The following is a 44,992-nucleotide window of genomic DNA, read 5'->3' on the forward strand; positions in this document are numbered from 1 at the left end:
TTCACGCGCCTGCGAGCTTGCCCCCGGCCCGCAAACGGCCTGATGGTGTGATCTGAGGCCTGATCGACCGAAAACCGTAGAATCGTGAGCGACACCTCATCGCCTGGGCGGGAGAACAAAAAAATAAACCCCAGGGCGCAAAACCAGGGGTTTATCAGCAGTCTGAGCCCCTTCTAAAAGGGGCTTTTTCTCAAACTTAAATCAAGGTGTCGCGGCAGCTACCGTCTCGTTCGTTTTATTTGGCTCAATCACTTGATCCCCTTCCTTCATGGGAACACCCTCTTTATTTTTCATACGGTCATAGGTCAGGATTTTGCCAAATACCAGCTCTACCCAATCCGGATAGTTATACGCCGTGCCGCGATTATGATCGATGATGGCACCAATCCCACCACCAAAAATAATATTGCCAAACATACCGGCACCCGCGCGCGAAATTAAGGTACCAGTGGCTTCGTCAGTTCTATCAGTCGCCGTGCAGGTCACATTCAAGTTTTTACTGGATTTACCCACTCTGGCATGTTTACCTGCCTCGGTAACAAACTCGCCCTTGTCGTTAGTCAACGTACAACGGGCATCCGTGACCTTCTCTCCTGTTTCATCCACTGCATCCACTCGTACTAGCTGCATGGATTCCGACGTAATCGATGCGCAACCTGTGAGCAGCAAGGCTGCCACGAAAACAATAACCCTCATTCCTCTTCCTTTATTTTCCTTGCTTATAAAAGAGGGATTGTAACGAGAAATTAAAAAAATAAATCAAATAACAGATACAAAAAGAAAGCAGCAAATAATCCCAGCAAAAAACCAGGAAAAAATAAAAAATAGACAAGCAAACAATAAGCTGGCTTATTAACTAAAAAATCTTGATTTTAGTAAAACCGGGGTTGGCACTAGCACGACAAAATTTAAACAATCCCCGGCGGTAAACCGCTGGTACAGACCGCGACTACCTTGGCGTCGTCTTCGCTGGTGGACAGATAGATGTGCCCGATGCCGCTATCAAAATATGCCGACTCGTGGGCGTCCAGAAACAGGGTTTCGCCGGTTTCAAACTGGATGGCAATAGAGCCGGACAGCACAATCACAAACTCCTGCCCGGCGTGACGGATATAGTCGTCAAACTCGCTGGCATCGCGTGAATCGATGACAGCCAGAATCGGGTTCATGTGCTTGCCGCTCAGCTCGCCAAACAACAAGCCATATTCGTAGTTACGAGTGGCATAGCCAGGGGTAGCGGTGGATTTGTGGCTGGAAATGCCCACTTCAGTCGTGGGCAAAGGCTGCGCGGTTTCCTCATCCGGCACGGCAAACAAGGACCCCACCTCAATATTCAGGGCGCGGGCCAGAACCACAAACTTTTCATAGCTTAAGGTGACCTGCCCCAGTTCTGCTTTGGAAATGGTAGAAAGCGCCAAGCCGGTTTTTTCAGACACCTGCTTGAGTGTCTGTTTTTGATTATGTCGGGCTTGGCGCAGGCGGGTTCCTACCTGTTCCTTGCTGAGCAGTTCATTACGTAGCATTCCTGGATTGTAAGCGGCGTAAACGGAACCAGGCAATCAGAATCCAGGCCATCAAAACAAAGCCCAGGTAACCGAAAAACGGGTAGACCGTGCCGACCAGATTAATGAAACCGATCTTGGCCCCCACCAACCCCAGCACCCCGGCAATCGCCGTACCAATATTGAATTTACGAGTATTGGGCGTAAAAATCCGGGCCGAAAAGGAATACAGCACGCCCACCGAGGTGGTCAGAATCATGGCAAAGATCACCACGGACATGATGGTGCCCAGCAGCTTGGATTGCTCGGTTGCCAGCATCAGCATGGGCAAGGCAGCCGAGCCAATGGTGTCGATACGGCCAAACACGCCGGCGCTGATCAGCACAATCAAGAAGCCCAGCAGCAAACCACCCACCAAACCACCCAACAAGGCATTGCGACGTGATGTGGCCTGCGCCCCCGCAATCATCAGGAACGGCGCCCCCACCACCATGTTGTAGGACACGTACAGCAAAGAGCCCACTAGCCAATGTCCTGCCCCCTGGGGTTTGGTATGCGCAATCACATCCAGTTCTTCCAAGGGCAGATCCCGGGTATTCCAGCTGTAAATACACAGGAAGATCATCATCAGAACCAGAAAGGGTGTGACACTGCCAATAAAGGCCATCACCCGGTCCACGCGCAAGAACACAATCAGCACGGTAATCAGCATGACGGCAATACTGCCGTACTGCGCCGGTACGCCCCACTGTTGCTCCATCAGCGAGCCGCCACCGGCAAACATCACCACGGCAATGGCATACATGAAGAAGGTAATCATGATGTCGACCACCACACCCAGTCGCGGCCCGCAAATCAGATACAAACCCTCTTTGAACGAATGCGATACTGAAACCTGGCTAAGCTCCCCCACGGCCATGCCCAGTATGGTGAAACACAGACCACTGACCACCCCTCCCAGCAGCCCCCAATACCCAAAGCTGCTGAAAAACTGCAATATCTCTTGTCCTGATGCAAAGCCGGCCCCTACCACCACACCGACAAAGGCCATCGCAATGCCCAGGATATTTTTTATATTCGACTTGCTTTCTCCTCCGGGAGATCAAAGTACTGCTGTTTTTATGTTCTGAAACGAGCGGGTGACACCACAGCCGGATCAATCTTCAAGGCCTTCAAGGACTCGGGCAGATCCTGCTTTTGCAACAAACTGGCCGCCAGCAAGGAAGCGCCGGCCGCAGTTTGAATCCCGTAGCCACCTTGGCCCGCCAGCCAGAAAAAGCCCGGACATTGCGCGTCCTGACCAATCACCAGCTCACCATCGGGAGCAAAGCTGCGCAGCCCCGCCCAAGTGTGGCTAGGACGGCGAATGCGAAGTTGGGTGCGTTCTTCAATCCGGTAAATGCCGGTGGCCACGTCCAGCTCTTCGGCCACCACATCATGGGCATCCACGTCGTCGGCATTGGCTGGCGAACCCAGCAACATGCCCGCATCAGGCTTGAAGTAGAATTCTTCGCCAATATCAATGACGGCAGGCCATTCACGATGGTCCACACCTTCAGGCGGCGAAAACAGGAATGCAGAACGGCGCTTGGGTTGAATGCCCAACGCCTGCACGCCACAGCGCTCGGCCAAAGTGTCAGCCCAGGCACCCGCCGCATTGACCAGAACGCGAGTGCGCAAGGGCGTGGGTTCGGAGTTGAGTAGCACTTCCCAGCATTCGCCATCCCACTTGGCCGACAGCACTTCCGTGTCCAGACGCAGCTTCACACCCTTGGCTTGTGCGCCTTTCAAAAAACCCTGATGCAAGGCATGGACATCCATGTCCTGACCCTGGCCGTCATACAAGGCACCGGCCAATTGCGCCGGGTCCAGACATGGCACCATGGCCAAGGCTTCTTCGGCACTCAAGCGGCTGACATCCAAGCCTTGCTCATGCCAATCCTGATACTGGCTGTCCAGCAAACCCTGTTGCTCGGCGGTCCCCACATAGAGCACACCGCGTGGCAGCAAAATCGGCTGATCGCTAAAGCCCGCAGGCGGATGGCTGAAAAAATCGTTGCCTGCCACCGTCAAGGCTCGGATCGTTTCAGTACCGTAAGTTTCAACAAACATCGCGGCCGAGCGTCCCGTGGAGTGATACGCAGCATGGGACTCTCTTTCCAGAACCAGCACTTGGGCACTTTCGGGCAAACGGTAGGCCAAAGACACGCCAGCCATCCCTGCCCCAACGATTACGTAGTCATACACCATAAAATTCTCATATCCGATAATTGAGGGCTAATAGTAGGTCTTTCCAGAAAAAACATCCAAGAGGGTTTTTACTAGGCGGACACTTCTAGCTGCCTTGCAAGCTTTGTATGACGCCAGTTCCGAAGCCATTTCGATTTAAAAACAGGCACTTCGGCTTGATACCGGTGTTGTCGCTTCGGAAAAGCAGAAGAACCCGGACAGCTGACAATTGATCGCCACAGTGTCCGTTCAAACCTCTCATTCTTTTTAGTTCTCAGTCTGCTATTCAGCCGCCATATAACTGGCACTTTGAGCTTACAATCGCAACCCCGTTATGAGCTTATATATATAACCGTTGAGTTAGATCAATTTTGATCTGAACAGGGGTTTCTCCCCTTTTTGTCTCTCTATACCATCCGTCCTGAGTGTGACGTGAAGTTATTTGACGCATTGATTTAATAATTATGGGTAATGTCTATGAACGTCTTGTCCAAGACCCTGATCCTTGTACTAGTGGGGCTGGGAGCCGCCTATGGCGGTTCTCAGCTTATTTTGTCGCAACGCAGCATCGTCTCCTCCTCGGCACACACCATCAAGCTGGATGATGACGCCCTGATCAAACAGGGAGCCTACGTCTCCCGCACTGGCGACTGCGTGGCCTGTCATACCGTTCCTGGTGGTCAAAAGTATGCAGGCGGCCTGGCCATGCAAACGCCGCTAGGAGCGATCTACTCCACCAATATCACGCCTGACAAGGAAACGGGCATAGGCAACTACACCCTGGACGAGTTCAAAACCGCCGTCCAGCATGGGGTACGCAAGGATGGCGCTGCGCTCTACCCCGCCATGCCCTACCCGTCCTACTCGGTCATGAGCGAGGAGGACATGAATGCCTTGTACGCCTACTTCATGAATGGCGTCCCGGCGGTCAAGCAACAAAATGCCGAGCCCACCTTGCCCAAGCTCTTCCAGATGCGCTGGACCATTGCTTTCTGGCAATGGATGTTTGCGCCCACGGATCAGTCGTTTGTGGCTGACGAAAGTCTGGATGATCTGAAAAACCGGGGTGCTTATCTGGTACAAGGTCCCGGCCACTGTGGCGCCTGTCACACGCCGCGCGGCTTGGCGTATCAGGAACTGGCGCTGAACCTGAAAGACGGCGACGACTACCTGTCCGGTGCCGTGATTGACGGTTGGCGTGCCAAGAGCCTGCGCGGCGAAGGTCGTGGTCTGGCCAGTTGGTCTGAAGAAGAACTGCTGGATTTCTTTGCTACCGGCCGTACCGATAAAGTGGCTGCTTTTGGTGCCATGACGGACGTGGTCGAACACAGCACCCAGTACATGAGCCCTCAGGACCAAAAGGCCATGGTGCAGTATCTGAAATCCCTGCCGCCAGTCAAAGGCCGCAATCCCGAGATCCCGCATCAAGCTGACAGCACCACACAGAAACAGCTGGATGGCCAATACACCTCGCCCGGCGCCTGGTTGTATGCCGCCCACTGTGTGACCTGTCACCGTGCCGACGGAAAAGGCGTACCCCGCATTTTCCCGGCACTGGCTGGCAACTCGGCTGTTTTTGCCAACAACCCGCAATCGGTCATTCAAGTGACTCTGGAAGGTGGACGCATGCCTGAAAACAGCGTCGACAAAATGACCTTCACCATGCCTGCCTTCCGCCATTTGGGCGACCAGGACATTGCCGATCTTGTTAACTACATTCGCACCAGCTGGACCAACCAGGCCCCCACCGTGCAGGCGGCCGACGTTGCCCACATCCGCCAGTTTGTAGTCAATAAATCGCCCAATATCCAGCCTCAAGGAGCCAGCCATGAGTAAAGCCAAAACCCTGTCCGTTCTGGCTGTGGCCATTGCCGGTGTCGCAGCGGCAAGCTGGTATGCCTTTGCGGCCAGCCCCGCCCTGACAGGCCCGACTCCCGCCACCTATCCCATTATTAATGTGGAAAGCAAAGAGGTCGTGGGCCAGTACACCATTCCTTCGGATCTGCTGATCGAGAAAGACCCGGATGCCGAAGCCATTTTGTACGGCAAACGCCTCCTGAACGAAACGCGCCGTCTGCTGCCCGACAATGTGGGCGCTGCCATGAACTGCAATAGCTGTCATATTGACCAGGGCAAGGCCCCGCGTGGCGCGCACTACATCAACAGCTTTGTCAGTTACCCCAAAGTCATGCCCCGCTCGGGCAAGATGGTGGACCTGGCGGGCCGCATCAACGGCTGTTTCATGCGTTCCATGAACGGCAAGGCCATCCCGGTGGATTCGCCCGAAATGCAAGGCATGCTGGCTTATATGAAGTGGTTGGCGCAAGGGGTTCAAGCCGGTCAAAAAGTCCAGGTGCCTATTGACGGCCCACTGGATCATGATCTGATCCCCAATCCCGAGCGTGGTAAAGCGCTTTATGCGGTCCAATGTGCCAGCTGTCACGGGGCGGAAGGCCAGGGCCTGAAAGATGAGCGCGGCAATATCGTGTTCCCACCATTGTGGGGAGATGAGTCCTTCAATATAGGCGCGGGTATGGCACGTACTTTCAAGGCCGCGGTATTCATCAAGTACAACATGCCCATGAGCGTGGCTTCTCACGGGGCCTGGGGCCAAGGCGGTGTGTTGAACGATCAGGACGCCGTGGACATTGCCGAGTACTTTACGCATATGCCACGGCCTGATTTTGCGGGCAAAGTGAACGACTGGCCGAATGGTAAAAAACCCAAGGATGCCCGATATTAAAAACCCGCATTTCCTGATTTGCGAAAGGCTTTTCTATAGTGTTTTTTGGGGGGTTAAGCCCCAAGAAAGACGCTCTTGAAGCAATTAACACTGCCCTCTTGATGAGGGCAGTTTTTTATTGACTCGCCGCACACCGACGCTCAATCGCAGACGGTTTCTACTACTTAGTCAATACGGCCAAACCTGATCAGCCGCTTTCTCCTTAGCCATCGCCATCTGCTCCGTTCCATCCTGATTCCCTATCGTCAGTCCCGTTAAACATCGTTGCTGCCCCTCTCATTAAGCACAATCGTGTAGCATCTTTACCCTTGAAACCCAGTCACTCATCAGGTGAACACATGATCCATGGAAAAACCCTGGCGGCCTGGCAAGACAGCCACCCTCTCATCCGCGATCTGATCGCCCTGAAAGAAAGCACCTGGTTCAATCCGGCCATCGCCCCCACCGCCCAGGCCTTGGCGGATGTAGGACTGAACGCGCAAGATGTGCAGGCAGCCAGTGCCCATCTGCAGCGCTTTGCCCCATATCTGAAAGCCGTCTTTCCCGATACAGCAGCCAGCAATGGCATCATCGAGTCCCCTCTCAAACCCTTGGATCAACTACGCCAAACGCTGATTCAAGACAACGCACTGGAGCATGTGGGTGCCTTGTGGCTGAAGGCGGATAGCGAACTTCCCATTTCCGGTTCCATCAAAGCCCGTGGCGGCATCCATGAAGTCCTGAAACATGCAGAGGATCTGGCACTGGAAGCAGGCCTGATCACGCTGACAGACGACTACAGCCAGCTGGATAGCGAACAGGCCCGTACTTTCTTCAGCCAATACTCCATCGCCGTCGGCTCCACCGGCAATCTGGGACTATCAATCGGCATCATGAGTGCCAAGCTGGGCTTTAAAGTCAGCGTCCATATGTCTGCCGATGCCCGCCAATGGAAAAAAGACAAATTGCGAGCCAACGGCGTAAATGTTGTCGAACATCAATCCGACTACAGCGTGGCGGTTGAGCAAGGCCGCGAACAAGCCTCCCAAGACCCGCGTTGCTACTTTGTCGATGATGAAAACTCCCCGGATCTTTTCCTGGGCTATGCCGTGGCGGCCGAACGATTGGCCGCGCAATTTCAGCAAGCGGGCATTGTGGTGAATACAGCCCACCCCTTGTTCGTCTATCTGCCCTGCGGCGTAGGCGGTGGTCCTGGTGGTGTGGCCTTTGGCCTGAAACTGATTTTTGGCGATGCCGTGCATTGTCTCTTTGCCGAGCCGACGCACTCCCCATGCATGCTGCTGGGCGTGTATACCGGCTTGCATGACAAGATCAGCGTGCAGGATTTCGGCATTGATAATGTCACCGCCGCCGATGGCCTGGCCGTAGGACGCCCTTCAGGGTTTGTGGGCAAGGCCATGCAGCGTCTGATCGACGGCTATTACACCGTCACGGACGAAGAACTGTACCGCTTGATGGTCATTGCCCACGAAAAAGACCAGGTCAAACTGGAGCCCTCCGCCCTGGCCGGTGTACCCGGTATGGCAAGGGTATTGAACTCGCCAGAGTATTTGCAGCGCATGGGCTTTACACAGGCTCAGCTGGAGAACGCTACCCATCTGGTCTGGGGAACCGGCGGCAGCATGGTGCCCGAGGTGGAGTTTCAAGCCTATCTGGATAAGGGGCGTAATCTGTAATCTCTGAGTCCGGACATTAGGTAAATCAAATCCAATTGAGAAGCAGTTGGAATACAATCGCGCCATGTCTGTCCAACGGCATTGCTCTCTCGCAAAGAATGGCGTAGCCAGGCAAATTCTTTTTTGCCTGGCGATCCTGTCATTTCTGTGCCGTTCGCTGGTTCCGGCGGGATACATGCCGGATCGCTCGGGCGAGCAGGACGGCTTCTTTTCTGTCACGCTGTGTGCGCCCGGTGGAACGCCCAGCACGATCTGGATGAGCCTGACGGGACAGGCAGACCCGCCGCAATCCAATGAGCATGCGGATATACAGAAGTGCCCTTACGCACTGGTTCTGTCCCAGGTGGCCTTACCCAGCGCCGATATGGCAAGCCTGGATGCTCCGGTGGCTCACCAGCCTTTGCTCTTGGCACACCGTAATCAAAGCTTGCCGCCCCTACCCGCCTTGGGGCCGCCGCTAGGGTCACGCGCTCCCCCTGCCCACCTTGTTTGATCTCTCGTCGTCGACTGCCGTCTGTGCAGTCGCTTTTCAGCGAAGTCATTCAAGGTTTTTTTATGTCCATCTTTTCTGTTTCTGCACAGGCATGCGCCGTGCAGGCCGCCCCCTTTCTGTCCTCTGTCCCATTGGCCCAAGGATCACTGCGTACACGACTCAGCGTCCTGACTCTGGCCTTGCTGTTCTCCAGCGCCTGGGCCAGCCTTGCCCATGCACAGACGCTAACGCTGGCCCCCGTCATCGTCACTCCAGAGCGTGGCAAAAGTTTGACTGTCCCGGACCTGCAAACTGCTCAAAAAAATATTGAACACACCGCGGGCGGCGTCGCTCTGGTGCCCGAGAGCGCCTGGCGTGATACCAAAGCCGCCACCGTCAAAGACATGCTGGACTACACACCAGGGGTGTTTGCGCAGCCCAAATGGGGTGATGATGCACGCCTGTCCATACGTGGCTCGGGCCTGTCACGTTATTACCATCTGCGCGGCATCAGTCTCTACCAGGATGGCATTCCACTGAACGACCCCGACGGCAGCAGCAATTTTCATCGTATCGACCCTACGGCCTACCGCTATACCGAGGTCTATAAAGGTGCCAATGCCTTGCAATACGGTGCCGCCACCTTGGGCGGAGCCATCAACTTCGTCACCCCTACCGGCCATGATGCCGACGCCTTTCAAGGACGTCTGGATGCAGGTAGTTTTGGCTGGCGACGCGTGCAACTGAGCAGCGGCTTTGCTGGCGGAAAACTGGATGGTGTAGTTTCCGGCTCTTGGCAAACCCAGGATGGTTATAGAGAACAAAGTGCGGGGCACTCCCTGCGTGCAAATGCAAACCTGGGTTGGCGTTTGTCAGACCGGGCAGAAACCCGTTTTTACGTGAGCGGTTATCAGATTCACCAGGATATTCCCGGCTCGGTCAGCCGCGATCAGGCTTTGAACAATCCACGGCAAGCCGCCAAGGAAAACAAGGAGCACGACTGGCAGCTCAACCTGGACGGCGGCCGCATTGCCAACCGTACAGTGCTGATCATGGGAGAGACGCAGTACGAGCTGGGTGGCTGGTTTGAGCAAAGTTCGTTACGACACCCTATTTATCAATTCGTTGATAGGGACACGAGCAGCTACGGCGCTTACGGCAGGTTGGTCAACACCAGCCCGCTTGCGGGTAGAGACAATCGCCTCACGCTGGGCCTGACCTGGTCGGCCGGCAAGATTGATGCCCAAAACTCGGTAAACGTGGGAGGTAACCGACTGGAAAAACTATCTGCCAGCAAAGACAGCTCCAACAACCTGAGCGCCTATGCCGAAAACGCCTGGAGTCTAGGCTCGGACTTGTCCCTGATCACCGGCCTGCAATACTTGCATGCTCAACGCAAACGCCAGGATCTGTACAACGGCGGCCTGCCCACCACCCGCTCCGGGGACAAGAGCTACCACTTCTTCAATCCCAAATTAGGGCTGTTGTGGGATGCTGGTTCGCAGTGGCAAATCTACGGCAATATTTCCCGCAGCGCCGAGCCGCCTACGTTTGACGACATGACGTTCTCGACCAGCAATGATCTGGATCGCCTGCAAGCTCAACGCGCCACCACCTTCGAAATTGGCACCCGAGGAGAAAGCGGGGACGTGGCCTGGGATGTCTCGCTGTACCATGCGCGCGTCAAAAATGAGCTGCAATGCATCAGCGCGCCCTGGAACATTTGCGACAAGACCGTTAACGCGGATCGCACCACTCACCAGGGCATAGAGCTGGGTGTGCAATGGACAGCCGCCCGTGGCTTGTTGGTGCAAGGTCTGCAAAGTGACAGCCTGGACATCAAAGGCGCCTACACCTACAGCAACTTCAAGTTCGACAACGATCAGGACTGGAACAACAATCAAATGCCCGGTGTGCCCAAGCACTATTTGCGTGCAGAGATTATCTACAAACACCCTTCAGGCTTTCACATTGGCCCCAATGTGGAATGGGTGCCCCAGGCCTATTACGTAGACAACGCCAACACCACCAAAACCAGTTCCTATGCCCTGCTGGGCTTGCGAGCTGGCTGGGAGCGCGGCCCCTACTCCTTCTATATAGACGGCCGCAACCTGACGGATCGTCGATACATCGCCAGTGCCAGCATTACGGACTACGCCACCGCCTCCTCACCCTTGTTCGAGCCGGGTACAGGGCGATCGGTCTTTGCCGGTGTGCAGATCCAGTATTGATCCCGTTTTTATTGCATCTTTTCAAGGGGTTTGCCATGCACGTCACATCACAGCTGTTGATCCTGGCATGCCGGATCGCGGCCCCCAGGCTGCCAAGCAGTCAGATGAGCACTCTGCTCGGGGCGAAAGCCCCACCCTGTCCTTTATTAGCTTGAGAAACAAGGAGTTTTCATGAAAACAGCTTCACAACATCACCAGACCTTCAAGGTGGCACGCCATGGTCTTTTCTTCGCCGTGGCTTTGCTCATCTTGCTCGCCATGATCACCGGCGTGGCTCGCGCGGCACCTTCAGAGGCTGATCGCATCTCCCAAGCCATGAAGGCGATTTGGGACAGCCCCGAAGCGCCTCTCGTGGTGGAACCTGTCGTGATCGAAGGTGATTACGCCCTGGCCGGTTGGACACAACTGACGCGTGGTGGTCGCGCGTTATTAAAGCGTCGCCATGGGGAATGGAATGTTCATATGTGCGGCGGCGATGGCTTGAACGATGTAGAGACGCTAAGCATGGCAGGCATGAGCACTGAAGCGGCAGAACGCCTGGTCAAGAACACCAGCGAGGCTGAAGCCAAACTGCCTGCCGAGGTCACCGCCAAATTCTCCACCTTTGGAGACAATATGGTGGTGGATCACAACCATCACCCGGACTAATCCAGGAAAGAAAACCCGCTGTGCAATGACTGAGTCAACAAGCGATCACCGCGCCTGATCGCAGCTTGCCCTACTCAGTCTGAGTGTGGTCATGTCCGCATTGACCACACTTCTTGCGCGGAAACGGCGAATAGCTGGTGAACAGGCTTTGGCTACCCATGAACGGCGACAGGCCGCACTTTGGGCAAGTAAAAACCGTCATGGCCACCAGGCCCTGACCCAGAATGTAAAAGCCAAACACCAAAAACCCCAATGTCCCCAACACACGGTCGAACACCGGCAGCCCAAAATACAAGGCGACCAGGAGCAAGATATTGAACAGGGTAAACAGCCAGGCTTTTTTGTAGAGCGACATTAATAACCTTTTAAAACCAGCTCCCACAGCCTGGAAGTGATTTATCAATTTAATTCAAGCGTGGACAGTTTACGGGATTCAGTCCGCCTGAGAGGGGACTGAGCGAGCTGGTCACAATTTCGCCCCAGCCGTGACAAGCAGCCCCCTCTCCATCACAAGCGATGAATGTTTCTGAATGCAATGTTCCGGCAATACCCATCCCTCATGATCTAGGATCTTCCAACAAAATCCCCAACGGACCATGAACCTCGCTTCTTTGCACTCTCTTGTCCCCGCCTGGCAACAGCTTCTGCGTGCCCTGGGTATCGCCCTGCTGCCCTTGGCCTTGGCAGCCTGCGACAGCGGCTCCAGCACAGGCGGCAGCCACTCCCCCGAAGCCCCCGTCGTGACGCCACCCGTCACTGAAGAGCCGGAACCTCCTCGCAACACCGCCTATCTGGACAGCAAAGCAGGCGATGTCATCAAAGTCCGCATCGAAGAACTGCATCCCACCCAGGCTGCCATTGGCTACGATCAGGTCTACTACAAGCTCGGCCGCTGGCAAGGCGATCTGAATCGCCCTACCTGGGCTAACAACCCCAAGCAGCACCTAGACTATTTGAATCGCACCATCGGCAAGAAGTTTGACGACTACTGCGAGGATATGGGCGGTACCGAGCGTGCCCAGAAATTTCTGACCATCGCCGAAGTTCAAGCTGCCCGCCTGGACCAGCCCACCACCTATCTGTGTAAAGACCCTTTGGGTTCGCAAACAGAAAACCTGAAAACCGTGGTCGTAGGCTGGGACGGCAATCTGTACCTGACCGATGGCCACCACACCTTCTCCTCCTTGCGCGAGATCCCGGACGGCGGCCCCAAACTGCCCGTCTGGGTCAAAGTCAGCGCCAACTACAGCGATATCCGCGAAGCGTCTGCCTTCTGGGAGCGCATGAGCAAAGAAAAACTGGTCTGGCTGCGTGATGGTGAAAACCAGGCTATTACTGTCGAACAACTGCCCACTCGTGTTGGCCTGGCCAGCGAAAAAGAAGCCGGTGGCATGCAGGAAGACCGCTATCGCTCCCTGGTGTACTTCATCCGCGACGTTGCCTATAAAAACGGCAACCTGCCTGAATACGCGGAGTTTCTATGGGGCGACTGGCTGCGCCGCCAAGCTTCAGAGGGCCACTTGACCAAACTGGACGACTACCTGATGGCTCCACCCGCCACACCTACCCAGATTCTGGCTGTCAGCACTTTGAACAAGGCCTTGAAGCCCGGTGGTTCGGACGACAGCTACGCCGCTGCCGTGCGTGATGCTTCCCTGAAAATGACGGCGCTGAAAGACACGGATCTGGTCTTTGAAGACCGTAATGCGGCAGCTTTAGGCCGCATCATTCTTGAGGCCGACGCTGCTAGTGACTCCGTCACTAAAACAGCGCGTGACACCTTGGAAGAACTGCCACGCGATGACGTTAAATCCGATGGCAGCCCGCGTGGTGCGGGAAAACTGTGGTTTGCAGTGAACTACCGCAATTGCGGCAAGCCTGCGGCGGGGACTTGCTGGGGTTGGTAATTAAGCCCCGTAGAGTTCAGCCAAACAAAAGCCCGCATCTGAACTCCGCCCTGGAGCGGGCTTTTTTGCGTTCACTCATCACACTAGGCAAGGCCGGGCAGACCTGCCCTGCTTCCTAGCGCGTACATCATCTCCCCCCAGAGCAAAGGCCGAATGAAGGCGCGGGATGAGCATTGCCCGCATTTCAGGCAGATTTAAATCGAAGCGCACGAACTCATCTTTTCCTTAAAACACAATGATTTACAAATTAAGGTGGTGGGTATTTTTAGGATCAGCCTAGTATGAACGTAGACCTTCTCGATCACACCGTGAAGGCGCTACTGGCGTTGTTGCTCAGGCTCTCTGAGATGCACCCCGTCAGTCATGGCAGGAGTGCCTATGACACACCCTCTCCGGTCCATTGGAAGAAAAGTTAACTTACTTCGCTTCCCCCTTCTCTCGGCCACTGACCCAGCCGAACCCACTACCCCGGATCCACGCGACAAACGTCCTGTCGAAATTGAACGAATCCGCGAAGACGATCAAATCTTACCTGCCAACGATGAGGCCATAGGCGACAAGAAACCTCGCCCCCCTCCTCCGGCACAAAACGATCAATCCATTTTTAACTGACACTTGTCCATGCATCACTGCACAAAGCAATGCGCCCAACGCGCCTAATTTGCTGCAGGGATTCACATATTGGAATTTCTCATGACACAAACCACCAGCTCAACCAACAAGCCCCCAACCCCTCCCCTGAACCGATCACCTTCTCCCGATCACAAGCCGGCCATGCACCCGGACGACAAGAAAGATGACAAGGCACCGCAAGATCAACAGAAGGACAAATAAGTAAGTTTTGGCAGACTCAAGCCAAAAAAAGGGCCTGCAATGCTGCCATTGCAGGCCCTTTCTATAGCAGGTTAAAAGAGAATCAGCCGGGTCTCAAGGACTTATCTGCCCCGAGCAGCCCCTCTTCCTGTAGGTTTATGATCATGAGCAGCACTGGCTCGCTTGATCCCCTCGTTGGGAGCCTGAGCTGGCCACCCCGTTTGCGGCGGGGCGAGCTCAGACTTGCGTGTACTTGCCTTCTTAGGCGGTTTACCTCTCTTGTCCATTGTGACCTCCATTGGTCAATGGCTACCCCAACAAATGTCAGGGCGGTACTACAGGATAGGCCATAAACCGATAAATAGCTTGTCTATCTACGTCCGGGTCTGGCGATCAATACACAAGGAACGTCAGCAAGCCCCAAGCACGAGCTCCAACCCCCGCCGCAATGAAAAAGGCCTGCAGCAAAAATGCTGTAGGCCTTTTAAAATTTGGTCGGAACGGAAGGATTTGAACCTTCGACCCCTTGCACCCCATGCAAGTGCGCTACCAGGCTGCGCTACGCCCCGAAAGAATTAAACTATAACCCTGTTCTTCCTTTCTTGCAAGTGTTTTTAGATTTTTTCTTTCGATTCGAGATTATTGATAGTTAATCTCGGTGCCGATTGAAGTTCACACTTGTCTGAACAGGCGGTCTGACTTTCAAAGCTCGTTTTACCGAGCTAATCCGCATCAAAACCGTGAAGGCAGGAGTATACCTACTTAGGTAAAAAATGCAAAGCTATTGTGAACAGGCCCGCCCTTCTGATTGCATGACTCGCCATTGAGACAGGCTGGGGCCACCGGGATACAGCAGGCGTTCTGCCGGTAAACGCTCCCACGGCAAGTCTGTCGTGCGCATGGAAACGCCTCCCGGTGCTGCTCCGACAATGATGCGGTCACTGATACTGCCAAAGTCCGCCCTGAAGTGCATAGCACTTTTCAGGACCAGTACCTTCATCTGCTCCGGCTCTATACCTACAAAACGGAACATGCTTTGATCCGCCATTTGCGACTTGTAGGAGGCCAGAACGATACGCACGCCCTCAATGCGCAAACAGGCGCTGGGGCCAAGGTTCATGGCACAGCCTGCGTAGTACGGGCCGGTGGCGCGGAACTGGCCATCGGATACGGACTCGATATAAAAGCGTGCATGCAAGGGCATATCACCGGGGACGCCGGACTTACCGCCCAAGGAAAGCTCGATGGTTTTACCGACGCCTGCCTGGTGCACCAAAGCAGCGCTTTCCGGGTCCACGATCAAACCTAAAGCCGCATCGGATACCTTGGCTTTCAGCAAGGCACGCAAGAGCCCACAGGTATCGGAGCTGGCACCGCCGCCGGGGTTATCGTGTGCATCGGCAATAATCACCGGGCCTTTGCCTGGGTGACTCAGCGCCCATTGCACGGCTTCGTCCGGTTCATAAAGCTTGCCTTGGAAACCTTGGGCTTTATCGAGCACCTCGTCCAGAAAGTCTGCCAAACGGCTATCGGCTTCTTCCTGTGTCTGGGCGTAGGCCCACAAGACCGCTCCGCATTCCGGCACGTCCGCGGCAGGAAAGCCCATGGCGAACGACACGCTCCCCTCGCCTTCTCTTTCTTCCAGCGATGACAAATGACGGTACAGGCTGGCCGCCGGTTCCATCTCGGTGCTTTGCCAGATTGCCGGGATCAGGAAGGGCAGTCGATGCCAGGCCAATTCAGGGCGACGACCGCTTTGCAGGCATCGCATCAGCGCCTGGAAAGTACGCTCACCCGTTTGCGCCATATCCACATGCGGGTAGGTTTTGTACGCCACCAACATATCGGCCTGTGCCAGCATGGTGGCGCTGACGTTGGCGTGCAAGTCCAGACTGGCGACCACCGGCACATCCGGTCCCACCATCTCGCGCACCAGAACCAGCAAATGCCCTTCCCCGTCATCGCGGTGCTCGGCCACCATGGCGCCATGTAAATCCAGATACACCGCATCCACGGGCAGAACTTGCTCCAGGCGGTACAGAATCTCCGCCACGATCGCCTCATAAGTCATGGCTTCGACTGGAGCGGAAGGACTGGCGGCAGCCCACAGTAGCGGGACGCACTCGACCCCGGCTTGTGCAGCGGCAGCCATAAACCCGGCTGCCGGGATGTTGGCACCACGCAAGGCGGGCTCGATGGCCTCTGCCCGACACATTCCCGGCCAGCCGCCCCCATGCTCAAAGTCCGCCATCGTTGCCATGGCCGGGCCAAAGGTATTGGTCTCATGCTGAAAACCCGCTACTGCAATACGCATCACTTGTCTCCGATTGCTATTAGGCTTGTCCCGCCAATTGGATGCACAGCTGCTCGTAAATGTCCTTGGCCCCCAAGACATCGTCAATCGCTACCGACTCATCAGCTGTATGTGCCTGTGCTTCCTCGCCCGGTCCCAGACCGATGGTGGGAATGCCACGTCGCCCGGCGGACTCGGAGCCATTGGTGCAAAACCACCAGGTATCCATTTCCACCACACGCCCAGCTTGCTGGACCGCTTGCACCATGGCTTGGGCCAAAGGTGCCGACTCATCCAACCGCCAGGCGGGCAAGTCCCGCTCCGGGCTGGCCTGCTGGCCTGTATAGGTTTGTACCTGACTGTCCACCAGTTCCAGCGAAAAGCCCTCAACGCCTGCGGCTTGCAAGCATTGCTCCATTTGCTTGAGTACCGACTCACTGCTTTCCCCCACCAGGGTGCGGCGATCAAAACGCACGGTAACGGAAGAAGGAATCAGCGAAATGGAAGGATGCGGGTCGGAAATAATGTCAGTAGGCACCAACAAGGCTTGGCCGACTTGCGCATCCTTGGGCAAATCCAGTGTCTGCAAAGCAGAAATAGCTTTGGCTGCTGCCTGAATAGGATTCACCCCCAGATGAGGCAAGGCTGCATGAGCTGGGCGGCCTTGCAGACGCACCAGAATCTCCTGCCGCCCTTTCTGCCCCACCATGATGCGCAAACGCGACGGCTCACAAATCACCACAGCAGCCGGCGTGCATTGCTCCAGAGCGTGTGACAAGGCATAGCCTTCAATCACTTCCTCCAGCACGCTGGCAGACACGGCAATACGCTGTTTCAAGGCGCCGCTACGAGCCGCTGCCGCCGCGCCACACAGGGCGGCGGCCAAGCCTGCCTTCATATCACTGGTGCCGCGCCCATACATGCGGCCATCCTTGATCTGCGCCCCAAAAGGCTCAACCGTCCAGGTTCCGGCGATAGGCACCACATCCATATGAGCATCAAACAGCAGGGCCAGCGGAGCCTGGGCCGGGCCGACAAAGCCCAGCACCGACCCCTGGTCGTCCACGCTGATCTGGTCAAAGCCCAGCTCCCGCATGACTTGCTGCACAAAGTCCGCCATGGCCTGCTCTTGCCCGGACAGGCTGGGGATACGCACAAAGGCTTGCGTCAGACTGACCGCATCCCAGGCCAGGTCCATTTTTGTATGTTCGTTCACGCCCATGGCACCACCGCTCCACGTTGCGAGCTGATCAGGCCATACGCTTCTGGCCGACGATGACGCTCAAAGTTGAAGGTCGTACTCTTGTAGGAATGGCACAGATCCAGATCGCAACGGGCAATCGCCAGCTCGTCCCCCTTGGTCGAGCAAGCCGCGACAATCTCCCCAGACGGCGCAATGATGGCACTGCCACCAATCATCTCGATGCCCTCTTCACTCCCCGCCTTGGCCACCCCTACCACCCAGGTGCCGTTCTGATAGGCCCCGGCCTGCATGACCAGATGGTTATGGAACATGGACAGATCGTCGTGCTCCGGCGCAGGCGGATTATGAACCGGCGTGTTGTAGCCCAGCATGACCATTTCCACGCCCTTCAAACCCATGACGCGGTAGGTTTCCGACCAGCGGCGGTCGTTGCACAAGGCCATCCCCATCACGCCCCCGAAGGCCGACCACACGCCAAACTCCTGACCGGGCTCGAAGTAGTATTTCTCCAGATGCTGGAAAGCACGCCAAGGCTCATCCTGACCGTGCCCCGGCAAATGCACTTTGCGATACTTGCCCACAATCGTGCCGGTTTTATCGACCAGGATGGACACGTTGAAGCGACGCTTCACACCGTTCTCGATAACCAGCTCGGCATACCCCAGGTAGAAACCAATCTGCAATTTGGCAGCGGCATCAAACAAGGGCTGGGTATATGGACCCGGCATCTGGGTTTCATAAAAACAATCAAAGTCCGAAATATCTTCGCTAAACCAGCGCGGAAAAAACGTAGTCAGCGCCAGCTCAGGAAACACCACCACATCAACATCCATTTTTTTGGCCTGATGCAAGTGGGCCAGCAGGCGGTCCACTACCTGCTTTTTAGTTTCGCTGCGTGCGATAGGGCCCAACTGAGCCGCTGCTACATTGACAAACCTGGACATGAGATTTGAACTCCATCAACAATTAAGATCCGCCCAAGGCGGGATTCGGTACGCCCTGCCGCTTTCCAGAAGCAGGATTTAGCCCTGCACGATCAACACAACTCCAACAGCCGTGTTAATCAGGCATAAGCGCAAAAATTCTGAAAATCCCAATGCACACCGGGTGCGGACTCCACCAGCTCACGGGTATAGGCCTGGCTAGGCTGGCTAATGACACGCCCTGGGTCCCCGGCCTCCACAATCCGGCCCTTTTGCATCACCACAATGCGGTCAGAAATCTGCGCGGCAACCCGCAAGTCATGGGTAATGAACAGGATGGCGACACCGGTTTTGCGCTTGATATCCACCAGTAACTTGAGCACCTGCTCTTGCACCAGCACATCCAGCGCCGACACGGATTCATCCGCAATCAGTACATCCGGCTCCATCACAATGGCGCGGGCCAGACAAAGCCGTTGCCGCTGACCACCCGAGAACTGATGCGGATAGCGCTCCAGCACATCGGCGTCCAGGCCCACAATGGACAAAACTTCGGTCACGCGTTCAATAGCGACTTTGGGATCGACGCCGATGTTGTGCATGCCTTCTGTCAAAGACTGGCCAATCGTCACGCGAGGATTCAGCGAGCGATACGGGTCCTGAAACACGATCTGCACTTTGCGCCGCTGCGCCAGGCTGCGGTCCTTGCAGGCGGCGGGCAAGGTTTCACCATTCAGGGTGATCTGCCCCGAGCTGGCCTCAACCAGGCCAATAATGCAGCGCGCCAAAGTGGATTTGCCCGAGCCGGACTCCCCCACGACACCCAGCACTTCATCACGACGTATATCCAGATTGATGTCGCTGAGCGCGTGCATCTTACGCCCCTTGGAGAACCAGCAGTCCGAGCCATAGACCTTGCCCAAACCACGGGCGCTCAGCACGACCTCGTTTTGCACTTCCTCTTTTGCAGGCGGATGCACATTGGGAACGGAAGCAATCAGGGAGCGGGTATAGGCTTCTTTGGGACTGGACAGAATCTGCTGACACGTGCCCATCTCCACACTATCGCCACGCTTCATCACCAGAATCCGGTCGGCAATATCCGCCACCACACCAAAGTCGTGCGTCACAAAAATCACCGAGGTGCCGCATTCGCTTTGCAGTTCCTTGATCAGACTCAGAATCTGCTTTTGCGTGGTCACATCCAGTGCCGTGGTGGGTTCATCCGCAATCAACAAACGTGGCTGCAGGATCAAGGCCATGGCAATCATGATGCGCTGGCGCTGACCGCCAGACAGCTCATGCGGATAGGCCATAAAGAGCTTTTCCGGCTCCGGCAAACGCACGCGCTCCAGCATATTGATCACACGTTGGCGGCGCTCCTGCCTGGAGCTGTTCTTCTCGTGAATACGGATGACTTCGTCAATCTGCTCGCCCACCCGTTGTACCGGGTTCAAGGCTGTCATGGGTTCCTGAAACACCATGGACATGGCCGAGGCCCGCAAGGACAACAAGTGCTCCTTGTCCATCGTCAGCAAGTTTTGGCCCATCAGCTCGATACTGCCCTGGCTGACACGCAAGGTATCGGGCGGTAGCAAGCCCATGATGGCAAAAGAGCTTAAGGATTTGCCTGAGCCGGACTCGCCCACAATGCACAGCGTCTCGCCTGCATAAACATCAAAGCTGAGCTTGTTCACCAACTGACGCGGCTGGGCCGCTTTGGTTTCAATGCACAAGTCCTTCACCGACAAAACACAGTGGGGCTTGGTCGTAGAGGTATTCATTGTTATGTCTCCTGCCCTCGTCACTTACAGCCGTGTGACCAGCTTGGGATCCAGAGCATCGCGCAAGGCGTCGCCCAGGACGTTGATACTGAGAATGGTGATGGACAGCACAATGCCGGGGTACAGCACGATGCCGGGAATCAACTGAAAGTACAGACGGCCTTCAGCAATGATGTTGCCCCAGGAGGCCATTTCCGGCGGAATGCCCGCCCCCAGAAAGCTCAAGACAGCTTCCAGCAAGACGGCCGAGGCAAACACATAGGTGCCCTGCACAATCAAAGGCGCAAAGGTATTGGGGAACATATGACGCGACAGAATTACATAGGCCGAGGTCCCCACCGTCATAGCCGCTTCCACATAAGGCTCGGAGCGCACGCTAAGAATCACGCCACGCACCAAACGGGTCATGCGAGGAATTTCAGGAATGGCGATAGCGATCAGTACCGTGGTCAGGCTGGCACCGGATACTGACACCAAGGCGATGGCCAGCAGAATGCCGGGAATCGCCATCACCCCATCCATCACCCGCATGATGACCGCGTCCAGACGACGGAAATAACCCGCCAGCGAACCCAGAATCACCCCAAAGAACACACTGATGGCCAGGACACCAAACCCCACCATAAAGGACACCTGCGCCCCGTACACCACGCGGGAATACAAGTCCCGGCCCAGTGCATCCGTCCCCAGCCAGAACTGCGCAGAAGGCGGCTGCAAGCGCACACTGGGGTCTAGCTGAGTGGGATCTTGTGTGCCCAGAAAGGGAGCAAAAATGGCCATGAACGCCATCAGGATCAGGAACAGCAAGGCGGCACGGGCCGAATTGCTGGCGACCACTTTCTTCAATTTGTTGAGCTTTTGCATATTGTTCTACCTGTAAAAAGCGAGGGCTCAATAATCGATACGGGGATCGACCAGCATGTAGGAGATATCAATCAGCAGATTCACCCCTACATACACCAGCGAAAACAGCACGATCAGGCTCTGAATCACCGTAAAGTCGCGCGACAGCACCGCATCCAGCACCAAGCGCCCAAGCCCCGGAATGTTGAAGACCGATTCGGTCACCACCACCCCGCCGATCAGCATGGTGATGCTGATGCCGATAATCGTCAGGATGGGAACTGCCGCATTGCCCAGGGCATGACGTGTCAGGACACGACGCTCGTTCAGGCCTTTGGCACGGGCGGTGCGGATGTAGTCCTCGTTCAAGGTGTCGATCACACTGGTGCGCACAATGCGGGTAATCAGGGCGATGTACACCGTACCCAGGGACACAGCCGGCAAAATCAAATGCCGCAGGTGTTCCCACAGGCCTTCACTCAAGGGCTTGTAGCCCTGTACCGGCAACCAGCGCAGCTCCAGCGAAAACAGCAGGATCAACAAGTAAGCCACGATGAATACCGGCACGGAAAAGCCCGCCACCGACCCTGCCATCACAAAGCGATCCAGAGACTTGCCCCGATACCAGGCCGAGCACACCCCCAGCGGAATGGAAATGGCCAGGGTGTAGGCCAGAGTCAACAAGGTCAGCGAGACCGTAGGCCCCAGACGATCCAGCACCAGATCCTTGACCGGGCGGCTGGAGATCAGGGACGTGCCAAAGTCCCCTTGCACCATGCTGCCCAGCCACTGTACGAACTGCCCCGGTACTGGCTGGTCCAGCCCCATCTGATGACGGATTTCCGCGATCTGTGCATCTGTCGCGTTATCCCCCGCCACCAGCACCGCGGCATCGCCATGTGTCATACGCAGCACCACAAAGATCACCAGCGCCACAATCAGCAATACCGGGATGGTGGCCAGTACGCGCTTGAAAATAAGCCCAATCATCGCTTCTCCACATTCCAGAAGACCGGAACCGGGGTTTGCAAAAAGCCATTCAGGTTCTTGCGCATGGCGCTGACCATCTTGAACTCGCCAAGGGGGACGATCACACCTTCATCCATGATGTGTTTTTGCAGGTCCGTGGCCAAACGACCCAGCTCGGACTCACCGCTGGCGCGGGCAAATTCCATGCGTGTCTTTTCAATGGCAGGAACATCCGGCCAGCCAAACCAGGCCTTGTCGCCGTTGGAGGCCACTGCCATGAAACTCAACGGATTGCTTACGTCCACCAGACCCGAATAGGTGGTGATGATGCTCCAGCCGCCCTCTTGCACGGGACGCTTGGACGTGCGGCGAGTCTGCACGGTTTGCCAGTCCATGGCTTCCACGTTGACGGTGAACCCGGCATTGCGCAGTTGCTGGGCAATCACAGGCACCACGGGCGAAGTCAGGAAGTCGGTGGGATGCAGCAAGACCACGGGCTCGCCCTTGTAACCGGCCTGCTCCAGCAGCTTTTTCGCACCGGCGGCATCACCCTTGAAGTAGGCTTCAGAACCGGCTTGTGACGGGAATACGCTGTGGCAGCCAAACACCGCCCCACACGTTTCAAAGTATTCCGGGTTGCCGACCTGCGCCTGCATCAAGGGCTTCTGGTTCAGCGCCATCATGGCGGCCTGACGTACTTGCTTGTTGTTGAATGGCGGCTGCAGGAAGTTAAAGCGCATCTCGGTCTGCGCGCCCCGAGCCGTGGAAGCATTCAGAACAATATCCGACTCGTTTTGCAGCAGGGGCAAGAGGTCCAGCTGAACCTGATCGATCACATCAATCTCGCCACTGCGCAGCGCGTTCACCCCGGTCATGGCATCCGGCATGGCGACCCAACGCACACGGTCTACCTTGACCTGCTTGCCTCCAGCCAAACCGCTGGCAGGCTCATTGCGGGGCACGTAGTCCGGGTTTTTCTCGAACACGGCCTGCACACCTGGGCGATATTCCTTCTCCACAAAGCGGAATGGTCCCGAACCCACGGTAGAAGTAATTGCCTGGCTGACCGGCGTGCGTGCCACATCCTTGGGCATGACAAACAAGGGCAAGGAACTGGGCTTGCCCATGGCGCGCAGCGCAATATCGGTCGAGAAAGAGAACTGCATCACAAAGGAGCGATCATCCACGACCTCCATCTTGGTCAGGAACTCCGTCATGATCTGGCCCATCTTGTCCAGCTGAATCCAGCGCTTGATGGACTCGACCGCATCTTCAGCCGTCACGGGCGAGCCATCATGCCAGCGCAGGTTTTCACGCAAAGTCATGGTGTAGGTCTGGCCATCCTCGGACACTTTCCAGCCTTCCAGCATCTGGGGTTTGACCTGGCCTTGCGCATCTTCAGCCAGCAAGGTGTCATACACCATATAGCCGTAGTTACGCACAATGTAGGAGGTGGTAATGACCGGGTCCAGGGAGCGCAGTGGCGCTTCCATCACGGCGGTCAGCGTGGTTTGAGCACTGACAGCCACGGGGGCAATAGCGGTGATGGCAAGGGCAGCCCAGACGGCGGCTAACGATTTGGCAGGACGCAAGCGGTCCTTAAGCAGGTTGCTCATGTTTTGTCTCTCCAGGTAGTTAAAAGCGGTCCGCCTTTGCTCTTGTGGCGGCGGTCCCGTCATCAGGGATTTACTGCTTATTCACGGGCCAGCTCCACCAAGGTCGATAGCAGAATCGAACATCCCGCTATCAGGTCTTTATCGTGGGTAAACTCTGCCGGGTTGTGGCTCAAACCACGTACACTCGGTACAAAAATCATGCCTGTGGGGCAGGAGCGAGCCAGCATCTGCGCATCGTGCCCGGCACCGCTGGGCATGCGCTTGACCGAGCAGCCCAGATCCTTGGCGTGTTGCTCGACCTTGCTGATCAAGCGTTCATCAAACTGCACCGGATCAAAGCGGGCCAAATGGCGATGCTTGATCTGCACACCCTCACGCTCGGCCGCCTGTCGGGCAAAATCCAGCACTTCCTGCTCGGCCTGATCCAGGCTGGCCTTGTCCACATTGCGCAAATCCACGGTAAACACGGCTTTGCTGGGGATCACATTGACCAGATTCGGAAACAGCTCGCAGCGCCCTACTGTGCCCAGTTGCGGCGGGCCGTAACGCTCAGTCAACTGGCGTACAAAACTGCCAATTTGTTGCGCCACGACACCGGCGTCATGTCGCAAATGCATGGGCGTGGTGCCAGCATGATTGGAGACACCTTGCACCTCGAACTCCAGCCAGCAAATCCCTTGCACGCCAGTCACGGCACCAATATCAATGCTTTCGTGTTCCAGAACCGGACCTTGCTCAATATGCAGTTCCATATAGGCATGCACAACAGGTTGGCCGCAAGGCATAGAACCGGCGTAGCCAATACGCTCCAGGTTCTCGCGCACGGTCGTGCCATCAATGCCCACGGTGTCCAGCGCCTCTTGCAAGGACAAGCCACCTTGAAACACCAGACTGCCCATCATGTCCGGAGCAAAGCGCGCTCCCTCTTCATTGGTAAAGGCCACCACTTGCAAGGGACGATCCAGTTGCACATCGGCATCATTCAAGCTGGCCACCACTTCCAGTCCAGCCAGCACGCCCAGATTGCCGTCGTAGCGTCCGCCAGTTCGCACGGTATCGATGTGCGAACCCGTCATGACCGGCGCCACATCCAGACGGCCAGCGCGTGTCCCGATAATGTTGCCGATCTGATCAATCTCCACACTCATACCCAGATCACGCATCCAGCTGACCACCTGATCGCGGCCTGCCTTGTCCTCGTCCGTCAAGGCCAGACGGCAGACGCCGCCCCCGTCGATCGCACCAATCTGCGCCAACTGCGCAATACGCTGCAGCAGGCGTTCGCCATTAATGGCTAAACATGTGCTGGCTGGGCTGTTCATACCGGCTCCTGAGCCAGCACTTCTTTGGCGCTCATACCGACAATGCGCTGATACAGCTCTGCATCGGTATCGCTTTCGCTGGCAAAAAACATAATTTGGCTGTTTTCATCAATGCCCAAAGCCTGACGCCAGTCCGCTTGCTCGCACGCAGCCATGCAAGCAGCCACACCGGCCACGGCAGACTCACCCGCCACAATCGGCGCATCACCTTTATCGGCACGGGCCAGACGGCGCATGGTTTGCAAGGCGGCATCGTCTTCCAGCGTCATATAGGCATAGGTGCCGGGATCCAGAATTTCCCAGGCCAGCAAGGAGATTTCGCCGCAGGCCAGACCGGCCATCACCGTATTCAAATCACCGGTGACCGTGACGGGCTTACCTTGAACAGCACTTTGGAACAGGCAATCGGCCTTGTTGGGTTCCACCACAATCAAGCGAGGGCGCTGCGCACCCAGACGCTCCCACATATGGGCGCACACAGCTGCAGCCAAACCACCCACACCACCCTGAATAAAGACGTGAGTCACCGGCTTGCCCGAAGCAATCTGATCCAGCGCTTCCTGCACCATCACGGTGTAGCCCTGCATCACATCCTTGGGCACATCCATATAGCCCGGGTAGGACGTATCGGACACCACAAAATAGCCATGCTCTTTGGCATCTTCAGCAGCCTGGCGCACCGAATCATCGTAATTGCCGGGCACGCGCACTACCTTTGCCCTGTAAGAGGCAATGGCCTGCTCACGACCAGTACTGACATGTTCATGGATATAGATCACGCACTGACAACCGGCATTCTTCGCCCCCCAAGCCACCGAGCGGCCATGATTGCCATCGGTCGCGCAGGTCACGGTCAAACCAGCAATAAAGTCCTTGTGGGCAGGACTCTTCAGATCATCCAGCGTCAGGCTGGCATTGCCGGTATGAGCTTGCAACTGACGCAACAGCAAACGATTGACGGCATAAGCACCGCCCAAAGCCTTGAAGCTGCCCAAACCAAAACGACCGGCCTCATCCTTGTAGTACACCCCGCCCACCTTCATCTGCGCGGCCAGACCGGGCAAATGACGCAAAGGGGTAGGCGCGTAACCGGGCCACTGCACAATGCTGGCCTGAGCCTGCTCGAAGGCGGCTACCGACAAAATCGATTGCAAGGAGGCGTCATATTCCTGGCTGTCCTGAACGCAACGAGGGTTCAGATACAGTTGCACCGCGCCTTGCTCCCGAACGGCATGTTTATTCATGTCTGCTCCACTTTTATGGGTTTAATTATTGGACTTCAAGTCCTGAAAACTGCGATGGATGGATTCAATCTTCTGCAACTTGCGCGCCACCTGCGTCTCGGCCTGTAGCGCTACCCGACTAACCAGATAATTGATCAGGCTGAGCGTGCCGGTATGTGAGTCAAACAAGTACTCCCCACGCGTCGCCACCGTGAAAGCAATGTCTTGCGACCGCAGCAAGGAGCTTTCCAGACCATCCGTCAAAAAAGCCATCTGCACTGACTCGCCCCGCAGATGCTCCACCAAGGAAGGCAAGAGCACCGAGCGGCGACGAAAATCCATCACCAGGGCCAGATCCCCTGCTTCCACATCAGCCAGTTGCTCGGTCAGATGGGCCACCGTGCCCACCGCCAGATGCACATCCGGGCGCAGCTGCTGCAACAATGAGTGGGCGTAGCAAGCCAGGATCTGGCCATTGCGGAAACCAAACACCCAGATGCGTCGTGCTTTCAAAGCAGCTTGGGTGAACTTATCCAGATGCTGTTCAGTGATGTTCTGGAAGGTGGTGGAAATGTTCTGTACGTCCGCATTGATAAACGGCGACATATCGGCCTGAATACCGCTGCTGGACATGGAGTGCAGACGCTTGAAGGGAGCACCATCACCCATTTGCTCGCGAGCCGTAACCCGGAACTCGTTAAAGCCGTTAAAACCCAGACGCCGGAAAAAGCGCACCGCGGTAGCCGCCGATACACCTGCTTTCTCGGCCAGTTCCTGGGCGGAGTAAGTCGCCAGCTGCCCCATATGAGACAGGACCACATCGGCCAACCGCCGCTCCGCGCTGGGCAGGACATCGAGAATATCCAGGATCGAATCTTTGATGACCATGACACAACCTAAAATTGAAATTTGTCTTTCACATAATACTTAATAAAATTTTAATTTCAATTATAGATGCGATGATTTGGCTCCGTATTTACCCTTGGGGACAGGAAAAAAGAAAGAAGGTCATGACCTCACGCCCACCAAGAGTGGCTTTAAACAAGGCCTACAGAGAAAAACAAGGGATAAACCCTTATTGGGATAAATTTCTGTTTCCTGGCAATGAAAGCATAAAGCCCATGATGAAATTTAAATTTCATCGTGGGCTTTGGTAAGAGAAATTTCAGCACCAAGGCCGCTTGCAGAAGCTAGAAAAAGCCCGTCAAGTGAGCCTATTGCGCTGGCAACAAAGACAAACAGCGCGCAATCAGAATATCGGCCATGGATAGATTCTTGGCCACACTTCGGGACCAGAGCGCATAAATCTGGCAAGCCAGCATGGCATCCTCAACATCAAGCGCCAACAGCTCACGTCGATACGCGGATGCCTCTTGCAAGGCCTGTCGCATCACGGCAGGCGATGTTGCTGACGGCCACCCTGCCCCCGCTGACCATAAGCCAACCCGGCGAGCAGTGGCTGGCTTATCACGCATCGCCCTAATGGCAAAGGCAACCATAAACTAACGATTAAGAGAGGCGTCTTGGACAATCCATGAAACCAGATCCTGGAAAGAAATACCTTGGTGAGCCGCAATTTCCGGCAACAATGACGTTGGCGTCATGCCTGGCTGGGTATTAATTTCGAGCCAGATAAGCTCGCCCGTCACAGGATCGTAGCGAAAGTCCGATCGCGTCACGCCGCGACAGCCAATAGCACGATGTGCTGTCTCCGAATAGCGCCGAATCTTTTCTTCAACGTCCAACGGCAGCACCGCTGGGCATATATGTGTTGAGCCTCCAACCGCGTATTTGGCAGTAAAGTCGTACCAAGCCCCACCCTCCACCACAATCTCTGTGATGCCAAGCGCCTCGCCGCCCATGACCGCACACGTCAATTCACGACCGGCGACATACCGCTCGACCATCAAAGACGCTGTTTCGCTCTGTAGAACCGGCGGAGCATCACCTGCGCGAATAATCTGTACACCACAAGACGACCCATCAGAAACAGGCTTCAGAACGTAAGGTGGCTGCATCACATGCGCCGCTGCCGCCTCTGACGCGGTAACCTCTATTGCGTCCGCGACAGGAATGCCGTGAGCGGCAGCCACATGCTTCGCGTTCACTTTGTGCATTGCCAACGCCGATGCCATTACGCCTGAATGCGTATAGGGAATGCCAAGGCTTTCCAGAAGCCCTTGAACAATTCCATCTTCCCCACCGGTTCCATGCAGTGAATTGAACACGACGCTTGGGCGTACTTGCAGCAGCTTTTCGGCTACGTTGTCATAGACCTCCAACTGTGCCACACGATAACCAGCTGCAGAAAGCCCCTCGGCACATGCCTTACCTGATGCGATACTCACTGAACGTTCGGAGGAATTGCCCCCCATCAAGACTGCAACGACGGAATCCATTTTTTTTAACTTCCTAAGTGAATATTGGGCACTGAAAGATTGCGGATTTCACGCACAATCGAATGGACTTCCGTTGCATGCGCTCCCTTGACAGTCACCTCGTCTCCCTGACGTACATACGCAAGCAAATCCGAGAGGACTCCATTTGCCTCTTCATGGCAGATGTGAGGCTTTTCCAAGCCTTGTAGCTGAAGTGCTTTTCGGTACTCATCCCCAACAAAATACGCCATATCTATGTTGGAACGATTCAAAAATGAGAGCACCTCCATATGACAATCGGTGCTGGCATCTCCCAGCTCAAGCATGTCACCGAGCACGACAATCCGTCTGCCTACGGCTGGGCGCTCATTCAGCGTTTTAAGAACAGCGATGACCGCCCCCGGCGCCGCATTGAAAGACTCATCAATAATGCGAATAGTCCGTTTATCGGACAGAGTGATATCGTGCGCCCTGCCTCGGCCATCAAGAAGAGACCAGCCAGCCAGGTCAGAGATTGCTAGCTTCCAGTCACGGTACAGATGGGAAACCGCCGCCATTGCTCCGACCGCATTGACGGCAATATGCTCTCCAACGGCAGGGAACTTAATGTCAATTTCGGCACCAGCCACAGATATTCTCAGAGCACCATTCTGTGAATCGTAATGAAGCATGCGCCAGTCACTATCCTGGTGGGTGCCATAGCTGATTATCTTCGAGGTGAATTTTCTAGCCTCGTCATGAAATATTTCATAGCAATCGCTGTCTCGGCAAATCACTGCAGCACCCCCCGTTTTCAAGCCAGAGAATACGCCAGCCTTCTCCCGCGCAATGTCCTCAAGAGACTTATAGGCCTTCCGGTGGGCATTTGACACGTTGGTGACCACGGCAACATCGGGTCGGCATATATCGCTGCACTCTTTAACTCGCCCTGCTGCTATTTCTGCAACGATATTCTTCGCATCGGCTGGCACGGTCATCATGGTTTCTAATGTCCCCAATAGAAGATTCCCGTTGTTGAATGTCATATGCGTTCTTCCAGCGTCAGGAACACCTTCGAGAACCTTTGCAATCAGTGAAGACGTGGTGCTTTTTCCTGCGCTTCCAGTTACACAGAAAACTTTTCCCGAGAACCTATCTCGGGCTACCCGAGCAACACGCCGCAAAGTCTGCGTGACATTTTTCACCTGCAAATGAGGAATTGCAGGCGATACAGGGTCGCTTCCGATCCCAATGGTAAGGCTGGCCGATCTTTGAAATTCCAATCTCTGGGAACGATCAAGGCCATAGCCAACACCTTCGGCTATGACAGCAACCGAGTTCCTGCGCAAACGGTCGGGGTGGTACGTCACGCCCCCGAAATCGCTGCCAATGGCAAAACCAATCAAATTGCCGCCACTGGTGGAGATAAACCCTTGCATATCAAGAAGGTTGACATCAACCAGGCCACTGGTTTGCCCAGATCGAACACGGGCAAACACCTCCTTGTGCTTCTCTTTTTCGAAGCCATAATGAGCCACTAGTGATTCGTGCCGCCCTTGACCTTTCAAAGCCAGCCAAACTCGGTGAGATCCTCCGAGATTGAGGCCTTCGCATAGCATGGATCGGACACAGTCTTGTGTCTCCTGAGACCCATTTTTCAGCTGAAACGAAAAATATTGCACAATGTCGCGCAGGCAGGTGAACTGATCAATATCGTCCAACCCTCGCACATTGCGCAGATTGGTATTACCCAGCCCCATTTTCACAAGAGACGCATTGATATGCTTGACAGCATGCGAGCTACCGCCATGCAAGATACTTGCAAGAACCACAGCTGCACTTCTGCGGCTACCTCCCGGAATCCGTTCACTGATCATTGACACCGTCTGGCTGCCATCATAAGGAATATCCGATAGGTTCAGCCGGTTCAAGCGACCGCTATCACGATAAACCTCCTGGCCACGACCGGACATCGTGGCTTCCAGTTTCAGAATGAATTGAACAAACGCCCCTGGCTGGATGCGGTATAGATCATTCTTAGAGCGCCGCGCCTCCCCATCCCACACGCGCTCAATATAATATCCCGGCATTTTTAAAATCCTTAATCTCTGCAGGCTCTTTGCGGTTAATGCAATCTCCCGTCCTATGACGGGCCAAAAGAGTGGCTAACCGCCCACTACTTCAAACTTGAAAGGTGTCTAAAAACTTTATCCATCCCGACTGAATTTGATGCCTTTAACAAAATTGAATCGCCAGATTTCAGCTTTTCTGCAAGATCAGGAATCAGGTCTGCAACGCTCTTGTAATGCGTGTTTAAAGGAGTATTTTCATGGGCGTTGAGTTCATCCTGCAGCTCTGCCATCAAACTTCCGCATAGAAAGATCGCATCAGCCTGTATTCCCTGGATATGTGGTGTCAGTTCCCGGTGGTAACGCGCGGCGTCCGCCCCCAGTTCGGCCATATCTCCAAGGATGAGGATGCGACGGCCCTCGACTTTCATTTTGCCGAATGTTGAAATGGCAGCCTTCATCGAAACCGGATTTGCGTTGTAGGACTCGTCAACAACCGTGAGGTTTCGCCCCTCGAATTCGACCTGAGATACCGCTCCACGCCCCGCGGCAGGCTGAAACGCTGTCAGCCCCTCAAGGAAGATGTCCAAATCACCACCCAGTAATAACCGCACGCCGATTGCGGCAAGGCTGTTCATCGCCATGTGCAAGCCTGGCGCGGCAAGGTGGTAGGCCAACTGTCTGCCATCCGGTAGAGCTGCCTCAACGCGGCCACTGGTCTGATCGTAGTGGTGGAGGCGCAGATCCGCATCTTCGGACTGACCAAAGGTCATGACATGTACGCCACGCTGAGCTGCTCGTTGCTGGAAAATATCGTAGAACTCTATTTCCCGGTTAAGCAGCAAGGTCCCGCCCGGATTGATACCCTCGACAATATTCGCCTTTCGCCGCGCAACCGTATCCAGCCCCAATCCCGGTCCACTTATATGCGAAGGTGCGATATTGGTCACGATCCCGATATCAGGGCGCACAAGACGAATATTCTGGAATTTCGGTGCATTGATGGCGGTGACGGCTGCTTCGACCACGACCACATCCGTAGAGGCCGGTGTATTCGCCAGCAAATGAAGGATACCGACGCGCGAATTGTAGTTCAGCACGGAGTTAGAGATCACCTTGCGATCCTTGCCCATCGCCGCTGAGAGCATCAGACTTTGCGAAGTCTTTCCCGCACTGCCTGTTATCGCGACGACATGTCCCTTCATCCGGTTTCGCGCGACAGCTCCAAGCTGGATCAGTGCATGGAGAGGATCCGAGACCTGTAGCAAAGGAAAATCCGGCTTCAGTCCTTCGACGGGACGTGCCACCATCGCGCCGGCAAGCTTGTGTTGCAACATCGGCAAGCGATCCCGGATATCCCAGTATTTCCCAGCAGTGAAATCCGACAATTCATGCCGCATTGCCATGCGCTGATCAATAACTGCAAGAAGTGTCGGCGCTTTTATACCCTCGTTCCCGAGTTGACGAGACTTATGCGTCACCGAGCGCACAAACCAGCCTTCGGGTGGGCGCACCAGCCATGTGCCCCCCGTCACTTCTTCAATTTGATCTGCCGTCCAGAGAATTTCCGGTGTAGGGCTGATCGTCTCAAGCGCGGGGACTTCATATTGAGCAGGGTAGGCACGAAGCACAGCAAAACCTGCCTTGGGCGATAATTCGAACCGCACCTGGTGTGGCAATTGGATGCGTTCAGTTTTCCCGAGATAGCTCACCAGCCCCAGCGAAAGTGTCAACGTCTCATCAAGCCAATTACGGACCACGGAGGGCCGCAATGTGTAGAAATCACGATAGATCTGGCCCGGCTCCCAACGGCTGACAGGCCACATCCAATCACAAGGATCATGCGAGCACCCAAGCCCCCAGGCCCCGACCGGTCCGGGCTTGGCTGGCTCTGCACGAAAGTCGATGCGCCAGTCGCAATCGACGGCATCAGGGACACGCCACCAGGATTCCACAGAGATCAGCCCGATGCGATTCAGATGCTCAGGTGAAACGCGCAGGCCCAAAAGCTCCATCGGTCCGATGCGTAACGGCTCTACCAGACGGGCATCCGCCGGCACCTCGTCGGCCAACCATTCTGGGCGCGCTTTGCGAAGCGCCGAAATTGGTCCTGCAGTCGGCAATGTAGGGGCCGGACGAGCGGGGAGACGCGCGCGCCTGGGAGGAGAAAGCATTACATAAGCCTCTCCCTCTCGTGTGCTTTCACACTTTGTGCCTAGCGCAAGGCATTTCTTTGAAAACTTGCTCAGCGCCTCGGCCGCCGCCTCTGGCGCCAACGGCAATGTACGGCAAAATCCTACCTCGAGCGGCAGGAATCGCACCCCCGTCACTCCTCGATGATCCATTTCCAGCGTGAAAATGCCACTGTCCTTGTCGGGTCGCGTCAGCGCATCAAAGAGTAGATCCCCGGCATCATGCAAGATCGGACGATCCTTGTAGATCTCGATCCCCTGCAAAAGATGCGCCGAAGCGCCGAGTATCGCATCTGCACCAGCATCGATCAGGGCATGTCCACCTGCGATCTCGGCGGCGTCGGGCTGGTGGAGGTTGTTTGCCCCCCAATGTATCGCAATCAGGACAATGTCTGCCTTTTTCCGGGCCTCGACGATACGGGGAGCCATGATGTCAGCCCATTCCTGTGGTCGCTTCGGGTCTAGCCATGCGGTGCCGGGTGTCTCCTCGCCAGCAGCAAAGCTTTTCTGTGTCGCATCCAGCGCGAAAAAAGCGACATCCAGCCCCCCTGCGCGACGGAAAACGGGTCGAAACGCTTCTTCCCGTGTGCGCCCCGACCCTGCGTGACCAATACCGGCAGCATCAAGCCACTCACCTTGCTCTACCAATGCGTCAGGGCCGTAATCACCACTGTGATTGTTGGCTGTCGCTACGATATCGACACCACCACGGATCAGTGTGTCGATCATCTCGGGGCGAGCACGGAAATAATAGGAAGACCTCTCTCCCTTATCGACACATTCCGTGCCGCTGGTGGCGACAACACATTCAAGATTCACAATGCCGAGATCAGCTTCTACCAACGGTTTAATTCGGGAGAGAGCATTCCGAGCATTGGCGGCCCCAAACCGATAATGAAACCGCCGACCGATATTCACATCCCCCCCCCAGGCAATCGTAACGGTCCGTTCAGATTTGTTGTTATTACTCATACGCGCTTTTTTCACTTACCTTCCTCCTGCGCTAGAGGCCTAGTTGGCCCATGCGCGTAAGCATCGCCCGCATGTTCGCGAGCATCAACATACAGCAGTCCACAGCGCTCAACCGCATTTACAAGCGGTAGAAGCATATCGAGCATTGCACTGAAAGCGCCCATCTCACTGCGATCTGTGAAGCTGGCCACAACTGCAACCAGCAAAACATCCTCGACCAGGCAATCTGCTAACGATGGACGCAATTGCGCTGCCACATCAAGACATTGCTGCAAATCCTGTTCCGGGCGCTCACACCATGGCCAGTCAAATCCAAGAGGCTCCCATTGCCAGAGCGTCCAGTTGCAGATCAGCCGTCCCCCGTTAGAACCACGCGCCATACGGCGCGCCGCCATCTTTGGCAGTACGATCTGCGAGGGCCGATGCCGCAACCATTGCATCAACTGCGGCCAAGCAGCCTCTAACCTGGTGCAATCAGCGACCTCGCTGGCCGTTCTCGCCATCCCCGAAAACATCGGCCAGTTAATCGCAGTGGCCCTATCCGGAAGACGCGACCGGGATCTCAAATAGCGCATGGCAAGATCGTCAGGGACCTCACATCCCAGAATTTGCCCACGCAAAGCCAGCGTGTCGTTGCGATTCATCATTGGAGGAGCCCACTCGCACTCCCCCCAACAGCGAAATATCAGTGCGAGATTACCGGCGACATCACGCTTTCCAATTAACGTCGGAGCCGGCCAATTCTGGGTACCATGCGCCAGAAGTTCAGCCTCATGGTGTCCCATCCCAACCACCGAGCGATGGAAAAGACGGATCATCAGACTATGGTCATCACCGGAATTTTCAGGACGCGCGACAAGGTAGGCGACCCTGCCCTGCTCAGTCCATTGCGTTGCCGCCAAATCAAGTGACAGACGCTCCGGGCTCATTTCTGCAAGTAAAGGCGACAGCCAGGCATCTCGACGATCCTCTGTCAACAATTCGGTAAGCCCGGCCTCCTGACGGCTCTGTGTCATGAAAGGACGGTCCGCCACAAATAGGGCCTCGACACGCTCTCGACGGCGCCATAAGACACCAAGAGTAGACGCAGACATCATCAAGAAAATTAATGTTTGGCGGGCGAGTAGCAGCGAAAAGAACACGGACCAAAAAGATGGCATAGTGCCGCGCCAAGCGTCATGGATGACCCAGCCAACCAGACAAATGAAACCTGTCCCCCACCAAGCCCTGCCCCGCAGTTCTGACGAAACTCCCTGCGGGGATGCTGGCGGCAACATAGCCACCACCAAGGCTCCCAAAATGACATAGCCAACCAAAATAATGAGTAAAGTTGGATAGCCGATCCCGATCAGAACCACTGCGATGGTGCTGTAGGCGAGCATGGCAAACAGCCTGAGTATCCGACGATAATCACTGGCGGCGTTGCTACGCAGTGATTCGGACAAGCCAAGCTTGCTATGCCGATCAAGAATGGTCGCGGAGGCCCGTTCACACATCTCTGCCCCTAGCGCCTCGGCGGCCAGATGCACACCAAAGCAGACCAAAACCAGCGCCATGAGAATTGCCACAACGACACCCGAAGCGAGCTGACCGAAGATCATTTCAAGTCGCAAGGAACTCTGGCCCAGGCTGAGCGTAGCGAGAATATTCCATGGCAAAAGCAGCGCAAGCAGCAGGGTAATTTTTGACAGGATGAAAAGTAAGATGTAAACCGGCAAAGGCCAGGCCAGTTCGGCCTGTACAACCCGCCCAATTCGAAATAGCCAGTGCAAAACAGAAGGCGGCCACACCGCCAACACCTGGCTCTTCGCCCTTTGGGTCAGTGCCGCAATCACGGAGTGACCTCTCGTGCACACTCCTCTGCCGCACGCGGCCCAGCTTTGCCCGTCAGATTGTGATAAGCGGGAGCGCTGGCATCTGCCTCGCGCAACTCCACCCGATGCCCCCCAGCCCGTAGCCCCTGATAGAAACGTTTCTGCAGATAGAAAGGCGTCACCCGGTCATGTGAGTTGCCCAATATGACAATGCGACGAGTTGGATCTACCACTACCCCGTCCAGATGATCCAGCGGATCATAGGGAGCCCGCAATCCGGTCGTATCCAGGCCTGGGCGCGACGGCTTGCCGGCAGTCTCGCGCAAAACTTCAGCACGTTCCAGCAGGCCGAAAGCCCCTGAAGTCAGCACTGCGCATGCAATATCGTCGCGCCCCATCGTCAGCAACGCAGCACCTGCCGTTGCCCCCCCACTATGTCCCAAGAGCACGAAGCGCCCTATCCGATGATCGGCCCGGATATTGTCCAACGCACCGTCAATCGCGAGAAATTCTTCGGCCTGTCGCCGACGACGGTGGTCTCCGCTAGCACCATATGTCCCGGGGCGCGAGATCACAACAACTGGAAAACCCATCTCCTCAGAGAGCGAGCGCGCCAGCGCTGTCTGAGCGCTGGCCGTGTTTTGGGGAATATCCTGCGGATCGCGCTTCAGCCAAGTATCACGATCACCGCGCAAGACAACAATGACCACTGGAGCACCGTCGATCTCTCCCCCCACGAAATAGCGCAGGCACGCGACACCACCCGCATATTCCGTCCAGACTCCGCCTGCAGATAAATCGCAACGATCTTTTGAGGGCTGCCCGCCCCAGGACAAAGCCTGCTCTGCCCAGGCGTGGGCCGCTGAAAGTAATAACAGGGCAATAGAAATGATCAGGCGTTTCATGGTCAGACAGCGTCTCCTGAAGCCCTGGCCTCCAACAAACCCGCATAAGCCACCAGCCCCGAAAGATAGTGCTCCACGTCGTCAATCCGCACCCTAAACGCATGGTGGCGGATGAAAAAAGAACCAAGAATCTGGTCTGGATTGCGGAAGAACATCGCGTACTCCGGCCAGAAGTGCCCGTTCAGCAGATAAGCTGCACGGAAGTGCAACGCCTGATCAAATCGCGCCTCATCCAGCCCGGCCAGAATATCTGCTCCATTGGGCATAGCCTTCAGACGGTCAAGCATCTTGCGCCCAGCCATCATCAGTTCCAGCAAGGTCGGAAACGTCGTAATCCTTTGTAGAACAAAGTCCAGATAGCCCTCGAAATTCTGGATCCCGAAACGGAAGTAGCGTAACTCGGGACGGTAGAGCGTCAACTCGTTAGTGCAATAGCTGAGCCAGTGGTCATGATGTTTCCAGTAGTCCTTTTCGATGAAGTGGCCAAATGCCCTCTCCACCGCGCCTATCCACCGCTCGTCTTTCGTCAAGCTGTAAAGCCGCATCAGGGCAAAGGCAGCCTCTCCCTCGTAATAAACAATACGAAACTTCTCTTTCACCTCGAGGCTGGGCCATGTCAGTACATGTGTGAAAGAGCCGTCCTGCGCCTGCATATGCAAGATCCCCAGAGCCAGCTTTTCCATCAACGCTGCAAAGCGGTCCGAACCAAGCACGGCGCTGTATTTCGTCATTGCCAGGATGGCAGTGGCATTGGCCCCCAGCTTGATCTCATTGCCGGTATCGACCACAAAAGCCTTGTCGTCGCAGTCTCGGATGAACTGGGTGGTCAGATAATCAAGAGCGCGTTCAATCGCCGCAAGCAACTCTGGCTGCCGCGTCTTTTCCCAGGCCTCCAACATCGAATAGGTCGTGCTGGCATGGCGCAACGCGTTGTAGGCTGGGATTTGGCGGTTAAAACAAGGATGGTAGCCATAGACGAAGCGCCCCTCCTTATCGACCTGACGCGCCAGAAAATCTGACGAATTCCTGATGATATCGGCCAGGGTTTCATCATCAAGCGATTCGATCTTGCGACGACCTGCATTGCGACCATTGCCATAGAGCTCATGGACAATCCCATCTTCCCCGCAGAACAGACCCGCAGTCTCCAGAATATAGACTTCACCATCTCCCTGGAAATCAACGGAGGTGCCAACACCATATTTCTGCTGGGCGGCTAGCTGAAAGTTATTTTCGTTCAGAACACAATGACTGACCTGATTGCCGCCATAGAGCATGGCCTGAGCATTTATCTCCATCTCAAAGAAAAGCCGACTAAAACTACGATCCAGCGCAATTCCCTTGCGGCAATAGTTCCTCTTCACCTCGCGCAAGCGCTTACGTAACAGATCCCAAGTCCATGTTTCAGCTTTTTCGACCCAATCAACACGCAGGAAGCGTCCACGCAGCTTGCGCCGAGCCATGATCTTTTTCAACGCCGCTGTCGCAAGATCCCAGGCAGCATCCAAATCCGCGCCGCTTCCCTGCGCCGTAACCGCTCTAGCGGTACCATCAGATACCGCAAAAACCAGGGTGACAGCCGGAAAGGGCGCATCCAATAGGCTGAACTTACCCGTCAGGGCCGCTTTTAGACTTGCCAGCCGAGTTTCAAAAGCGATCAAATCGGCACCCGCTACCGCGTTGTCCTGCACATCCATGTCATATTTCATCATTGTTAAAACTCGTCCGTGATAAGCGAGAAATCGCAGCACTGAAATGGTGAAAATGCCAGCCGCACTCTGCTGCCAAGCTAAGGGCTGAAGGCACGCATCTATTCCAGGCTTCCTTCATATCAGCGCTCCCGCATGGCTTCTTGCGCCCGAGTAATCGGCTTCATCAAATAATCAAAAACCGTTTTCTCCCCCGTTTTGATATCTACCGTGGCGATCATCCCCGGCACAATGGGATAACGAATGCCGCTCTCCTCGTTCACCAAAGCGTCATCAGTGGTACGGATAAAAGCGCGGTAATAAAAAACTTCGGGTTTGATTTCGTCCTGAATCGTGTCGGGTGACACAGTCACCACCTCGCCATTCAAGGCGCCATAAATGGAGTAGTCATAGGCTGTGACTTTGACCTTGGCCTCCAGACCTGGCCGGATAAAGGCAATGTCACGCGGCGAGATACGTGCTTCCACCAGCAACTGATCTTCCATAGGCACAATCACCATCAGGCGGCCATTGGGTGGAATCACCCCACCTTGCGTCGTCACTTCGATATCTTTCACCACACCGCGCACGGGCGAGCGCAAAGTCAGGCGGGACAGCGAGTCCGAACGTCCACGAATGACCTCTTCCAAAGAGTCCGCCTCGGCCTTGGCACGCGCCAGCTCTTCGCGCGCTTTCACCATGTATTCGGCCTGGCGCTCGGTAATCTTCAAACGAATTTCCGACACCTGACGTTGCAGCTTGAGTACGTCCACATGGCTGGCAGCCCCGGCTTTAGCAAGCGACTGGGTCAAGCGCAACTCTTCGCTGACAATGCCCAAGGACTGCCTCAGGCCTGATATGGACTCATTCAAGCCGGCCTGGCGCGTGTTGTACAAGCGCGTTTCGGCCTGGATCAACGAGGGGAACTCGTTCAAGGACTCCGGGAAGCTCAACTTGGTGCCGTTCACCTCAGCTTCCAGTCGTGCCACGCTGGCTACTGCCGCCCTGTGTTTGGCCGCACTTTCACCGACGTTCGCTTCTGTTTTAGTCAGATCCAGTTGAGCCAGAATTTGCTGCGGCTCCACAATGTCGCCCTCGCGCACATAGAGATGGGAAATAATCCCGCCCTCCAGGGACTGAATAACCTGCTCGCGCGAGTTGGGAATGATCTTGCCGGTTCCCGAGGAAACCTCTGTCAACTCCGCAAAGTAGGCCCAGGCAATCAGCACCACCAGGAGCAAACCAAAGAACCAGATAATGCGGTTGGAGCGCACAATCTGCGCTTCGCTTACATCGTCCTGATACTGGTGCTGATCCCGATTGGGGTCAAAGAGCAAAACCGCGTCCAGACTTTGATCCGACTTATCCGAGCTCTTGGGTTTGTTTGAGTTCTTAGTTGTCATTGGCGGGCTCCTGCTTTTTCTTTGCGCCTTGAGCCAGCTTGTCCAGCACGACTTGTTTCTTGTCATCCATCACGATCTTGCCGTTGCTGACCACCAGAATGCGGTCTACCAGTTCCAGCATGCGCAGCTTGTGCGTGGCCATAACCAGAGTCTTGTCTTGTGCCCAGCGCTGAAGATGGCGAATAAAGTGCCGCTCGCTGGCGTCATCCATGGCTGAAGTAGGTTCATCCAGCAACACCACATCCGGATTGGCCAGAATCAGGCGCGACAGGAGCAAGGCCTGACGTTGTCCGCCCGACAGGCCTTTCCCACCCTCGGTCAAGACATGATCAAGGCCGGTAGGCAAACGTTGAATGAACTCGATGGCACCGGTCATGGTCAGAGCTTTCAGGATGTCCTGATCGCTGGCCAGCGGCGCACCCAAGGTAATGTTGTCGCGTATGGTTCCGTAGAACAACGATGCGCTCTGACTGAGCAAGCCCATATCACGCCGCAAATCTGCCGTATCGATATGCGCCAGACTGACGCCCTCTATCGTGGCGGTGCCTTCAGACGGGATCAGCAGACCGGATAACACTTGCAGCAAGGTCGATTTACCCGCCCCGTTACGTCCCAAAATGCCAATTTTTTCACCAGCACGAATCTGCAGATCCTTAATGGACAAGACCGGAGTAGGATTGTCGGAGCGGTAGCTGATCTGGCAATCTTTGAACACATAGTTGCCACGAACATTGGCAACATGAATGCGCCCTTCTTGCGCAGTGTCATCATCAGTAGGCAGGCTCATCAGCTTGTCGATCGCAGCAATGGCAACCTTGGTTTGCTGCCAACGAGACAGAACACCTGTCAGCTTGGCCATCGGCGCTAACATGCGTGTCCCCAGAATGGAAGCGGCAACCACCGAACCGGTGCTCAGTTCACCATCAATCACTTTGAACGCGCCAAACAACACGATCAAAGCAAACACCGAACCTTGCACCGTACTGCTCCAACTGCTCAGCCAACTATTCAAAGAGCGCAGCTTCAAAGCGACATCTGCACTGGCAGCGTTGAAGTTATTCCACTGATTCTGAAAGCGCAGCTCCGACTGGGTGGTTTTGATGTCCTCGTAGCCTTGCACCGCTTCCACCAAAATGGCATTGCGTAAACTCGCTTCGCGAGCAGACTGGCTGGCGTACTGACGCAAACGCGGCTGAGCCAGCAAGCTGGGAGTAATCATCAACACCACGGCAATCAAAGGCACCAACACCAGGTTGCCCGCCAGATACCAGAACACGACACAGAACAACACAAAGAACGGAATATCCACCAAGGAGGTAACGGTGGCAGAAGTCAGCATTTCGCGGATGCTGTCCAACTCTCGAACCTGGGCAATCAGACTGCCAGTGGACTGCGGCCTGTCGCTATTGCGAATGCGTAACACACGACCATAGACCCGATCAGATATGCGTAAATCGGCCCGCTTTCCCAGCATGTTAATAACCTTGCTGCGGGCAATTCTGAATATAAAAGCGAACACCAGCGCGACCATCACCCCGCTAAACAGCACATACAAGGTTGGATAGGACTCGGCCGGAATCACTCGGTCATAGACCTGTCGGGTAAACAGAATCCCGGACAACCCCAACACATTGATCAGAAAAGACGCCACAAACAAATGGGAGTACGGGCGCCAGTCACTAAAAACAATTTGCTTGAGCCAATGCCTCTCAAAAGGTTTGACGTAGTCATCGACGCGGGCGTCAGCCACAGCATGAATGGGCCGCATCACAAACGCCGCCCGTACATTGCTCAACAGATCAGCAACCGCCACTTCGCTAAGCAGCCCTTCATCGCCGCTATAACGGATACCCAGCAATCCGCCTTCATTGATCTGCTCCACCACCCCAACCTGGCCGCTTTCCAGCTGCACCAGCAAGGGTAGGCGCCAAATATTCAGATCGCTTTCACTTAAGGTGACGGGTTTGACGTACAAGCCTGCTTCTTTCGCAAGGCGGCGCAGCACATAGGCAATGTCTCGCGTCTTCAACCAGTTGGCTGTCAGCTCCAGATTCTGGGGCGAGACATCCAGACGGTAGTGCCTGGCAATGGACAGAACAGCGTCAATCCAGGGTTTGTACAAATCCTGGGGCCTGGCCTCGGAGGCTGAGGCAACAGATACGGCTTCCTGCAATGGCATGCATTCATCCTTGTGAAATACAACGATCAAACGTCTTATCATTGACCTGCGTATAGGGCAGTGAAAAAAGGTCTGCAAAACGGACAGGCACTGCGAATGGGATAAAGACAAAAAAGCACTGGGCTTTGCAGCCCAGTGCTCACTAAAAAAACTACACTAAATCACTGTACTCATCGTCCAGCGCCTGAGTATCAACAACGTCGACTTCAATAGCCAGACTGTCTAAGGCAGTTTCTGCCATGTCAGTGGACTCTTGAACACCGAAACTGTTTTGCTCTTGCGCAAGGAAAGACAAATCGACGGTGGCCTCTCCCTCGTTAGCATCGCTCTCCTGAAGCTCAATGCCTTCTAACGCGTCCACGCCCGATGGCTCCAGCAACGAAGCGCCGGTCTCGGTAGCCAGCTCAAAATGCTCTGGCAACATGACCGCCTCCGACACAAGACCATCGAGAACTGGCAACAGTTCTACGTTCTTGATGAACAAGTCATCAGATGTCGTGTCCCCTGGAACATCGGAGCCTTTGACCTCCCAACGCAAGACCAGGTCTGTGGATCCCGAGATAGCCGGCAGTTCAATCTCCCAAGCAGACCATTCGTGACTCTCCGTAGGCGATTGGCCATTTTGCTCGGACAACGGCGCAGCCAATGCAACCAAATTACCACTCGCCCCGTTCTCATAAACAATGGAAGCAGGTTCACCAATTGCCGGGCCATTGGCATTAGTCGGGGTGGTTACCGTTGCGTAAACAACTCCCCCCACTATCACCTGAAATACGGTGGATTCGCCAATGCCCTTTTCAGCAAGCTCTCCGTTATTCCAAGCAATGTCCAAGACTAATTTGGCACCGTTAGCGAGCGCATTCTCCTCCAACTCACCCCGAGGAGTGACGGCAAACACACCTACAACATCACTACTGACACCGAAAACGCGATCGCCTTCAATCAATTGGGATTGATTCCATTCGGTAAGTTGATTCGCATCCGCGTACTTCCACGGGTTTTCGTCTGGGTTTTCCCACCCGTGGTCAGTCAAGACTTCGCCGAATCCCGGCACCACAGACTCGCCGTACTCAATCTCGGGCAAGCCGGCATCTATGGACACATCAATAATCAGATTAGCTGAATGCGATGTTCCATCTAGGTCTGTTAGCGTCACAACGAACGAATCGGTCCCCTGATTCCCCGCTTGAGCATTGGGCGTGTACGTGTAGGCCCCTTGCTCTGTAATGACTAGTTTGCCATGCTCCCCCTCAAGCTCTAATGGGGTTCCTGGAGTCAGAGGATGCTCCTGACCATTAATAGTGACGGAAGTAACTTTCAGCGTATCGGGCTCACCACCGGATACGGATTGGCTAATAAAGTTCCCCTCAGCCACCTGATCCACAGAAATAATTTCTTGCGGCACCTTATCCGTAGCACTTACAGAAATATTGCGGGTGATCGCAACACCGACACTGATTAGTGCAGGATCGGGAACCAAAGTAGCTCGGTAAGCACCCGCCGGCAAATTGTCGAGCGTGAAACTACCCTCTGTCCCGAACAAGTTCAATAGGTCTAGCTTCAAAATCCCCTGATTGAATTTCTCCCCTAAATCATCGGGTCTAACCCACTGCCCGTTCTCCTGGCGCTCCACAATGACGGCATACGAGCCCAAGACCCCAATATCAAGTAGTCCACTGATCCCTATATCAAATGTGGTCGAATTAGTAGACTCACCAAGTTCAAATTCAACCAATGGGTGGCCGGAACCAATATTAAGATTAACTAATCCCGAACCAACGCTGATCCCAAACAGATCAAATTTAGTGTCTTCATCCGTAACTGGGGCTTGATCTTCATAAATGATTGATGATGACAGACTTGCCTGAGCGTTCACGTCTACAACGTCAAAATCAGTATCGGCGTCGGCGTCTGCATCAGCATCGGCGTCAGCGTCAGCATCCGCGTCGGCATCCGCATCTGCGTCGGCATCAGCATCGGCGTCTGCGTCTGCGTCTGCATCAGCGTCAGCATCAGCATCGGCGTCTGCATCTGCGTCGGCGTCAGCATCTGCGTCTGCATCGGCATCCGCGTCGGCGTCGGCATCCGCGTCAGCATCCGCGTCAGCATCGGCGTCTGCATCAGCGTCGGCGTCGGCGTCTGCATCAGCGTCAGCGTCTGCGTCAGCATCGGCGTCAGCATCCGCATCAGCGTCAGCATCCGCGTCAGCATCAGCATCCGCGTCAGCGTCGGCATCCGCGTCGGCATCCGCGTCAGCATCGGCGTCTGCATCCGCATCGGCGTCTGCATCGGCATCAGCATCTGCGTCTGCATCAGCGTCGGCATCCGCGTCAGCATCAGCGTCGGCGTCTGCATCAGCGTCAGCATCGGCGTCGGCATCGGCGTCAGCATCTGCATCGGCATCAGCATCCGCGTCGGCGTCGGCATCAGCGTCGGCATCAGCATCTGCATCGGCATCAGCGTCCGCGTCGGCGTCGGCGTCGGCGTCTGCATCAGCATCGGCGTCAGCATCCGCATCAGCGTCAGCATCCGCGTCGGCATCAGCATCTGCGTCGGCATCAGCATCAGCGTCGGCGTCAGCGTCGGCGTCGGCGTCTGCGTCAGCATCGGCGTCAGCGTCAGCATCTGCATCCGCGTCGGCGTCGGCGTCAGCGTCTGCATCAGCATCAGCGTCAGCATCGGCGTCAGCATCGGCATCAGCATCCGCGTCGGCGTCTGCATCGGCGTCAGCGTCAGCATCAGCATCAGCATCCGCATCCGCGTCAGCATCAGCGTCTGCGTCTGCATCAGCGTCGGCATCTGCGTCGGCGTCTGCGTCGGCGTCGGCATCGGCATCGGCGTCGGCGTCTGCATCAGCGTCGGCATCGGCGTCGGCGTCGGCATCAGCGTCTGCGTCAGCATCAGCGTCGGCATCAGCATCTGCATCGGCATCAGCATCCGCGTCGGCGTCGGCGTCGGCGTCTGCATCAGCATCGGCGTCAGCATCCGCATCAGCGTCAGCATCCGCGTCGGCAT

34 protein-coding genes and 1 tRNA gene are annotated in these 44,992 nt (G+C 55.5%); 8 read left to right on the forward strand and 27 right to left on the reverse strand.

All coding sequences use genetic code 11. The features are described 5' to 3' along the window. Positions 1–201: 201 nt before the first annotated feature. From KOE80_RS17720 to KOE80_RS17735, 4 genes are all read right to left on the reverse strand, one after another. Complete coding sequence (locus tag KOE80_RS17720) at positions 202–696, reverse strand: hypothetical protein (protein ID WP_226349619.1); 495 nt, start codon at positions 694–696, stop codon at positions 202–204. A gap of 212 nt (positions 697–908) precedes the next feature. Next, a complete protein-coding gene (locus tag KOE80_RS17725; RefSeq protein WP_086069523.1) occupies positions 909–1,523 on the reverse strand; it encodes a helix-turn-helix domain-containing protein in 615 nt (204 codons plus the stop codon). After that, entirely contained in the window at positions 1,513–2,553 is a 1,041-nt protein-coding gene (locus KOE80_RS17730) for a hypothetical protein (protein ID WP_226349620.1), read from the reverse strand. Before KOE80_RS17730 ends, KOE80_RS17725 begins: the two co-directional genes overlap by 11 nt. 68 nt (positions 2,554–2,621) lie before the next feature. After that, positions 2,622–3,752, reverse strand: a complete 1,131-nt coding sequence (locus tag KOE80_RS17735) for an NAD(P)/FAD-dependent oxidoreductase (protein WP_226349621.1) — start codon at positions 3,750–3,752, stop codon at positions 2,622–2,624. Positions 3,753–4,208: 456 nt separating this feature from the next. Between KOE80_RS17735 and KOE80_RS17740 the strand changes: the two genes are divergently transcribed. The 6 genes from KOE80_RS17740 (at position 4,209) to KOE80_RS17765 (ending at position 11,501) form a co-directional block, all read left to right on the forward strand. Continuing rightward, the gene (locus KOE80_RS17740) at positions 4,209–5,567 is read left to right on the forward strand and encodes a cytochrome c (protein ID WP_226349622.1); all 1,359 of its coding nucleotides are present in this window, start codon (positions 4,209–4,211) and stop codon (positions 5,565–5,567) included. Beyond that, complete coding sequence (locus KOE80_RS17745; RefSeq protein WP_226349623.1) at positions 5,560–6,474, forward strand: c-type cytochrome; 915 nt, start codon at positions 5,560–5,562, stop codon at positions 6,472–6,474. The genes KOE80_RS17740 and KOE80_RS17745 overlap by 8 nt, the downstream gene beginning before the upstream one ends. Positions 6,475–6,812: 338 nt before the next feature. After that, the gene (locus tag KOE80_RS17750) at positions 6,813–8,150 is read left to right on the forward strand and encodes a D-serine ammonia-lyase (RefSeq protein WP_226349624.1); all 1,338 of its coding nucleotides are present in this window, start codon (positions 6,813–6,815) and stop codon (positions 8,148–8,150) included. A gap of 64 nt (positions 8,151–8,214) precedes the next feature. Next, the gene (locus KOE80_RS17755) at positions 8,215–8,643 is read left to right on the forward strand and encodes a DUF2946 family protein (protein WP_226349625.1); all 429 of its coding nucleotides are present in this window, start codon (positions 8,215–8,217) and stop codon (positions 8,641–8,643) included. 62 nt (positions 8,644–8,705) lie between these two features. After that, on the forward strand, positions 8,706–10,853 hold the full coding sequence (locus KOE80_RS17760) for a TonB-dependent receptor family protein (RefSeq protein WP_226349626.1): 2,148 nt from the start codon (positions 8,706–8,708) through the stop codon (positions 10,851–10,853). Positions 10,854–11,024: 171 nt separating this feature from the next. Then, positions 11,025–11,501: a copper uptake system-associated protein gene (locus KOE80_RS17765; protein WP_226349627.1), complete on the forward strand. Its 477-nt coding sequence runs from the start codon at positions 11,025–11,027 to the stop codon at positions 11,499–11,501. Between the two features lie 70 nt (positions 11,502–11,571). Here the strand turns inward: KOE80_RS17765 and KOE80_RS17770 are convergent, their stop codons facing one another. Then, positions 11,572–11,856 carry a hypothetical protein gene (locus tag KOE80_RS17770; protein ID WP_045931401.1) on the reverse strand — a complete coding sequence of 95 codons (285 nt, stop codon included), beginning with the start codon at positions 11,854–11,856 and terminating at the stop codon, positions 11,572–11,574. Between the two features lie 241 nt (positions 11,857–12,097). On the opposite strand from KOE80_RS17770, the gene KOE80_RS17775 reads away from it, so the two are divergent. Together KOE80_RS17775 and KOE80_RS17780 are read left to right on the forward strand one after the other, a co-directional pair. Continuing rightward, on the forward strand, positions 12,098–13,408 hold the full coding sequence (locus KOE80_RS17775; protein WP_226349628.1) for a ParB/Srx family N-terminal domain-containing protein: 1,311 nt from the start codon (positions 12,098–12,100) through the stop codon (positions 13,406–13,408). A 693-nt stretch (positions 13,409–14,101) separates the two neighbouring features. Next, a complete protein-coding gene (locus KOE80_RS17780; RefSeq protein ID WP_226349629.1) occupies positions 14,102–14,242 on the forward strand; it encodes a hypothetical protein in 141 nt (46 codons plus the stop codon). Between the two features lie 471 nt (positions 14,243–14,713). On the opposite strand, the gene KOE80_RS17785 is transcribed toward KOE80_RS17780, so the two are convergent. The 22 genes from KOE80_RS17785 to KOE80_RS17890 form a co-directional block, all read right to left on the reverse strand. After that, positions 14,714–14,790 (reverse strand) — tRNA-Pro (locus tag KOE80_RS17785). A gap of 212 nt (positions 14,791–15,002) precedes the next feature. After that, a complete protein-coding gene (locus KOE80_RS17790; protein WP_226349630.1) occupies positions 15,003–16,535 on the reverse strand; it encodes a M81 family metallopeptidase in 1,533 nt (510 codons plus the stop codon). A 19-nt stretch (positions 16,536–16,554) separates the two neighbouring features. Next, positions 16,555–17,736: a YgeY family selenium metabolism-linked hydrolase gene (locus KOE80_RS17795; protein WP_226349631.1), complete on the reverse strand. Its 1,182-nt coding sequence runs from the start codon at positions 17,734–17,736 to the stop codon at positions 16,555–16,557. Further along, a complete protein-coding gene (locus KOE80_RS17800) occupies positions 17,727–18,662 on the reverse strand; it encodes an N-carbamoyl-D-amino-acid hydrolase (protein ID WP_226349632.1) in 936 nt (311 codons plus the stop codon). The genes KOE80_RS17795 and KOE80_RS17800 overlap by 10 nt, the downstream gene beginning before the upstream one ends. Positions 18,663–18,781: 119 nt before the next feature. Further along, positions 18,782–20,425, reverse strand: coding sequence for a dipeptide ABC transporter ATP-binding protein (locus KOE80_RS17805; protein ID WP_226349633.1), 1,644 nt, complete (start codon positions 20,423–20,425; stop codon positions 18,782–18,784). Positions 20,426–20,449: 24 nt separating this feature from the next. Next, a complete protein-coding gene (locus KOE80_RS17810; protein WP_207874611.1) occupies positions 20,450–21,289 on the reverse strand; it encodes an ABC transporter permease in 840 nt (279 codons plus the stop codon). Positions 21,290–21,316: 27 nt separating this feature from the next. Next, on the reverse strand, positions 21,317–22,258 hold the full coding sequence (locus KOE80_RS17815; protein WP_226349634.1) for an ABC transporter permease: 942 nt from the start codon (positions 22,256–22,258) through the stop codon (positions 21,317–21,319). Next, positions 22,255–23,853, reverse strand: coding sequence for an ABC transporter substrate-binding protein (locus KOE80_RS17820; RefSeq protein ID WP_226349635.1), 1,599 nt, complete (start codon positions 23,851–23,853; stop codon positions 22,255–22,257). The genes KOE80_RS17815 and KOE80_RS17820 overlap by 4 nt, the downstream gene beginning before the upstream one ends. A gap of 77 nt (positions 23,854–23,930) precedes the next feature. Further along, on the reverse strand, positions 23,931–25,175 hold the full coding sequence (locus tag KOE80_RS17825) for a Zn-dependent hydrolase (protein WP_226349636.1): 1,245 nt from the start codon (positions 25,173–25,175) through the stop codon (positions 23,931–23,933). After that, complete coding sequence (locus tag KOE80_RS17830) at positions 25,172–26,419, reverse strand: diaminopropionate ammonia-lyase (protein WP_226349637.1); 1,248 nt, start codon at positions 26,417–26,419, stop codon at positions 25,172–25,174. The genes KOE80_RS17825 and KOE80_RS17830 overlap by 4 nt, the downstream gene beginning before the upstream one ends. A gap of 21 nt (positions 26,420–26,440) precedes the next feature. Beyond that, positions 26,441–27,286 carry a MurR/RpiR family transcriptional regulator gene (locus KOE80_RS17835; RefSeq protein ID WP_137430462.1) on the reverse strand — a complete coding sequence of 282 codons (846 nt, stop codon included), beginning with the start codon at positions 27,284–27,286 and terminating at the stop codon, positions 26,441–26,443. A 326-nt stretch (positions 27,287–27,612) separates the two neighbouring features. Beyond that, positions 27,613–27,777: a hypothetical protein gene (locus tag KOE80_RS17840; RefSeq protein WP_226349638.1), complete on the reverse strand. Its 165-nt coding sequence runs from the start codon at positions 27,775–27,777 to the stop codon at positions 27,613–27,615. Between the two features lie 123 nt (positions 27,778–27,900). Then, positions 27,901–28,797: a D-alanine--D-alanine ligase gene (locus KOE80_RS17845; protein ID WP_088452807.1), complete on the reverse strand. Its 897-nt coding sequence runs from the start codon at positions 28,795–28,797 to the stop codon at positions 27,901–27,903. A 5-nt stretch (positions 28,798–28,802) separates the two neighbouring features. After that, positions 28,803–30,845 carry a Mur ligase family protein gene (locus KOE80_RS17850; protein ID WP_226349639.1) on the reverse strand — a complete coding sequence of 681 codons (2,043 nt, stop codon included), beginning with the start codon at positions 30,843–30,845 and terminating at the stop codon, positions 28,803–28,805. An 86-nt stretch (positions 30,846–30,931) separates the two neighbouring features. Beyond that, positions 30,932–34,003: a CapA family protein gene (locus KOE80_RS17855; protein ID WP_226349640.1), complete on the reverse strand. Its 3,072-nt coding sequence runs from the start codon at positions 34,001–34,003 to the stop codon at positions 30,932–30,934. After that, positions 34,000–35,823 carry a hypothetical protein gene (locus tag KOE80_RS17860; protein ID WP_226349641.1) on the reverse strand — a complete coding sequence of 608 codons (1,824 nt, stop codon included), beginning with the start codon at positions 35,821–35,823 and terminating at the stop codon, positions 34,000–34,002. Before KOE80_RS17860 ends, KOE80_RS17855 begins: the two co-directional genes overlap by 4 nt. Continuing rightward, positions 35,820–36,707, reverse strand: coding sequence for an alpha/beta hydrolase family protein (locus KOE80_RS17865; protein ID WP_226349642.1), 888 nt, complete (start codon positions 36,705–36,707; stop codon positions 35,820–35,822). The genes KOE80_RS17860 and KOE80_RS17865 overlap by 4 nt, the downstream gene beginning before the upstream one ends. Positions 36,708–36,709: 2 nt before the next feature. Continuing rightward, entirely contained in the window at positions 36,710–38,419 is a 1,710-nt protein-coding gene (locus tag KOE80_RS17870) for a Mur ligase (RefSeq protein WP_226349643.1), read from the reverse strand. 119 nt (positions 38,420–38,538) lie between these two features. Then, positions 38,539–39,798 (reverse strand): HlyD family type I secretion periplasmic adaptor subunit, encoded by a 1,260-nt coding sequence (locus KOE80_RS17875; protein WP_226349644.1) that lies wholly within the window; start codon positions 39,796–39,798, stop codon positions 38,539–38,541. Further along, a complete protein-coding gene (locus tag KOE80_RS17880; RefSeq protein WP_226349645.1) occupies positions 39,788–41,977 on the reverse strand; it encodes a type I secretion system permease/ATPase in 2,190 nt (729 codons plus the stop codon). The genes KOE80_RS17875 and KOE80_RS17880 overlap by 11 nt, the downstream gene beginning before the upstream one ends. 151 nt (positions 41,978–42,128) lie before the next feature. Continuing rightward, on the reverse strand, positions 42,129–43,853 hold the full coding sequence (locus KOE80_RS17885; RefSeq protein ID WP_226349646.1) for an Ig-like domain-containing protein: 1,725 nt from the start codon (positions 43,851–43,853) through the stop codon (positions 42,129–42,131). A 2-nt stretch (positions 43,854–43,855) separates the two neighbouring features. Next, positions 43,856–44,992: hypothetical protein (locus KOE80_RS17890; protein ID WP_226349647.1), on the reverse strand; the 1,137-nt coding region annotated here is incomplete at its 5' end.

Origin of the sequence: Alcaligenes sp. 13f (genome assembly GCF_020496585.1) — a bacterium.
Taxonomy (GTDB): domain Bacteria; phylum Pseudomonadota; class Gammaproteobacteria; order Burkholderiales; family Burkholderiaceae_B; genus Alcaligenes; species Alcaligenes phenolicus.

What these genes read in the sequence shown, in the direction of transcription:
- KOE80_RS17740 (WP_226349622.1), top strand. Translation starts at nt 4,209, where the DNA reads ATGAACGTCTTGTCCAAGACCCTGATCCTTGTACTAGTGGGGCTGGGA.
- KOE80_RS17870 (WP_226349643.1), bottom strand. Translation starts at nt 38,419, where the DNA reads ATGATGAAATATGACATGGATGTGCAGGACAACGCGGTAGCGGGTGCC.
- KOE80_RS17775 (WP_226349628.1), top strand. Translation starts at nt 12,098, where the DNA reads ATGAACCTCGCTTCTTTGCACTCTCTTGTCCCCGCCTGGCAACAGCTT.
- KOE80_RS17790 (WP_226349630.1), bottom strand. Translation starts at nt 16,535, where the DNA reads ATGCGTATTGCAGTAGCGGGTTTTCAGCATGAGACCAATACCTTTGGC.
- KOE80_RS17850 (WP_226349639.1), bottom strand. Translation starts at nt 30,845, where the DNA reads ATGCCGGGATATTATATTGAGCGCGTGTGGGATGGGGAGGCGCGGCGC.
- KOE80_RS17810 (WP_207874611.1), bottom strand. Translation starts at nt 21,289, where the DNA reads ATGCAAAAGCTCAACAAATTGAAGAAAGTGGTCGCCAGCAATTCGGCC.
- KOE80_RS17805 (WP_226349633.1), bottom strand. Translation starts at nt 20,425, where the DNA reads ATGAATACCTCTACGACCAAGCCCCACTGTGTTTTGTCGGTGAAGGAC.
- KOE80_RS17725 (WP_086069523.1), bottom strand. Translation starts at nt 1,523, where the DNA reads ATGCTACGTAATGAACTGCTCAGCAAGGAACAGGTAGGAACCCGCCTG.
- KOE80_RS17800 (WP_226349632.1), bottom strand. Translation starts at nt 18,662, where the DNA reads ATGTCCAGGTTTGTCAATGTAGCAGCGGCTCAGTTGGGCCCTATCGCA.
- KOE80_RS17845 (WP_088452807.1), bottom strand. Translation starts at nt 28,797, where the DNA reads ATGGATTCCGTCGTTGCAGTCTTGATGGGGGGCAATTCCTCCGAACGT.
- KOE80_RS17825 (WP_226349636.1), bottom strand. Translation starts at nt 25,175, where the DNA reads ATGAACAGCCCAGCCAGCACATGTTTAGCCATTAATGGCGAACGCCTG.
- KOE80_RS17820 (WP_226349635.1), bottom strand. Translation starts at nt 23,853, where the DNA reads ATGAGCAACCTGCTTAAGGACCGCTTGCGTCCTGCCAAATCGTTAGCC.
- KOE80_RS17770 (WP_045931401.1), bottom strand. Translation starts at nt 11,856, where the DNA reads ATGTCGCTCTACAAAAAAGCCTGGCTGTTTACCCTGTTCAATATCTTG.
- KOE80_RS17720 (WP_226349619.1), bottom strand. Translation starts at nt 696, where the DNA reads ATGAGGGTTATTGTTTTCGTGGCAGCCTTGCTGCTCACAGGTTGCGCA.
- KOE80_RS17875 (WP_226349644.1), bottom strand. Translation starts at nt 39,798, where the DNA reads ATGACAACTAAGAACTCAAACAAACCCAAGAGCTCGGATAAGTCGGAT.
- KOE80_RS17730 (WP_226349620.1), bottom strand. Translation starts at nt 2,553, where the DNA reads ATGGCCTTTGTCGGTGTGGTGGTAGGGGCCGGCTTTGCATCAGGACAA.
- KOE80_RS17755 (WP_226349625.1), top strand. Translation starts at nt 8,215, where the DNA reads ATGTCTGTCCAACGGCATTGCTCTCTCGCAAAGAATGGCGTAGCCAGG.
- KOE80_RS17780 (WP_226349629.1), top strand. Translation starts at nt 14,102, where the DNA reads ATGACACAAACCACCAGCTCAACCAACAAGCCCCCAACCCCTCCCCTG.
- KOE80_RS17745 (WP_226349623.1), top strand. Translation starts at nt 5,560, where the DNA reads ATGAGTAAAGCCAAAACCCTGTCCGTTCTGGCTGTGGCCATTGCCGGT.
- KOE80_RS17815 (WP_226349634.1), bottom strand. Translation starts at nt 22,258, where the DNA reads ATGATTGGGCTTATTTTCAAGCGCGTACTGGCCACCATCCCGGTATTG.
- KOE80_RS17795 (WP_226349631.1), bottom strand. Translation starts at nt 17,736, where the DNA reads ATGGGCGTGAACGAACATACAAAAATGGACCTGGCCTGGGATGCGGTC.
- KOE80_RS17760 (WP_226349626.1), top strand. Translation starts at nt 8,706, where the DNA reads ATGTCCATCTTTTCTGTTTCTGCACAGGCATGCGCCGTGCAGGCCGCC.
- KOE80_RS17865 (WP_226349642.1), bottom strand. Translation starts at nt 36,707, where the DNA reads ATGAAACGCCTGATCATTTCTATTGCCCTGTTATTACTTTCAGCGGCC.
- KOE80_RS17765 (WP_226349627.1), top strand. Translation starts at nt 11,025, where the DNA reads ATGAAAACAGCTTCACAACATCACCAGACCTTCAAGGTGGCACGCCAT.
- KOE80_RS17830 (WP_226349637.1), bottom strand. Translation starts at nt 26,419, where the DNA reads ATGAATAAACATGCCGTTCGGGAGCAAGGCGCGGTGCAACTGTATCTG.
- KOE80_RS17735 (WP_226349621.1), bottom strand. Translation starts at nt 3,752, where the DNA reads ATGGTGTATGACTACGTAATCGTTGGGGCAGGGATGGCTGGCGTGTCT.
- KOE80_RS17750 (WP_226349624.1), top strand. Translation starts at nt 6,813, where the DNA reads ATGATCCATGGAAAAACCCTGGCGGCCTGGCAAGACAGCCACCCTCTC.
- KOE80_RS17835 (WP_137430462.1), bottom strand. Translation starts at nt 27,286, where the DNA reads ATGGTCATCAAAGATTCGATCCTGGATATTCTCGATGTCCTGCCCAGC.
- KOE80_RS17880 (WP_226349645.1), bottom strand. Translation starts at nt 41,977, where the DNA reads ATGCCATTGCAGGAAGCCGTATCTGTTGCCTCAGCCTCCGAGGCCAGG.